Below are 57,671 nucleotides of genomic sequence, written 5' to 3'. Positions count from 1 at the left end.
GAAAGGAAGATTACATTCTTAGCTGCTGGAGCTGAAGAAATTGGTCTTACTATATTCTCAATATGATTGATTGGGTAAGATACACGAGTATTCTCTGTTACGCTCTTATCTGCGAAATCAATCTTTCCATTCTCATCAAGTGTAACGTTCTCAAGAAGAGCGTTTCTCTTAATTGCATTGTAGATATCTGGCTCTGATTCCTTATCAAGGTTGATAACCTTAGCGTAGCATCCACCTTCGAAGTTGAATACGCCATTGTCATCCCAACCATGCTCATCATCACCGATAAGGAGTCTCTTAGGATCTGTTGAAAGTGTTGTCTTACCTGTTCCTGAAAGACCAAAGAAGATTGCTGTATTCTCTCCGTTCTTATCTGTGTTAGCTGAGCAGTGCATTGAAGCAATACCCTTTAATGGAAGGTAGTAGTTCATCATAGAGAACATACCCTTCTTCATCTCTCCACCATACCATGTATTAATGATTACCTGCTCATGGCTTGTAATGTTGAATGCAACACATGTCTCTGAGTTAAGGCCTAATTCAGCATAGTTCTCAACCTTAGCCTTAGAAGCATTATATACAACGAAATCTGGCTCGAAGTTCTCAAGTTCTTCTGCTGTTGGCTTAATGAACATATTAGTTACAAAATGTGCCTGCCAAGCAACTTCAACGATGAAACGAACTGCCATTCTTGTGTCCTTGTTAGCTCCACAAAATGCATCAACTACGAAAAGTTTCTTATTAGAAAGCTCTGCCTTAGCGATGTCCTTAACCTTAGCCCATACATCTTCTGACATTGGGTGGTTATCGTTCTTATACTCATCTGATGTCCACCATACAGTGTCCTTAGAGTTCTCATCAACAACAATGTACTTGTCTTTAGGAGAACGACCTGTATAGATACCTGTCATAACATCAACAGCTCCAAGTTCGCTTTCCTTACCAACTTCATAACCTTCGTTAGTAGACTTAGTCTCTTCCTCGAATAATAATTCATAAGAAGGATTGTAGACGATCTCTGTAGCACCTGTGATGCCATACTTGCTTAAATCGATTTTTGCCATCTTACATAAACCTCTTTTCTTATAATTTCTTGTAAATTATTACAAAATTCTTTTTAATTCTATACCATGCCCTAATTAAAATCAATAAAAAATTGTTAAATTTTTCTCGAAATCGTGTATATATTAATTTTATTAATCAGTTATTCTTTAGGAACCGTCTTTTCGTACTTGATATCTTCAATTGTTTCACTTGAAAGCCTGATAGCCTCAAGTACCACATTTTCTGCAACTCCCATGTTCTTTGCTACTTCTTCCACCGTAGGTTTTCTTCCTAATTCTTCTTTAAGTCTTATTCCCCAGTCATTTACAAGATTGACTTTATTGAGAATTTTTCCCGAAACCATATTAACATCCGTCTGTTCATCTATAAGCATATTAAGACTGCCTTCAATAAGCTCCTTAACTGCTTCGTCAATTCCTTTAAGCACATTAAGAAGGTCTTCCTGTCCACCTTCTTTAATCTTATCCTTCCACTCATAATTATTAAGCCATTCCTGCTGTCCTATATATGCTGTCATAGCCAGATTGGCCTCCTGTACAAGGTCACATGCAAGAACTCCCTTTCCTCTGAATGGTTCTATCCATGACGCAATCTTTTCAAGATAACTTTCTGTAAGCAGTTTTAGTGATTCTTTATCATTATCCTCAACTATGTTCATAAGAAGATATGATCTTGTAACATCTGTCATAGGCTGTATTCCTGATATATCCTGAAGATATATTTTCAGATACTTCTCATCCTCTTCATAATCAAGATGACTTACAATATCATCCGCAACCTTCTTATCTTCCTGTTCTTCCTTAGAAATATGTTGTCCTGACTCATCAATATTATCATCTGAGGCACTTTCCATCAGCTTCAGGAATTCATTATCTACGCTGTCTTCACCCTGTATCTTAATTCCATTAGCCATCAGATATCCTGAAATCATCTGGAATTTGGCATCATCTAATGCCATATCTTTAAAAAAGCTGTGTACATCCTCTCTTGTAACAATATTGCCATTAACCTTGGCATATTCTTTAATGCTTCCGACAGCCTCCATAAATGCTGCCTGGGAATCTTTATTTTCAGCCATATTATCTAACCTCTTTCAACTTAATTCGTTCTGTATAATATAACACATAAGTACGCATTTGGTAAATGTATTATTTCAGTATACACATTTGACAAAAGCAGACCCACAGCTTATAGTTTATATAGAATATAAGAAAAGAGGAGATTTCATAATGAGAATCGCATTAATTAATGAAAACAGCCAGGCTGCAAAGAACGAGATGATTTATGCATCACTTAAGAAAGTTGCAGAAAGCAAGGGACATACAGTTGATAATTATGGTATGTACTCAGCTGATGATAAAGCACAGCTTACATACGTACAGAACGGTATCCTTGCTGCTATTCTTTTAAACAGCGGTGCTGCTGACTTTGTGGTAACAGGTTGCGGTACTGGTGAAGGTGCTATGTTAGCACTTAACTCTTTCCCTGGAGTTCTCTGTGGACATGTTGTTGATCCTTCAGACGCTTATATGTTCATGCAGATTAACGACGGTAACGCTATTGCTCTTCCATTTGCAAAGGGCTTCGGATGGGGTGCAGAGCTTAACCTCACATACATCTTTGAAAAGCTTTTCGAGGGTGAACCAGGTGGCGGATATCCTAAAGAAAGAGTTGTTCCTGAACAGAGAAACAAGAAGATTCTTGATGGCGTAAGAGCTGTTACTCTTAAGCAGGATCTCGTAGAAGTTCTTAAGGAGCTTGATCAGGATCTCGTTAAGGGTGCTGTTGCAGGTGAGAAGTTTGAAGAGCTTTTCTTTGCTAACTGCAAGGATGAGAAGATTGCTGAGTATGTTAAGACTCTCAGATAATTAATTCTGCATTGTACTTAAAAAGGTGTCTCCGTTAATCCGGAGACACCTTTTTCTTTTACTTATTATGCTGCTTTCTGTATAAGACCAGCTTTGGTTATTGCATATCTTACTGTCTTTCCAAGAAGTGTTGCAATAACTATCTTGACAATATCAAATCCGATAAATGGATATACACATACTGTAAGTGCATATGTGACTGAACATTTCATAAGGTATACAAACCATACCGTACCAAATGCATATGCAACAGCAGTTCCAACTACCCAGCCTAACATTGTAAGAAAAATATTTCTGTGTGAAAGCTCAATCACAGCTCCTCCAATAAGTGCCATGAATATGAAACCTATAAGATATCCTCCTGTTGGTCCAAGAAGCTTTCCTAATCCACCAGCAAATCCTGAAAATACAGGAAGTCCTACAGCACCAAGCAGCAGATATATTCCATAGCTTCCTGTTCCTGCCCATATGCCCAGTACAAATACTGTGAAATAAATCACAAGATTAGTAAGAGATATTGGAATCTGACCAATTGGAACTGAAAGTGGTCCAAGAATACATGTAACTGCTGCCATCATAGCCATAAATGTCAGCTGATAAATAGTAACCTTTTTGCTTTTCATAATTAAAGTCCTCTTTTCAAATGTAGTAATACAACATTTGTTATTGTACACACTTGAAAAGTAATTGTCAACCCGTTATTAATTTAGGTTGACATTAGGTTAACATTACATTTTACAATGCTATTGTAATATATACTGTATCATTCCCGGTCCCAGTTCTGGTGTCGGTCTTGCGATAAATCCATGCTTTTCATAGAATATCTCTCTGCCCTTGGCACACATCAGACAAAGCATCATTCTTGTGCCTTCCTGAGTAATTCCTTTGACATAAGCTATTATATGTTCTATAAGCATGCTTCCTATGTGCTTACTCTGATATTCCGGTATTATTATTAAATCCTGGATATAGCTTATTACAGCCATATCTCCAACTACTCTGCCCATTCCTATAGGCTTGTCATCATCATATACTGTGAATACTTTCACACTGTTATCCAATGCTCTCTGAGCCTGATTTTCATCTAACTTAATCCAGCCAACCTGTTTTCTTAATGAAAGATATATATCAACATCTCTCATATCTTCTACTATTCTTATCATAATCTCTATTTCCTACAATTTTTTTAACGAATGGAATTATACTCGCTTTATTTATTAATGTCCAGTGTGCTATAATAGCAAAAAATAGGAGGTATGCATTTTTATGATTACGGTAGCTAAAGACAATTCTGGTGATTTTGATTCAATACAGAAAGCAGTTGATTCTGTTTCTGATAATAACAACGAAACTATATTTATCAAAAAAGGAATATATAAAGAACGTATTGAAATCCGGAAAAATAATATTACCTTAATTGGTGAAGATACAGATGAAACTATTATTACTGAGGGCTTCTATGCAAGAATGATTATGCCTGACGGCTCTAAGCGTGGAACTTTCCGTTCCTATACATTTCTTGTATATGCCGATAATTTCTCTGCAAGCAATATAACATTCGAAAACAGCGCCGGATTTGGTGATAATGTCGGTCAGGCAATAGCTGTATACGCTGAAGGTGACAACATCACATTTAAGCACTGTAAAATTCTCGGTCATCAGGACACTTTATTTACCGGTCCGCTGCCTCTTAAAGAAAAACAACCAGGTGGTTTTACAGGTCCAACAATAGACGGTGAAAGAAAGCTCGTTCACCAGTTATATGAAGACTGCTTTATATGTGGTGAAATTGATTTTATTTTCGGAAGTGCCACAGCTTATTTTAAAAACTGCACACTTTTTGCATTAAACCGGAATGAACCCATCAACTCTTATTATACTGCACCTTCAACATATGAAGGTCAGGCTTTCGGTTATGTATTTGATAATTGCACATTTACAGGAAACTGTCCGCCTAAAAGCGTTGCTTTAAGCAGACCTTGGAGAATTCATGCCAAGGTTGTTCTTCTTAACTGTGAATATTCCGACCAGATTATTGATGAGGGCTTCACTGACTGGAATAAGCCTGAATCACATGAAACTGTATATTATGCTGAATATAATGGACATGGCGATGGATATAAGCCTGAAAAAAGAGCAGCCTATGTTCATCAGTTAGATGAAGCACAAGCTGCCTTTTACAACATTGAAAATGTTATGCATTCTTAATTGATTGTTAATGAACCAAGCGATGTTCCTGATGATGTTGCCGACATAACCAAACCGGCTAATGAATTGGCATCGCTTTCTTTTACCTGAAATAATACAACTACTTCTTTACTCTCTCCTGCCGCCAGTGAAACATTCTTAAGTGTTGTAATATCATTCTTAAGCATTGAAGCATAATTGCTTACAGCTGTTGAGCCGGCTGTGAGCTTTAATACAACACCACCTGATGATGTAAGATTAACTGTTGAACCACTTGTATTAGTAAGTGTCATCTCAACAGCAACAACCTTACAGCCCGTCTGTGACGGCACTGAAACCACATAATTCTCTGCCGGATACTGATTTCCCACAGTATAATCCTTATATGTAAGTGTCACACCATTAAATCCAAGTGCAGTTGGCAGCCCTGTTAATAAATCTGCTGATGCGTTCGCTGAATTACCTGACGCCTTAGTAGTCTGTATTGTATTATTATGTCCTGTAGTTGCAGACTGTGTCTGTGACGGTTTCTGTATACCAGACGAACTTGTTGTACCTCCACCATTCTGTGCTGAATTAAGCTTCTGATACTTCCATTCATTTTCATATGAATACTTAAGAAGCGTTCCTGCTATATACTCAGCAACCAGATCATTATCTTCATTGGTTAATGTTACATCATCTTTGCCACAACCTGTGAGTGCAGATATACACAAAAGCACAAGCAGACCTGTTATAACTTTTTTCATATATATTTCCTCAATTTCCCTTTATAATTATTATCACCGTTCATGATGAATATACCAATTATTCTCATACACTGATAACAATTATATCATATTATGATTTACAATCAAGATTAAACCAGAATTCTACACCATCAGATACATTTCTGACACCATATTCCTGCCCCATTGAATCCATAATAGCCTTTACAATAGACAGTCCTATTCCATTACCTCCATATTCTCTTGTTCTCGCTTTATCAGTCTTGTAGAACTTCTCCCATATTCTTTCAAGATCTTCATCAGCAATATTTTTTCCACTATTATATACAGTAACGGTAATAGTTCCTCCATTCTCTGATTTTTCAGTTCTCACCTCAATTGCACGCTTTCCATCACAGTGATTAAGTGCATTAGATATATAATTAGTAAGCACTTCCTCTGTCTTGTATTCATCAGCCCACACATAATTATGCTCATTACGGTTATCAAATACTATACTCATATTCTTTTGTCCCGCTCTTATTGCATTGGCATCTGCTACAGAAGCAATAAGCTCATTAATATCAAATCTCTCCATCTCAGGCTCATCATTTCCGAATTCAATCTGATTAAGTGTAAGAAGTCGCTTAACCATTGTATTCATCTTGTTTGCCTCGTCCATAATAACATCACAATAAAATTCCATGCTTTCAGGATCATCTGTTATGCCTTCCTTAAGCCCCTCAGCATATCCTTGTATAAGTGCAATAGGAGTCTTTAACTCATGAGATACATTTGAAAGAAAATCTGTTCTCATTATCTCAAGCTTTTCTTTTTTATCAATATCTTTCTTAAGTTCAAGGTTAGCCTTCTTAAGCTCAGCAATATTCTGTTCAAGCTTCTCAGACATATTGTTCATGCTCTTTCCAAGCAGACCAATCTCTCCCTTATCACTTCCCTCATATCTTGCATCAAAATCCATCTCTGACATCTTCTCAGCAATATTAGAAAGCTGCTTAATCGGTCTGGTAATATATGTTGATACTACAAATGCTGCAATTATACCAACAGCAAGAATTGCTCCTCCAACATACTTAATAAGAGTTGTCGATATATTTACATTATCTTTTATTCCCTGGATAGGAGTTCTTAATATAATTGAATATCCATTGTCAAGTGTACCCCATATCTCAAGATAGTAATCTCCAAGCCTTTCATCATACACCTTCTGTAATGTGTAATTATCATTGGAGCTTATAATTGTCCTGTTCTCAACAAGTGATGTACCTGACATATCAATAATATCTTCCAGACGCTTTCTATGATCTTTCTTATCATCCTTGTCTGCCGGGTTATCTGAATCATCTTCCTGTTCCTTAGGTTCCGGTGCTTTATCAGGTGAACCATTATTCTTAAAAATATCCCCATTAAATATACTCATGCGAAGACGTTCCATCATTGAATCATCTCCCTGAGTACTTACATATATGGTACACCAGCTGCTGTCAACTACAAGCACTGATATTCCCTTTGCTGTAGATATGTTCTCCATATCAGCACACATAGTATCTTTATCTATCTGTGAATCAGTATATTTCTGCATGATTTCATTGACATTCTCATAAGAATTAATCATGCTCTTCTGCTTACGGTTCATATACACTTTCTCAGAAAAAATGCTGTTAAATCCAATAAGCATAGCCACAAGACATGTAACAGTAACTACCAGAAGAAGTGTAATCTTAAACTTAATTGAATGTATCTTCATCTTTAATTGCCTTCCTTATACGCAGAATCAGTCAACAATGAACTTGTAACCCATACCCCAGATTGTCTTGATGTAATCACCCTTCTCACCCATTTTCTTTCTTAATTTCTTAACATGAGTATCTATAGTTCTTGCATCTCCATAGTAATCATAATTCCATACATTATTAAGAATCTTCTCTCTAGACAACGCAAGCCCTTTATTCTCAACAAAATAAGTAAGCAGTTCAAACTCCTTATAGCTTAACTCTATCTCTTCACCATCAATCTTAACGATATGTGCTGCTTTATCTATAGTAATTCCACCAATCTCAATTATCTCGTTGCTGTCAACACCATATGCACGTCTTATAATTGCATCAACTCTGGCTGTAAGTATCTTGGGTGAAAATGGCTTGGCAATATATTCGTCAGCTCCACATTCAAAGCCTTGTAGTTCATCCATCTCCTCGCCCTTTGCTGTAAGCATTATAATAGGAACTTTAGAATCCTTTCTTATCTGCCTGCACACTTCCCAGCCATCCATTCTTGGCATCATAACATCAAGAATTATAAGTGCAATATCTTTATTCTCCATAAATGTATCTACAGCTTCTACACCATCAGCCGCTTCAATAACAGCATATCCTTTTCTTGTAAGGAAATCACTTACAAGCTTTCTCATTCTGCTTTCATCATCTACTACTAAAACCTTCATCTTATCCATATGTAATCCTCACTTTCACGGTGAATTAATTATCTATATACTATCTGATAAATATGTTTAAAATGTGTACTCTGCTCATATATTTATATTATGACTACTTTGTTGACTGCTGTGATGATGATTTTAAAGACTGCTTTGATTCAAGTTCCGCTTCCCTTGAATTAAGCTCTTTCTCTTTTTCCTTTAACTTGGCTTCCTTAGATTCAAGCTCTGTCTGCCATGAAGAATACTTATTCTGTACATTCACTTCATAATTAATGACATTAGAATTAGAGCCTGTCTTAAGAATAAAAAACATTGCAATTAACGCAATAACAAGAAACACATTTACAATCATAATTCTCATAAAATTGTTCTTGTACTTTGCCACCTGAATTGAGAGCGTATGCAGCTCACTTCTATGCTCATTTCTTTCACGCCTTCTGTCAATTGCAGCCTGTGTTTCACTCTTTACCGGAATCGGCTTAATCTTATCATCTGGAATATCTGGTGAATTATACAGAAACTGCTGTAAATTCTTGAGATAATTTAGTCCAATGGATGTATAAAATAACTGTCTGTCAATTATCTTATTATACAACACATACACCTGTTTCGGATCTTTACTGTCCGTCTTTCCAGACAGATACTTAATAGCATTCATCTCATCTTTTGCTTCCTGCGCTTCCTGCTTCGTCTTAAAAGTATATCCGCCGACAACAAAGCCTTTTTCCTTATTATTAACATTTTTATTATCGCTCATAAACTCCACTTCCCACGCACATTTTTGTTAATTGTAACATTAAATCTCATTATCTACAAACCAAACATCTCCTGGCATATCTTTTTGCCGCTTTCCGTCTTAAAAATGTTATTATATGCTTTCAATGCTGCATCCTTTGTAAGATTATCATCGCATATGTTAACTAAGAAATCCGCCTCAACAAGTATCTGATAATCAATGCCGTCAATATTATTGTAAGTATGGTGATGTCCTATCAGATACTGCACTCTTTCTGATACTTCACTGTCAAAGCCAAGCCTGTCAAGAAGTCCTGCGGCAATAGCAGGACCTTCTTTTTCCTGCAGTTTTCCTCCGCACTCACCATATTTTTCTTCACATGTATGAATCCCGATATCATGTGTGAGTGCCGCTGTTTCAATTATAAAAAGACATTTGTCATCAACATTTTCCATCTGTGCAATCAGCTTTGCATAGCTGTGAACCTTGCAAAAATGCTGTATTCTCTTAGCGTCTCCCTTATATAATTCAATCATTGCCATATGAAGTCTGTTAATCATAGTTTCTCCTTTTAATAACCAAGTGTATCATTTACAAGTATTACATGTATTCTTCCGACATGGCGTGAATATCTTGTAATCAGGAACTGACAACATAATGTGTCTGGTGATTTGCAGTCAAAGCATTTTCCGGTTGTCTTGCAGGGTGTCTTGACATCAAAATTCTGTGCATTAGTTGGTGCAGCTATATTTCTTGCACGCTTCATTGCCGAATCGAGGTCTGAACAGACTTTATTCATTCCAACTATAAAGATTACCTTCTTTGGTCCCTGCGCTATGCATGAAACACGGTTGGAATTGCCATCAATATTTACAAGTATTCCATCACTTGTCATCGCATTTGCACTTGATAAGAACACATCAGCGTCATATGAAGCCAGAAGTCCTTCTCTTGGAGTCATCTTTGAACGGTCTATATAATTGTAATTGCCCTCCTTCAAAGCCTCCACAAGTCCAATCTCCTGTGCACTGTGACAGCCGCCCATAGCAATTGTGCTTTCCTCATCAATTAACTCCAGAGCCTGCTTTAAAGCTGCTTCTTTATCCTCTGCATAATATCCTGACATGTTTCGTGACTGTAAGCCATTAATTACAGTCTGTGCCAGTACTTCATTTCTTTTCTTTACATTTTCGTCCATGTTCGTATCCTCCAGTCTATGTAAATATTTAGTATGCTTATTATAGCACAAATTCTTTTACTTCCTTTATGCTTCATAACAAAATAAATGTAGTTCTTATGAGTTATCCATAACATTTTCTATATAAAATTTAAGGAAATCATGTATCTCCATATTATATTCTTTCTCAAATCTTTTTCTAACATTTTCTTCCAGCTCCGATCTTTCGTGAAATGAATCTTCATAATATCTGACCATGCTTTCAACTACATTCTGACAAAATGGTGTTCTGTTATGTATTCCATTTAATTTTTTATCATCCCAGTTAAAACCATATGTAACGCCATACTCTTTTTCTTTGTACAAAATACAATAATTATAGTCGCCGCCATCTTGGGTCAATATTGTAGATGTAAAGCTTGTAAGGGTCAATACAATATCTCTGTTAGCTTCATAGACTCCATAAATAATATTTATATTATGGCTTTCAAGATTGAAATCCTCAAATTTTCTGTTACCTATCAGTTGTCTTCTCTGAGTATCTGTCAATTCAACCAGACTTAAATCTATGCTTATTTCATCACTATCAATATTATTGTTGCTGTTTACCTGATCTTTATCTTGTATAAAGCACTTGGGATTTTCAGAAATTCTTTTCAGATTCGCAGCAAATAACTGAAGATGTTCCCGTTGAAACTTTAAATCTGTGCCAAACTGTCTGTTGACCGCTGCCATTTTTACAGATATTTTTCCATATTGTGATTCACCATCAAATTTTATCTCCTTACCGCCAAGAACATTTTCAACTTCAACATTTTTTATACTATCATTCTTTATGATATAACATTTATAAAACTTTCCCCACAAGTCAAACACAGCAATTAGAACATTTTCATCAGTTGTCGTGACAAATGCCTTGCAATCAGATATGGAATGTCCATGGTGCATTATAATATAAGATATCCTGTCTCCATCTGGTTCTTCCATATCAACCAGAATCTCATCTCCGTGTGTAAACTCATCTTCTTTTAAAACTTTAGAAAATGTATCTTTATATAATTGTGTACAAAACACATTTTTAAACCTCATATTCTACCCCTGACTAATATCATAAACCTGCCATATTATTGTATAATTTCTACTTGATACTCATAACAAACTTTTCAAGCTTCTCCTGATTATCCTTTGCAGCATTATTACTGCGGTCTGCTAACGCAACCTGATTTTTTAGATTCTTAAGACTCTTTGACAGCTGCAGAAGGCATCTGTCATTGTCACCACCACCGCTGAATGTAAACACAGCATCAATTTTATCTGCCACGCCGTAATTTTTTATAAATGTGTTGACCGGAGACGCCGGCATACCTGCCCATACCGGCATACCTAATATAATTTCATCATAATAATCTATGTTATCCGGAACACCTTTTATCTTAGGTCTTCTTCCAAATGTTGACTGCATTCCTCCAACAATCATCTGCCTCACTGTATTCTTAGGTAATGGCTTAACTAAATCTATCTCAAAGATTTTTGCTCCCAACTTTCTTGCAATAACCTTTGCAGCTTCCTTTGTATTTCCTGATAATGAATAATAAACAACAGCTCTGTTCATAGCTGGCTCCTCCTTACTTATGTGATTGTACTTATTTTACGCTATTGAGTATTGTGTGGCAAGTGTACCTGGTGTTTTGGACTTTCTCGTACCTTACATTCTCTTCAATGTCCAATCTGCCACGCTTTCTCATCCCTTTTGGACTTCAGCATACCTTTCCTCCGCTTCAACGTCCAATCTGCCACGCTTTCTCATCCCTTTTGGACTTCAGCATACATTAACTCCGCTCCAACGTCCAATCCACCGCTCTTGCTCATCCCTTTTGGACTTCAGCATACCTTAACTCCGCTTCAACATCCAATCCACCGCTCTTGCTCATCCCTTTTGGACTTCCTCGTGCCATATCTCCGCTTCAACGTCCAATCTGCCGTGTATCCACCTCCCCCACAAAAGGGAGTCGAATTCTTCGCTCCGCTCCGGTCGGCGCAAAACCGAGGTCCACCGGACCTCGTGCGCCCCTGTCCAAAAACCCGGCTACGCCATGTTTTATCCATTAATAAGACTCCCCTCTGGTCCATAGGAAAAAGGGAGCGAAGAAGCTCACGCTTCCTCACTCCCTTTTTCCTATGGACCAGAGGGGAGTCGAACCCCTGTCCGAAAACCCATTCCCTGTTCTTCTACTATCATAGTTGATTGTTTAACATTCCCTCCGGTACACGAGAATCAACACCCTTGCACCTTTAGTAGCTTCATGATACGACCAGCATCTCAAAGCTTTGATACTGTCGTTTCCTACATGTTCGAAGCCTGGGTCTTAAAGTGTAGGTGCTTTAAGTCAGACTGCTGCAATTAGGCAGCGTATGCTAAATTATCGTTAGCGTTTATATTTAAGTTTGGATTTTGACGCTTTCCTGCGGATAGCTTCACCAGCTTCAAGATCCCCGTCGAAACCTTTACTAGCCCGTGTGTAAGCAGTTTTATCTGCTTATTTATATTAACATTGGCATAATGCCAAGTCAATGAACTTGTTATTCAAAACTGATAAAATATTTCTAAAATCTGAGATTCTTATTCTTGAATTCCTTCTGTGCATCTCTTATCTGGTCTTTCTTTGCAATAGAATCTCTCTTGTCAAAGTTCTTCTTACCTTTTCCAAGACCAATTTCCATCTTCACCTTTCCCTCTTTCAGATATACCTGAAGAGGAACAAGTGTGTAACCTTTAATTGTAAGTTCACCAGTAAGCTTATTAATCTGATTCTTGTGAAGAAGCAGCTTCTTAGGTCTTAAAGGATCTTTATTGAATATGTTTCCCTTCTCATATGGTGTAATATTCATACCTAATACATACACTTCGCCATTCTCAATCTTGATATAAGATTCCTTAATTGAGCACTTACCTGCTCTGATTGATTTAACCTCAGTGCCGTGAAGTACCATGCCCGCCTCGTATTTCTCTTCTATAAAATAATCAAAATAAGCTTTCTTATTGTTCGCTATAAGTCTGTTTCCAGATGCGCTTGTTTTTGATGCCATGTCAGTCTCCATTCTATTCTATGCAAATGCAAAATCAATTGTTCTTAGTATCTTATCGGTGCCTATAACCACAACCTTAACCTTCTGTCCGAGCTTATAACTTCTGTTCCCAAGTTCTCCTACCATCTCATAGTGTTCCTCGTCAAATGTATAGAATCCCTTCATATTATTGATAGAAACCATGCCCTCGATAGTGTTTGGAAGTTCAACATATACGCCCCACGCGGTAACACCCGAAACAACTCCATCAAATGTTTCTCCAACAAACTGTTCCATATACTCAGCCATTTTAAGCTTGTCTGTATCTCTTTCAGCATCTGCCGCACGCCGCTCCATCGCACTTGTCTGGACAGCAACATCCGGTAATATTGCATCATAATGGGCAGCTCTCTTAGGACTTAAACCTCCGTGAAGATTCTCCTTGATAATTCTGTGAATCTGGAGATCAGGATATCTTCTGATAGGCGATGTGAAATGACAGTAATACTTGGCAGCGAGTCCAAAATGTCCTACACATTCAGTAGTATACTTAGCTTTCTTCATAGAGCGGAGTGTCAGTCTGCTTATAAGATTCTCAGCATCAGAACCCTCTATCTCAGAAAGAAGCTTCTGAATCTCCTTAGGTCTTAAATCATCAGTAAGTCTTAATGTATAACCAAAGTTATTAATAAATGTGGCTAACTTACGCATTTTTTCAGGATCAGGATTCTCATGAGTTCTATATAGAAATGGCATATCCTGCCAGAAATAATCCTCTGCAACAGTTTCATTAGCAGCAAGCATAAAATCTTCAATAATCTTAGTTGCTACATTTCTGTCATACGGCTTAATATCAGTCGGGTGGCCATTCTCATCAAGTATAATCTTACTTTCAGGGAAATCAAAATCAACCGAACCTCTTGCAAATCTCTTCTTTCTAAGAAGCTCCGCAGCCTCTTCCATCATATGAAACATTGGAACAAGCTCTTTATACTTCATAATTTCATTAGTATCATTATCTACAAGAATCTTTTTTACGCTTGTATAGCTCATTCTTCTGTCTACATTAATAACAGTTTCACATATTCTATGTCCAACAATATTTCCCTTTTCATCAATATCCATAAGGCAGCTGAGTGCCAGTCTGTCTTCTCCCTGATTAAGTGAACATATCCCATTAGATAACTTATGCGGTATCATTGGAATAACACGGTCTACAAGGTAAACACTCGTACCTCGTTTAAGTGCCTCTTTATCCAGCGCACTTCCCTCTGTAACATAATGACTTACATCCGCAATGTGGACACCTAGATGATATACAGGTCCTTCTTTCGAGATAGATACTGCATCATCTAAATCCTTCGCATCCTCACCATCTATAGTAACCATCTGAACATTTCTTAAATCAACTCGTCCAGCCTTATCCTTTTCACTGACAACATCAGGAATATCATTAATTGCCTTCTTAACTGATTCAGGAAACTCCACTAGTAAATCATATGCCTTGATAATAGACATTATGTCCACACCCGGGTCATCTATATGTCCAAGTACTTCTGTGACCTTCCCCTGTGGATTCTTACTCTGGCTGCCGTAATCACTTATAGAAGCAACTACCTTAGAACCTTCAACCGCTCCATTCATGAATTCCTGCGGTATAAATATATCACAGTTAATCTTTGCATTATCAGGAATAACAAAACCATACGTTCTGTTCTTCTGGAATGTTCCGACAACTTCCTTAACCTCATGCTCAACAATAGCAACAATCTTACCTTCAGCCCTCTTACCGCCATTCTTCTCAGTAGTTATCACAACCTTGACTTTATCATGATAGAAAGCATTCATCGTGTCATTAGCCTTAACAAATATATCATCTTCCCTGTCAGGTATTACTACAAAACCAAAGCCCCTGCTTGTGCTTTCAAATGTTCCGACAAGTGCTACATTTTCAGGCTTCATATACTTACCCTTCTTTGATACACCTATTGTTCCATCTGCAACAAGACTGTCAAGCACTTCCATAAGTTCTGAACGCTTAGCTTTCGGAATATCGAGAAGCATAGCGATTTCTTTAGCTTTCATTGGAACATACAGTTCATTATTAAGAATCATATCAGTAAGCATCTGTCTTCGCTGTTTAAATATATCCTTCTCCATATCCCTTATATCCCTTTCTTACCATTAAAATATCCGAATTTCACCAGATTGCTCGTAAAAGTAAAAAACACTCTTAAGAAATTATCCGTTTCTTAAGAGTGTCCGTAATTTAGAAATTAAAATTAAGTATAACTGCTATAACAATAAAAAGAATTACAAGAATCTTGGTTATCTTAACAAGCTTGCCCTCCATTGAACGGCCCTTGTTCTTACCCCAGTATGAATCAGCAGCACCACTAATTGTTCCTGACAATCCGTTCTGCTTACTTTCCTGCATAAGAATTATTATTGCTAAAGCTATACAAATTACCACAAATACTCCCATTAAACCAATTCTTAATACATCTCCGACAGACATATGAAACAATGGAATTATCTTATTCATACTATCCTCATTCCTGCGCATCATGCGCTTTTTATTACATAATTATGCCAATACGGCAACATAGGTCATTCTATCACAAATAAACATTTTGTGCAAGAAAAATCAATAAATTAATTTCAACCATTCAATTAGTTCTTCTTCACAAGAAGAGACTCACCTGTCATCTCAACTGGTTTCTCAAGTCCCATAATTTCTATAAGTGTAGGAGCGATATCACATAATCTTCCACCCTCACGAAGTGTATAATTCTCATCATAATTAACAAGAATAAATGGAACAGGGTTAGTTGTATGTGCTGTATGTGGAGCTCCTGTTTCGTAATCAATCATCTTCTCAGCATTACCGTGGTCTGCACAGATGAAGAGAACTCCGTCAACATCCTTTACTGCATCTACAGCCTTGCCAACAAGCTCATCAACCTTCTCTACAGCCTTGATTGCTGCTGGGATAACACCTGTATGCCCAACCATATCAGGATTAGCGAAGTTGATAATAATAACATCATATTTGTCAGACTTTATAGCCTCAACTAAGTCCATACCTACTTCCGGAGCACTCATCTCTGGCTTTAAGTCATATGTTGCAACATCCTTAGGTGAGTTAACGAGTAATCTGAACTCATCAACATTAGGGTCTTCAACACCGCCATTAAAGAAGAATGTAACATGTGCATATTTCTCTGTCTCAGCAAGTCTTAACTGCTTCTTTCCATGATTAGCAAGGAATTCACCAAATGTGTTCTTAATAATCTCTTTCTTGAATGCAACCTTCTTGTTAGGGATTGATTCATCATAATCCTTGAAACATACAAATGTTAATGGAATAAATCCTGTCTTTCTTTCAAATCCTGTAAACTTATCATCGCAGAACGCTCTTGTCATCTCTCTTGCACGGTCTGGACGGAAGTTAAAGAATATAACAGAATCATTAGCCTTAACTAATGAAAGTGGCTGACCATCTTTACAGATAACTGTTGGCTCAACGAATTCATCTGTCTTACCATTATCATATGACTCCTGAAGTGCCTGTGTAGCTGACTCGGCCTTAATGCCATCACCTGTTACAAGTGAATCATAAGCCTTTTCTACTCTGTCCCAGTTATTATCTCTGTCCATTGCATAGTAACGACCTGATAAAGATGCGACCTTACCAACTCCGATTTCTGCCATCTTATTCTCAAGTGTCTCAACAAATCCCTTAGCTGAAGCTGGAGGTGTATCTCTTCCGTCAAGGAACGCATGAACATATACTTTAGACACTCCCTGCTGCTTTGCCATCTCTAAAAGTCCATATACATGGCTTAAATGACTGTGAACACCACCATCTGATAAAAGTCCGAAAAGGTGAAGATCCGAATCATTCTTCTTGCAGTTCTCCATTGCCTCAAGTAATTCTTCGTTCTTAAAGAATGTACCATCTTCAATATCCTTAGTAATTCTTGTAAGATCCTGATAAATAATTCTACCAGCACCAATATTCATATGACCAACTTCTGAATTACCCATCTGTCCGTCTGGAAGACCTACAGCAAGTCCTGAAGCATATCCCTTCTGGAACGGGCATTCCTTCATAAGCTTATCCATAACAGGAGTGTTAGCCATAGCAATAGCATTACCCTCTGTTCTATCATTTAAACCATAACCATCAAGTACCATTAAAACTACTGGTTTTTTACTCATAATGTGATTCTCCTTTAAATGTATTCTAATTAATTGCCTATAGCATGATAGCACATTTGTAAAAAAAATCAAAGACCTTGTCTTGAATATTATCATCAAAACAAGGTCTTTTCATGCTTATTTACTTATTATAATTAACTATATCCGCAAAATCCGGCTTGAGACTTGCACCTCCTACCAGTCCACCATCAATATCAGGCTGGGCAAAAAGCTCTGCTGCATTAGAAGCATTAACACTTCCTCCATAAAGAATCCTTATCTGATCCGCTGTTTCTTTATCATATAACTCTTCGAATACAGTTCTTATAAATCCACATACTTCCTGTGCCTGCGCTGTAGTTGCAACCTTTCCTGTTCCAATAGCCCAGATTGGCTCATAAGCAACTATTGTATGAAGCACCTGCTCTTTAGTAACACCAACATATGCTTCTACTATCTGTTCTTTAATGAAATCAAGTGTAATCCCTTTTTCTCTCTGTTCAAGTGTCTCTCCACAACAAAGAATTGGGATAATTCCATGTTCAAGTACCTTATGCATCTTGAGATTAAGCACTGTATTACTTTCATTAAAGTACATTCTTCTTTCTGAATGTCCTATGATAACATGGCTTACCCCGGCATCAACAAGCATCTCAGGCGATAACTCACCGGTAAATGCTCCTTTCTCCTGATAATATACATTCTCTGCACCAATATGTATATTAGATCCCTTCACTGCCTCCACCACAGGTACAATGTCAATGGATGGTACACAGAACACAACATCAACATCCGGATTATTAACATTCGGTCTCAATTCAGTAACGAGCTTAACTGCCTGGCTTGGTGTCATATTCATCTTCCAATTGCCTGCTATTACTTTTCTTCTCATTCTACGCCTCCCCACAGGAAATTATCCATAATAACATATATATGGACAATCCTATTAAATTATTCCGATATAACTATCCTAGTAAAACAAATAATAGCATACTTTGGTACATATTTCAAGTATAGTTTGTGAAATAAATAACAAAAATCCAGACCCCACTTAACAAAAATAAGGTCTGGATTAAAATATTATTATATAACTATGTCAGTAAAATCAATTACTTATCGTTAGCTGCAACTACACCTGGAAGTTCTTTACCCTCAAGGAATTCAAGAGATGCTCCACCACCTGTTGAGATGTGTGTCATCTTATCTCCGAATCCTAAGTTGTTAACAGCAGCTGCTGAATCACCACCACCAATGATTGTTGTAGCATCTTTAAGCTGTGCAAGTTCTTCTGCAACAGCAATTGTTCCTGCTGCGAAATTAGGGAATTCAAATACTCCCATTGGTCCATTCCATACTACAGTCTTGGCATCCTTTAAAGCTTCCTTGTAAAGCTCACATGTCTTAGGTCCAATATCCATACCCATGTCATCATCTGCCTGATGTCCTGCTTCTACGACATGTGAAGGAGAATCATTGCTGAATTCCTTAGCTACAACTGTATCGATAGGAATAAGCATTTTAACGCCCTTTTCTTCAGCCTTCTTCATCATATCCTTAGCATAATCAAGATAATCATCCTCTACTAATGACTGACCTACATTACCACCATGTGCTTTCTGGAATGTATAAGACATACCACCACCGATAATAAGTGTGTCAACCTTATCAAGAAGATTATTGATAACTGAAATCTTAGAAGAAACCTTTGAACCACCAAGAATTGCAACGAAAGGTCTTACAGGATTATTAACTGCATTTCCAAGGAAATCAATTTCCTTCTGCATAAGGTATCCAACAACAGCTGTATCAACATACTGTGTAACACCTACGTTAGAACAATGTGCTCTGTGAGCTGTACCAAATGCATCATTAACAAATACATCTGCAATAGAAGCTAAATCCTTAGAAAATGCTTCACCGTTCTTAGTCTCTTCTGGTCTGAATCTTGTATTCTCAAGAAGAATAACATCTCCATCATTCATTGCAGCAACAGCTGCTCTTGCATTATCGCCTACAACAGTATCATCTGCTGCAAACTTAACTTCCTGACCAAGAAGTTCTGAAAGTCTCTTTGCAACTGGTGCAAGAGAAAATGCAGCATCTGGTCCCTTTGGCTTTCCAAGATGTGAACAAAGAATAACCTTTCCTCCATCAGCAATAAGCTTCTTGATTGTTGGAAGAGCAGCTACAAGTCTTGTTTCATCTGTAATTCTGCTTCCATCTAAAGGTACATTAAAATCACATCTGCATAATACTCTTTTGCCCTTTACATTGATATCATCAATAGACTTTTTATTAAGCATATTAATATCCTCCATATAATACATAAAATAGCTACATATACAGCTTTATAAAAAACCGGAGAATAGTCATACCATTCTCCGGCAAAAACAATCTAAATGATTAGTTTAATTCAGCGAAGTACTTAATTGTTCTAACCATCTGGCTTGTGTATGAGTTCTCATTATCATACCAAGAAACAACCTGAACCTGGCAACCACCGTTTGGAAGTTCATTAACCATTGTCTGAGTAGCATCAAATAATGAACCAAATCTCATACCAACGATATCGCTAGATACAATCTGCTCTGTATTGTAACCGAATGACTCTGTTGCAGCAGCCTTCATAGCAGCATTAACTTCATCAACTGTAACCTTCTTAGCAACTACAGCATTAAGGATTGTTGTAGAACCTGTAGGTGTTGGAACTCTCTGAGCAGCTCCAATAAGCTTTCCGTTAAGTTCTGGGATAACAAGACCGATAGCCTTAGCAGCACCTGTTGAGTTAGGAACGATGTTGCAAGCACCTGCTCTAGATCTTCTTAAATCACCCTTTCTCTGTGGTCCGTCAAGAATCATCTGGTCACCTGTGTAAGCATGAATTGTACACATAATACCTGACTCGATTGTTGCACAATCGTTAAGTGCCTTAGCCATAGGAGCTAAGCAGTTTGTTGTACAAGAAGCAGCTGAGATAATCTGATCATCTGCTGTAAGTGTCTCATGGTTTACATTGTAAACGATAGTCTTAAGGTCGTTTCCAGCTGGAGCTGAGATAACTACCTTCTTAGCACCTGCATTAATATGAGCCTGTGCCTTAGCCTTAGATGTATAGAATCCTGAACACTCAAGAACTACATCAACGCCAATCTCTCCCCATGGGCAGTTATTAGCATCTGGCTCTTTGTAAATCTTGATAGTCTTGCCTTTAACTGTGATTGTACCAGCCTCATCATCAGCTGTTACCTGATCTTCCTCACCGAAGTTAACATATCTTCCCTGTGATGAGTCATACTTTAAAAGATGAGCAAGCATCTTAGGGCTTGTTAAATCGTTAATAGCAACTACCTCATATCCTTCTGCACCAAACATCTGTCTGAATGCAAGTCTACCGATACGACCAAAACCATTGATTGCAACTTTTACTGACATAAAAACAATTCCTCCTAAAATGAATTTTTATAACATAGTTTGTTAAAATTTCAACTACCGTGTATTTTACATAAGAAGAAGCAAAATATCAAGGCTTTCTTCCCATTTTTTACATTTTTGCACTTTTTTCAATAATAACTCATTATCAATTAGTCATTTTGACGAAATCTTAACAAATTCTGTATCCAATATTGTCTACTTAACACTAATCTCTGCTTAATACTGGCTTAAAGGAAACATTTCTTTGTATTCCTCAAAATATTTATCAAAATTAGTTCCATTATCTTTCTTGAGATTAATAAGATACTCATGTGTATCAAACACATTTAACTCAAGCTCAATAATCGCAACTGCCACGTTAGAACAATGGTCAGCAATTCTCTCGAAATCTGTAAGCAGATCATTAAATATAAAGCCCTGATGAAGTGTACATTCACCTTTCTGGACACGCTTGACATGATTCATCTTCATTTCATCACAATATATGTCAACGAGTTCTTCTAACGGCTCTGTCTTATAGGCATATTCAACCTTGTTCTGTTCAAATGCATCTATTACATTTCCAACTATTTCTTTCATAATTAATGACATCAGTTCAACATCTTCAACAGCACAATCAGAAAACCTAAGCTTTTCATTAAACAGTTCTGCTGCTGCCTGTGATATGTTAACAGCATGGTCACTTATTCTCTCAAAATCAGAAATTGTATGGAGAAGCTTTGAGACCTCCTTGTTCTGTCCAGAAGTAAGCTCCTGCTGTGTAATCTTTACAAGATAAGTTCCAAGCTTATCTTCATATCTGTCAACCTTATCTTCTCTTCTCTGAATCTTGTCATATTTTTCCTGCGAAAATGTATCCAGTAGTTCCATGGAACGAATAAGATTTTTCTGTGCCATATGTGCCATTGAACAAAGAACTGTCTTAGCCTGTTCAATAGCAACTGTAGGATGAGCAATAAATCTGTCATCAAGTACACTGATTTCAACAATATCTTTATCTTCCTCATCAACAACCTCCTTGAAAATTGCACATACCATCTTTTCAAGGAATCTGATGAATGGAAACAGTACAGCAACTGTTGCAACTCTGAATAAAGAGTTCACAAATGCTATCGAAACAGTTGTCATCGTTCTGTCCATAAATGAAAAATGCACAAAATGATTAACACTATAAAATACTACTGCCCATATTAAAGCACCCAATGCATCAACAAGAAGATATACAAATGCTGTTCTCTTACCATCTGTAGTCGCACCAAATGAAGAAATGATAACAGGCATGGCAGCTCCGACAGCAATACCCATTATAATAGGCAGTGCTACTGAAAATGAAATAGCTCCTGTAACTGATAAAGCCTGAAGAATACCAACTGTAGCAGACGCACTCTGCAAAACAGCAGTAACCAAAAGTCCTATAAGTATTCCTATAAATGGATTAGAAAACTTAGTAAGCATATCAATAAATGCCGGCTCAGATCTTAATGGTGCAACCGCTGCACTCATGTTCTGCATTCCTACCATAAGGATACAGAAACCTATCATAATATCACCTATATGCTTCTTAGTGGGATTCTTACAAATCATCCTGAACATGATGCCAATAACACCAATAATAGCAGCAAGAACCTCTGTTGAAAGTAAGTCTACCCATCCGGCACCACCACTGATATCAGAAAGACATAATACCCATCCAGTAACAGATGTACCTATAATTGCGCCCATAATAATACCGATAGCCTGTTTCATTTTAATCATACCGGCATTAACAAAACCAACAACCATAACAGAAGTTGCCGACGATGACTGGATAATTGCCGTAACACCTGTACCAAGCAGTACTCCCTTAAGAGGTGTATTACTTAATCTGTACAGAATAACTTCCAGTTTGCCACCAGCCACTTTCTTTAATCCATCTCCCATAAGCTGCATTCCAAAAAGGAAAAGCGCTATTCCTCCGAGAAGAATAATCACAATGTGTATCAATTCAAAACTCACGAAAGCTCCTATCTGCGCATAAAAGTCAAGGACGGACAGCGTAGTTGGTACTTCTACATCTATGCGCATTCACATAATCAGAATTTATACGCTGTCTTCTTAATAATATCAATACTAATAATCATTTTCAAGGAAAAATTACCTATATTTTACATTAGTTTACATGTTCTACATAAACATCAAAAATATCAATTGCGGATTAATTATGTTTATGTATAATGTATATTGACATTTAAGCATATGACTAATATTTGATGGAGGACATTACTATGCTGTTATCAGATTCACATATACATACTATGTTCTCTTCTGATTCAGAGGAGAACCCTGTAAATGTTGTTAACAATGCTATTTCACTGGGATTTAAACACATCTGTTTTACCGACCATAATGACTTTGATGCTCCTTTAGAAGATGGAAAAGTCATGTTTGACCTTGATTTTCCGGAATACATTAAGTATTTCCAGAATCTGAAAGAATCATACAAAAATAAAATCAATATTCACATAGGTGTTGAACAGGGACTTATGAGAAGCGTCGCTGACAGAGTTAATGCTTATGATTCTGCAAAACAGCTTGATTTCATAATAGGCTCGTCACATCTTGTATATGGAGAAGATCCCTACTACCCTGAGTTTTGGGAGAAACGTTCTGCAAAGGATACTGTTTTAACTTATTACGAAAGTATTCTTGATAATCTTGGCTGTTGTCACAACTTTGATGTGTATGGTCATCTTGATTATATTGCAAGATATATACCTGCCAATTCTTACACATATAACTGGCACGATTTTAACGATTTAATCTGCATAATTCTTAAAACAATCATTGAGCAAGGAAAAGGAATTGAAGTCAACACTGCCGGTCTTAAATACGGAATGCCTGAACCTAATCCTTGCCTTGATATTGTTAAAATGTATCACGACCTCGGAGGAGAGATAATCACTGTAGGTTCTGATGCACACGAAGTTAAGTTTTTTGCTTACAGATTTGATGTCGTGGCTGATATGCTTAAGAACGCAGGATTTAATTACTACACAATATTTAATGAAAGAAAGCCTGAGTTCATCAGATTATGATGAGCTCAGGCTTATTTTATATACATGTATCTTATCTGCACCTTCTACATACATCTGTAAAATCTGAAGCTGTAAGGTGGAAGAACTATTTTTCCAGATAAGTCTTCCTTCTTACCTGTTATAAGATTAAGTGCATCTGCACATTCTGTATCAAAGTACGCTGTGTACTCATTCTCATCTGCATTAATTGCAACAAGCACTTTTTCTCCATCTGCTTCCCTTTTGAATACATATTGTCTATTTGTAAGCACTTTCTTTGTGTAATCACCATAGCTTAAAGCCCTGCTGTTATGATACATTTGTCCTAATGAACTTATTGTATCAGTCAGCTCATTGTATTCCGGCTTATCAAATGCCGGACGCAGGATATTGTCATTGCCGCTCCCCTTAACTGCCTCGCATCCCCATTCACTTCTATAATATATACATGGAATTCCCGGCATACCGAACATAAGGGCATATATAAGCGGCAGATGTGCTTTGTTAGTAAGTGTGCTGGCAATCCTTGAAACATCATGGTTATCAACAAATGTAAGCAGATGTTTTCCTGTATACAGACACCATGGTTCTTTTCCAAACTGCCTTTCTATGCTGTGTGCAATCTCGAACATATTCATTGAATTAAAGCTCGAATACAGCCCCTTATAACACTCATAATTAGTTGCACTGTGCAGGCATTCATTACCCACAATTGTGTTGTAATCACCATGAAGCATTTCTCCTACAAGGAAAAACTCCTGCTTCATCTGGTCTGTTTCGTATCTTAAACGCTTCATGAAATCCCTGTTAAGGCAGTACGCAACATCAAGTCTGATTCCATCAATATCAAATTCATCAACCCAGCCACGCACCGACTCAATAAGATAATTAACCACATCCGGATTATTCAGATTGAGTTTCACAAGATTGTAATATCCTTCCCAGCCCTCATACCAGAAGCCGTCATTATATGGTGAATTGCCATCAAAGCTGATGTTAAACCAGTCCTTATAGGCAGAATCCCATTTTTTCTCACATACATCCTTAAATGCAAAAAAGCCCCTTCCGACATGATTAAACACACCGTCAATGACTACCTTTATTCCTGCCTCATGCAGCTTTGACACAAGCTCTGCAAAATTCTTATTACTTCCTATTCTTTTATCTATCACACGGTAATCCCTTGTATCATAGCCATGATAATCGCTCTCAAAAATTGGAGAAAAATACACCGCATCAGCTCCTAACTTCTGCAAATGCGGTATCCAGTCTGCAAATTCTGATATGCATCTGTTCATCACCCCGTCGTTGTCTCTTAATCCATCACAAAATCCAAGTGGAAATACCTGATAAAACACCGCTTCTTCGTACCACATATTATTTTAACCTCCGTAACTGTCTGATATATTAATATTAAGCCAATTCCCGCAGTCTGGCAACATCTTTCTTAATACACTCAACCACATAATCAGCTTCCCTGTGTGTAATTGTATGGTTAATTGTCAGCCTTAGTGAACCTTCTGCTATTTTTTCATCAAGTCCAAGTGCAAGAAGGACATGTGAAGGCTTTCCTGAATTAGATGTACACGCTGAACCTGCAGATGCGCATATTCCCTGTTTGTTAAGCATTACAACCAGCATTCCGCCATTAACATACTGAAAACTGAAATTCATATTGCCCGTAACACGGCTTTCCCTGCTTCCATTAAGTCTTGAATAAGGAATTTCTCTTAGTATTCTCTTAATCATATAGTCGCTGATTTTCTTTTCCTGCCTTGCCCTGTCAGAAAGTGTTTCATAAGCAATTCTTGCCGCCGTCGCAAGTCCTGCAATCCCGGCTACATTTTCAGTGCCTGCCCTAAGTCCGTTCTCCTGTCCGCCTCCATGCATGAACCGTTCTGGCTTTCCGCCCCTGACATACAGAAATCCTACGCCCTTTGGTCCGCATATCTTATGTCCGCTTACATTTAAGAAATCCACGCCCAGCTTTTTCACATCAACATCAATATGTCCAAATGCCGCCACTGCATCAGAATGAACCTTTGCACCATACTCATGCGCAATTTCACATACATTTTCTATCGGCTGGATAGTTCCAATTTCATTATTAGCAAGCATAACTGACACTAAAAATGTATCATTTCTAATCATTTTTTCTAACTGTTCCAGCTTAACAATTCCCTGCTCATCAACTGGTGCAAATGTGACATCTATTCCATAATTCTTAAGCCACAGTGCCGATTCCGTCACCGCATGGTGTTCTATTGAACTTACTATTATATGTCCCTGTTTTCTTTTCAGGCTCTCTGCTTTAACTGCCCAGTTATCCCCTTCTGTACCACCAGAGGTGAAAAATATTTCATTTCTGTCAGCATTTATTATATCTGCAATAATATCTCTTGATTCCTCAACAACATTTTTAGCTTTTTCAGACAACCTGTACACACCTGACGGGTTTCCATAATCTCCCAAAAGATATGGAAGCATTGCTTCAGCCACTTCTTTTCTGACAGCAGTTGTCGCCGCATTGTCCATATATATCATTATATTTCCGCCCTGCAATTCCTTATAATATTGTATTCAGGCAGGGCATATATTGTTAATAAGTCTATCTGCGGTATCTGCTATGAATAATAAATTATCCTTAAAAGGTGGCATATTCAAATCCGCCATAATACTTACAATTGCCGGCGTTCTATCAAAACTGCTCGGATTTTATTTTCGGATACTTCTCACTAATTATACAGGTGCTGCAGGAGTCGGACTATTCCAGATGTGCATACCTCTTATTGCGCTTGCATTTGCAGTATGCTGCAGTGGATTTTCTGTAGCTGTTTCAAAATATTCAGCATCATCTCCATCTCTGAAATGGCTTTTCTGCGTATTAAAGATTACTATTTCTCTTTCAATTGCCGTTATGCTTTTATTTCTTATATTCAGCGATTTCATTGCAAACCATATATTTATGGAAAGCCGCTGTGAGGGAATAATCCGTATAACTGCAATCTCTCTGCCATTCATGTGCATACATAACTGCTTATCTAATTACTATTACAGTCAGAAGGAATCTTTTCTGCCAGCCTCCTCACAGCTTGTCGAACAGCTTGTGCGTATTGGCACTATTATACTTTATGTGCGCATAAAAAATGTATCAACAATATCAATTGCTGACGCAGTTACCGGTAATATATTCGGTGAATTTGCAGCTGCCACATACTGTGCTATTCCGCTGTTTTTCCGTTCCATTCATAATAAAAGCATGACGCAGAAGCTCTCCTGTTCACTCCGTGAATACAGATATATTGTTAAATATGCATTTCCAATTAACGCCAATCAGACTGTTCTGCATCTGCTTGAAGGGGCAGAAGCAATTCTTATTCCCGCAATCCTGTGCATGCATGGACTGTCCAAAGATGATGCAATAAGCCAGTTTGGTATACTTACAGGAATGGCTCTTCCACTTGTACTTTTTCCATGTACGGCAGCTAATTCATTTGCACTTATGCTTCTTCCAAAGGTATCTGATGAAAGTTCGAATGTCCTGTCTGACCATCTTGCTGTGACAGTAAAAAGAACAGTTTCCATGTGTTTGAGTCTCGGCATTATAAGCATATTTTTATTCATTAACTATGGTGCGCGCCTAGGTGCAATGATGTTCCACGAAGACTCTGTATACATATACACCTGCATTCTTTCATGGCTGTGTCCTTTCCTCTACTTAAAAATCAGCCTTACAAGCGTGACTAATGGCATGGGACATACCGCCCTTACATTCATAATTAATATAACCGGAATTATCATCCGGCTTGCCTGTGTATTTCTGCTTATTCCAAAGCTTGGCATAACCGGTTATCTGTATGGTGTTCTTATTAGCAACATATGCATGAGTCTGCTTTACATTTTTAATATATACAAGAAGCTGAACATCCAGCCAGACCCGTTTGGCAGTATAATTGTGCCATTATGTATTGCGGTCATATCTATATTTTCATCAAGAATTATATGCCGAATTGTATTTGGTCTTATAATAAAAGAAGCAGAAGAATACACTCTCCTGCTTACCGGTGCCGCCATATGCTGCATTGTATATATTATTCTCTTTATTCATGAACAATCGGAACAGCGTCCTTTATAGACGGTGCCGCTTCCCAATAGTCAAGTCTGGATTCGTACTGCTGCCTTATCCATTCCACGGCAGCAAGACGACCATCTTCTGTCAGTTCAAATATCTCTGTCGTCTTATCTTCTTCCTTAACAGCACATGAAGCATATGGTCCGCGCCACACGCACGCAGAAAGCTTTAAATCAGGCTTTTCTCCTGTCTGCTTAAGCATATATCTCATTCCATTGTGCTGTCCTGTATACACACCCTTGTATTTGAAGAAATTAAGTGGCATTATTCCATTCGGATCAATCATTGCCATCACCTTCCACACCATTATTATTCTTTATAAGCTTTTCATTATAAAATGCACCTGCAAGATACATAATCCCTATTACAACTGGAAGGCATATAAGAATCAGCGTGTTACCAGTTATTGAATACTTAGATACCACAAATACTATTATTAAATCAACAACTCCTGCTATAGTCATAACAATTCCATAAACTTTGATTTTCTTTACAGCATCAACAGCACCTATATTGGTCATTCCATAAAATCCAGCAATTGCAAAGTAAACTCCTTCCACAATAACTGCTATAAATGCTATATTCAGCAGCTTGACAGCCATATATAATGCCTTTCCCTGCTCTGTTGCTGAAAATGAATATAGCTCCGACATAATATAAAACGCATAAAATGCCATTATAATTCCCATAGTTACCGCAAGCATTGATGCTAATTTAAGAATTCTGCACTTTGACTTTTCTGTTACTACGCTCATGTTCTTATCTCCGTTTTCTGATGATTAATGATTATAACATGGGATTGGGGATTTTTAAAGGGTGGGATGTATACATCCCATATGAAGCTAATTCTGCATCGTAATCTGTAATATTTCCCTCTTTTATCATTTTTAATAATTCTTCTAGTGCTTGTTCTTTTGACATTGTGTTCTCCTGTATAAACCCATTACAGCTATCTTATAAATAAAAAAGCATAATTATTATTGGATGGGCGGTGTATCCATCATCTCAGGTACTCCGAGGAGTGTGTCAGGAACCATTTCCGACCTCAATAATAACTATGCTAATCAACAATATATTCTTTTGAGCAAAAATATACACACCATTTATTTCAATAATTCTACAGCTCCCTTAAATACAGTAATTATCATAACTTTCATTAAGGTCATAAGGAGTTATCTGGTATACATAATAATTCAACCAGTTAGTATAGAGATTGTTGGCGTGGCTTCTCCATGAGAGCAATGGTTTTCTGTTGCAGTCGTCATCAGGATAATAATTTACCGGAAGGTCAGGCTCAATTCCTTTGTCAATATCACGCTTATATTCCTGATCAAGAGTTAATCTGTCATATTCAGGGTGTCCCATAACAAAAATCTCTTTCCCGCCATCACCAAGAACAATATATATTCCTGCCTCATCTGAATCTGCAAGTACTTTAAATCTTGGATTGTCAAGAATCTGCTGTCTGCTTGCCTGTGTATATCTTGAATGTGGTGCCATGAATACATCATCAAAGCCTCTTACTAAAGGCTCTTTTCTATTCATAACCCTGTGCTTGTACACACCTGACAGCTTCTTCGGAAGTAATTCCTTCTTAATACCATAATGGTAATACAATCCTGCCTGCGCACCCCAGCATATATGAATTGTTGATGTAACATGCTTCTTAGACCATTCCATTACTGTTATAAGTTCATCCCAGTAATTAACCTCTTCAAATTCAAGCTTCTCAACAGGTGCACCTGTAATAATCATTCCATCATAATTATTGTTCTTAATCTCTTCAAAAGTCTGATAAAACTTCTTAATATGTGAAGCTGATGTATTCTTTGAAACATGTGATGACATCTGTAAAAATGTAACATCTATCTGTAAAGGTGTATTAGATAACCCTCTTAAAAGCTGTAATTCTGTGTCCTGCTTTATAGGCATAAGATTAAGAACTATTATCTCCAAAGGTCTTATATTCTGTGAAATAGCTCTGTTTTCGTCCATGACGAATATATTCTCTTCTTCCAATTCTGCTTTAGCTGGTAAATCACTCTGAATCTTAATTGGCATTATTGTTCCTTCTTTCTGTTATCATTGTTGTCTGATTATATCATATCACCTTTAATAACTGAACCAAAGTATGTGAGTTTTCTTTATATTTTTTTGTAACTTTGGTGTCAAACCTTTTAAAACCATTCTGCTTTTCATAAAAATCTAATAATCTATCCTTATTTTCAGATTCTAGAAAAACAACCATCCCACCAGCCATATATTGTAGTTCTTTTACTTTTCCAAGCGCAATTGAAAGCAAATTGTCTCCCGAAATTGTATTTCCAATACTATCATCATAATTTTTCCCTAACTGTGCTATAAAATATGCTGACAACGAATATTTTCCATTATCAGAGTTCTGTTCACTTACCCTTGCAATTTTTCTTCTTACTGTATTACTAAATTCATCTGTATTAACGGTAATTGGTTTAATTGTTATTGTAAAATACCCAACTATATTATTCTTGTCTGGCGAAAATCACAATATATGTAACCGACTGGTTTTTCTTTGTAAAATCTATAGATTGTTCTGTAAGAAAACTTTCAACATCAAGATTTTTCTCACATTTAAAACTGGAGAAAACCTGCCTGAGCATGTCTTCTCCAGCTTTTCCCATTTTTATATATTCTCTGATATTTAATACTAAAAAATCATCCTCCATATAATTTTTTCCACTTCTCCATTACTCTGTATACTTCATCTGTTTCATGTATTTCTCTGTATCTGCAAGAAGATGGACTTGATTCTGAAAGAGATTCTTTATATGACATTTCAATCGCATCAGCGAATTGTTCAACCTGTTTCTTATCTGAAACCACAAAATTCTTGGTAATGCTTGAAGTTGCCATACATAATCACCTCCATATCTTTCTTTAACAAATTGTTTTCTATTAATATTATATTAGACATATATAACATTATCAATCTGTTATTTCTCTACTTTATCATTTCCATAAATTCATCAATCGTAAGCACCTTAACCCCCAGTGAATTAGCCTTATCAAGCTTAGAGCCTGCTGCCTCTCCTGCAACAAGATAATCAGTCTTTTTGCTGACACTTCCTGTTGCTTTGCCTCCATTAGAAACAATCAGTTCTTCCATATCCTTACGGCTGTAATTATCAAAACTTCCTGTTACAACAATCGTCTTTCCTGCAAGCTTATCTGATATTTCTTTTTTCTCTGGCATCTGCATATTAAGCCCTGACTGTCTTAACCTTTCTATTAATTCAATATTAGCTTCATCATGGAAAAAGTCATATATACATTTGGCTGTAGTTGTGCCTATATCCGGAATATTCTGCAATTCTTCTTCACCTGCATCAGCAAGTGCCATAAGATTATCATAATAATTCATAATCTGCTTGGCTGTATTCTTGCCGACATTTCTTATTCCAAGTGCAGTAAGCAGTCTGTCTGGTGTATTCTGTTTAGACTTCTCAATAGCTGCAAGCAGCTTATCAGTATTCTTCTCTTTTCCTATGATTCCCTTCTCAATAAGTTCATCTCGGTGTTCTTTCAATGTATATATATCAGCATAATTGTGTATATATCCTTCTTTTATAAGGGCATCAACAAGAGTTTCACCAAGTCCCATGATATTCATGCAGTCAAGAGATGTAAAATATGCCACTGTTCTTGACAACTGTGCTGCACATGACGGATTAACACATCTTATATCTGCTGTGTCCTCTTCTCGTACAAGAGGTTCCCCACATACAGGACATACCTTTGGTGCTTCAAACACATGCTCAGGTGCCTTTACACATCCATTAAGCTTAGGAATAATCTCTCCACTCTTAAACAGCTTATATTCCCCACCAATACCTACATTCATCTGTGTAATATAATCCTGGTTATGAAGAGTCGCTCTTGATACACTTGTACCACACAGCCTTGCAGGCTTTCCGGTTTCCGGATCATGGAATATCCCTGTAAATGTAAGTTTTCCTGTTCTTCCCACATCTACAAGAATATCATCCATAACAATAACCTTTTCTTCCGGTGGATATTTGTATGCAATATGACCGCTTGAATACTTGCTTCCTGCAGGGAACTCCTGTCTGAATGCAATATGGTCAATCTTTACAACAGCACCGTCAATGTCATATGGAAGTTCTTCTCTCATTCTTCCTATCTCATCAATTGCTCTGACAACCTCTTCCTTAGTCTTACATATCTTATGATATACAACCGGTACACCTGCTGCCTTTAATATATCCATTCCCCTGCCGTGGCTTTCCATAATCTCATCAGGTCCGTCCTGTACATTAAAGATAAACATCTTAAGACCTCGCTTCTTCGTAATTGAAGTATCAAGCTGTCTTAATGTTCCGGCCGCAAGATTTCTGGGATTAGCAGCTGTTTTTTTCTCAAGTTTTTCCTGTTCTTCATTATATTTTTCAAAATCTTCATGGCTCATATACACTTCGCCACGAAGTTCTAGTGAATCATAAGGAAGGTCAATAACCTGTAACACATCCCCCACTACCCTTGCATTAGCTGTCACATCCTCACCAATAAGACCATCTCCTCTTGTCTCTGCCAACTGCAAATGCAGCTTCCCATCTGCTTCTTTTACATATCTTAAGCTCATGCTTAAACCATCAATTTTAGTCTCTACTGAAAATGTGCAGTCAGGATGCATGGCATGAACCTTATCAATCCATGCACACACTGCATCTTCTGAAAACACATCTTCAATAGACAGCATAGGTACATTATGTGTGACCTTAACCCCGGCTTCTCTTTTTACAGTGCCACCAATCTTCTGTGAAGGTGAATCAGATGTCACCCATTCCGGATGTTCTTTCTCAATCTCTTTAAGCCTTATCATAAGCTTATCATACTCATAATCGCTTATCTCCGGCTCGTCCTGATTGTAATATCTATCCATATGATAATCTATCGTCTTCTTAAGTTCTGAATATTCCTGTAATAAATCCATAATCCGCTCCTTAATTATCAGCCTGTATGTTGACTGTTTCTATCTGCTTATATATCTGCTCATAAAGTGTATTAAGCTCTTTACCGTCAAGTTCCCTGTACTCACCAGTCTTTAAATTCCCTAATTCCACATTCATAATCCTTATTCTTGTCAGTTTAGTTACACTATATCCACATTCCGCACACATTCTTCTTATCTGTCTGTTAAGCCCCTGTGTAAGAATTATTCTGAATGTCTTGTCTGATATCTTTTCCACAACACATTTTCTTGTAGTTCTGTCGAGTTCCTTAAGATATATTCCTCCTGACATTCTCTTTATAAATTCTTTATTAATTGGTTTATTAACTGAAACGATGTATTCCTTCTCATGACCATTAACGGAACGAAGCAGCCTGTCCATCATGTCGCCATCATTAGTAAGCAGTATAAGGCCATCAGACTCTTTATCTAATCTGCCCACAGGATATATGCGTTCCTTATATCCAATAAAATCTACTATGTTATTCTTTCCCTGTTTATCAGTTGTTGTACATACAATTCCTACAGGTTTATTAAAAGCTATGACTACCTGTGGCGGTGTGGTGTTGTCAACTTTCCTGCCATCAACACATATAATTGTATTGTCTTCTACCATCTCACCCATAACTGCAATTCTACCATCAATTGTGATACGTCCTTCCTGTATCATTCTGTCAGCTTCACGTCTTGAACAGACTCCATGGGCACTGAGATATTTATTAATACGCTCTGACATGTTTCCTCCAATTCTTATCTTCATTGCTGATAAGTTCAAATCAATATACAGATGTATTAATTCTAACAAAAGAAAAAAATTAATTCAATTGTTGCGGGTTTTAATTTAATAATGTATAGTATATAAGCATATAAATTATTATATGTTGTGTACATGTAGCTTAGCTGGATAAAGCGTTCGCCTCCGGAGCGGAAGATCGTGGGTTCGAATCCCATCATGTACATTATTGTATTATTCTGTCCCTACATAGTTATCAATCTTTCTGTTCTATTATATTCATATACATGATCAGAAAGGACTTCATCTGCAGCAACCCCTTCTGTATTAACTTCCTTTACCATATTAACAAGTTCATCTTTCTCAAACATCGAAAGCTTAGGAAGAAGTATAACCTCATGCACTGATGAAGGTAGTATATACAGATCTGCTCCCAGCTTCTGCGCAAAATCATACAATACATTCTCATATAATATGCAGGCTGCACCATTCAGTTTGCTTTCATTCGTAAGCACATACATATCAGACGGAACATAATCTTTTAAATCAACTTCCTCTCCATCCACATTAACACCACATTTTTCAAAAAGTGCGGCCATTGAACTAATCTTACTGTGAAGCAGATCCGGTGTATTCTTCAAAGCAGCTTTATACACATCATCAATAGTTACATTCCAGTTTTTCAGATTGTTATTATATATTAATGCTGTTGCACTTCTTCCATATTCATTATCAAGCAGACAGTAAAACACCACAGCAAGGTCAAGTATTCTCTTATGCGGCACCTGTTCGAGCAGTTTTTCATTACTTCTGTAATTGACGACCTTATAAACAATCTTGTCCTTTATAGTGTCAAAATGCTTAAGAATATTTACATCAAATGTAACATTATTCTTATTCTGTTCATATATAACCTCTATCTGTCGTATTATGTTCTTAATATTCTCACCATTCGTATACAATTCATAAAAGCTGTCCAGATATATAGTTGGCGCGATGTCTTTCCCCTTCTCCATAATAACAAGCCCATCCATCTCACAGCCATTATTCTTAATCACATGATTAATAGTAATATTACCACCTTCTCCAGCTATATACCCTGCATTCATCTTAATATATTCCACAAATTCCTTATACTCCATATACCTTTTCCTTTCAAATGTTTCCTATCCCCCTGCGCACGGAATTTAATAAATGTTTTGTACAAGTAATATAGTATATTAATAGCAAATCTCTGTCAACAATATATATAGTATTCTATATGTTTTGTCATGTTCTGTTGAGTTTATGTCGCATTTGGTATAAAAAATGTCGTATCTGGTATAAAAAAAGCTTTTTTCAGCTCATTTTACCAGATACGACTAACACAATATATAGTATTATTCAATTATTCATGCCAACTGTTTTAAAACGTCAGTTATAAGCTCCCATGTCCTTTGTGTCGAAGCAATATCCAATTTTTCTTTTACAGTATGGATATCAATTATATCAGGGCCAAACGATACACAGTCAAGGTCATCAATCTTTGCAGCCATAATACCGCATTCAACACCTGCATGCATTGTTTCCACCAAAGCCTCTTTATTAAAAAGTCTATTATAAGATTCACACAGCATATCCCTGATTGCAGAATTCTTCTTAAATTCCCATGCTGGATAAACACCTTTAAGTTCATAAGTTCCACCAAGATATTCAGTCATTTTTCCAACCTTATCAGTAAGATATTCTTTTTCACTCTGCGAACTGCTCCTTATTAAGTAGGTTGCTGCAAATGTTTTCTCAGCCAGCTCTGCAACCCCCAGATTAAGTGAAGTCTGCACCAGCCCCTTGATATCATTACTCATCTTAACAACACCATCAGGTATAAAATTAAGCACATTTATAAGCATCTGCGTTGTCGCATCATCACATGCCAAAGTGCTGCCTTCACCTTCACAATTCACCTTGATGGTAAGATGTGGGTCAGTAACCGAATACTCCTCTTTCAAGACATCTGCAGTATTATTAAGAAGCTCTGCAACCTTATCTGCTTCCTGTGTCATTATAACCGCATCAGCAAATGGAGCTATAGAATTATCTTTTTCACCACCAGATATGCTTACAATATTCACACATTCTTTAACAGCAAAAAGAAGACGTCCCATCAGAATATTAGCATTAGCTCTCTGGCATATTATATCTGTTCCAGAATGTCCGCTTGTAAGGCCATTAATTTTAATAGACATCTGCGTTCCTGTGATGTCCGATTTTTTCAATGGATAAGAAGCCTTTAAAGTTGCTCCTCCTGCACATCCTGAAAGGAATATTCCTTCCTCCTCCGAATCTATATTAAGCATAATTTTACCTTCAAGACAGTCAGTATTAATTGCCTCCGCACCAAGCATTCCAATTTCCTCATCTACTGTAAACACAGCCTCAATCGGCGGATGACACACATCCTTGCTGTCTAATATAGCAAGCGCATAAGCAACTGCTATTCCATCATCAGCACCTAAGGTTGTCCTGTCAGCCTTGACATATCCATCATCTATATAAAGGTCAAGACCATCTTTTTCCATATCTTTAACCTTATCATTCGTTTTTACAGCTACCATATCAATATGTCCCTGCAAAATAACAGGTGCAGCCTTGCTCTCGCTGTTACTTGCCGGCTTTTTAATTATCACATTATAACTTTCATCCTGCTTAAACCACAGATTTCTCTCACGTGCAAATTCACACAGATAATCACTTATCTGCTTCACATTGCCTGAGCCATGTGGAATTGCACATATCTGTTCAAAATATTTAAAGACAGCGTGTGGCTGTAAATCTGCTAAAATGTTGTTACTCATATTTTACCTCCTTTACCTACTATTTCATCATATTTAGCAATCTAGTAGGTCTTTTCCTCATTGTTAGTTTGTTTGTAATTCTTCTTTTCAACTAAAACGCCTACTAGATAAACACTATTCACACTTTTAGTAGGTCTTTTTCTTATATGTCTATAATATCAGACAGTTCTAATCAGCAAAAAGACCTACTATTTTGGCTTAAATCATCAATTTAGTAGGCAATTTTCTTTATCCGCATTAATTATCCTCAGAATTTTCTCTCAATAAACCTACTATTTCATCACCTTTAGAAGCTTTAATAGGTTTTTTCCCCATTCATACATTAATTTCATATGCCATTTTACACTATCGTGTGTGGTGGAATGGGCGACAGAATATCACCACCGCCCATTATAGGGAAAATGTGAGGTAAAAACAAGATGCACTTCGCTTCACTGTGTATACGCCTTCTCACCCCTCAACAATCTGTCAAGCATATCTGCCACCGGTATCATCGCATTTTTAACCTCTGTACTTGTATTAGTCTGTGCTCCTGCTTCTATAAGCATCGACCTGCCTTTCATATGCAGGCAGTAACGATATGCATTAATATAAATATTCCGTAACAGCCCCGGATAATACGCTTCTCCTAAAAGATACATCTGAAGACTCATTGCCAGATTATCATCTCTGTTTGCATTGTAAAGATAGCCTATATCTCCTTTTGCCTTGCTGTAGCTTATTCCATTAAAAAACATTACCTTTGACATTGTTACTCCATTTTCTTCGGTTACAAGTCTTGTAGTATCCGGAACACCATCCCTGTGAAGGTCTATTACAACCTCAATTGACGGATTTTCTTTCAGTATTTTTGTCACATTTTCTTCTGCATATGTATAAGCCTTGCTTCTGTCAAGCTTCCCATCAATATAATCATACACACTCGTATCATGATAAACATTGTAACCATATGTATTAGTGAGTATATCTGTTAGATAATCTCCAACACCAACTATTGTTGTAGACGTATCTCCTTCAACCGTATCCATAAATCCCTCCTGTGAATGTGTATGAAATATAAGAATCTGCGGAGAATCCGCATTTTTCTCTAATGACAGGTCTTTTGCCAGAAATTCCTCCGGACGCATTATCTGTGTTGTCAGGCTTGTGATGGATGTGACTGTATAGAACTTCATAAGAAAATCATAATTATTTAAATCTGCAATATTATAAACATTTCCAGCTGCATTTTCCTGTATAGGCCAAGGACAAACTTCAGCGCCTGCCTCCACGACCCCCTCATCCGTCTGTGTAGCAGGTTTTTTATCCTCCTTTGCCATGCTAAACATATATTCCGAATCGACCCACACCGAACCTGCATTTTCATCATAATTATCTTCAAAATATGTCTCTACAGGAAACAATGTCTTAACTGCATTTTCATAAATTCTGTTCTGAATATAATATGTTAGATTAAAACTATAATTCATCATTATTACCATAAGCATTAAGCCCATGAATATAAACATATACACAGGCCTGTACTTTCTATCACTCATATATCCTCCTTACTTTGCATTACCATTATATTGTATTCACATCAGCCATGAATATGAACACCAACACGGTTAATTGCTTTGGATATTATGATACTTATGTTTCTAATGTCTGAATCAATGTCCTTCGGGGTTACATACATTTTTCCTGCCCCCTGAATAATCCCTTCGGCATCTATAACAGTAGGCACGCCAATTGCAAGCACCGGAACACCTATATTGTCTTTTGTTATTCCTATTCTGTGATTTCCAACACCTGAGCCAGGATTAATTCCCTGGTCAGAAAGTTGTATAGTACTATTTAATCTGTTCACACTTCTTGCAGCAAGAGCATCTATTGCTATGCATACATCCGGCTTTATCTGACTTACAACGCCTTTAATAATTCCTGCAGTTTCAATACCTGTCTGTGCCATAACTCCCGGACTAAGTGTGCATACTCCCGTCTCATCGCCCTCACTTATCTTAATACAAATATTATCTACAACCTCAGGTCCTAATGAATCCGATGTTATATTTCTGTTGCCAAGTCCAATAACAAGAACCTTTTCTGGTTTGACATTTTTATTCATACGCTTTAAAAGCTTAAATATATATCCTGCCAATGTCGATATAACTTCTTTTGCATATTCTTCGTCCCCACCTGCAATATCATCTGCCTCTATAGTAAGATAAGTTCCTTTGGGTCTTCCTATCGCGGCTTCGCCCAAATGATTTGTCACCTGCAATTCTGTGACCTTCACTCCCATCCTTGATTTATTGCTTTCTCTTAATCTTATCCCCCTCAGTTTTCCTGTTCCATTCATTGCTTCTTCATTTGCCTCTACTGCAAGGTCAGTTCTTACAACTATATTATCCATTTTTCACATCTCCTCCCCAACATATTGTGCAGAAAAATGAAATTTTTATACCAAAATCTTTATTTGGTTCTTGACATATAGATGTTTGTACTATAAAATGTGTGAGTATGTTTACATTAGATCGTCCGTGTCCGGCTTTAATGCGAAACAGATATTATTATTGAATTATGATTTGGAGGTGTACGGATTGGCTAACATTAAATCTGCTAAGAAGAGAGTAATTACAAGTCAGGTAAGAGCTGAGAGAAATAAGGCGGTTAAGTCTAGAGTTAAGACTTATATCAAGAAGGTAGAGGCTGCTGTTGCTGCTGGTGACAAGGCTGCTGCTAACGAAGCTCTCCCTGTTGCTATAGCTGAGATCGAGAAGGCTGCTTCTAAGGGAATCTTCCACAAGAACGCTGCTGCAAGAAAAGTATCTCACATTACTAAAGCTGTTAACGCAATGGCTTAATAAGAATTTTAATAATTTAAAGAACCCGGTGCTGACACCCACTCGCACCGGGTTCTTTTTTATTTACTGTATTTAATTATAATAAGCTCTACTCCCAGCCTGTCATTAAGCCTTCCCTGCTTAACTGCTTCTTCAGTTTTAGCACATTCATTCAATGCATCCAGTAGTGTATTCATCTCAAAATATTTTGCCTGTGCCTGATATTTACCGACAACAAATGGCGCTGCTCCTATCTTTGATGCAATCTCTTTACCTGAAATCCCCCTTGACATAAGATCTTTCACCTGTAATATTCCGTTAAACTGCCTTACTATAAGATAAAGTATTCTCATAGGAGGTTCTTTTAATTCCAACAAATCATAATATAAATCAAGTGCCTGCTGTTGTTTCTTATTTGCAATTGCACTTATCATATCAAATATATGACTTGTTGTCTGTGTTGCGCATACTTTCTCTACATCTTCTACTGTCACAACATCCCTTCCCTGACAATAACTCACAAGCTTCTCTGTCTCCTGCCTTATATAATCCATGCCTGCACCTGTCTTATCAAGTATCAAATCACATGCTTCCCTGCTTATTTTAAGATTATCCTTAGCAAGAAGCCCTGCTATCCATTTTTCAAGAGTAGCAGTTGTCTGTGGCTTCATCTCGCATATATATCCCACAGAATCAACTGCCTTATATACCTTATTACGCTTGTCCACATCTTTTTCTACCATAACAACAACAAGATAATCAGGAATATGTTTAATATAATCTGCAAGCTCATCATTAGAACTTTTCAAAAAACCGGTATTTTCCATAATAACAAGTCTCTTCTGGGCAAAGAAAGGCAGTGTTTCACACACATCAATTATATCCTTAACGCTGGCATTATCCGAATCATAATATGAATAATTCATTGTATCATCACCAGCTATAGCATTCTTTAATCTGTCTCTATACTGCTTCTTAAGATACTCTTCCTCTCCATACAGAAGATATACACTCTTAAATTCACCCTTCTTAATATCATCACTTATGACCTTCAAACCTGCTGCCTCCGTTTCTAATCTTAAACAATAGTATCAGATATGTACAAGTGGTTCAAGTTAAAAAATATTTTCTCACAACCTGTTATATATCTTCACAGTTCTATCCTTTCAAAGCTTTAAACACCTCAATTTTATACGAACCATCCCTGACACGCACCGCAATCTCTCCACTTTCGTCTGTCCTATACACCTTTGCTCCAATCCCCGACAATCTCTGTAAAGTTTCCATATGAGGATGTCCATATGAATTACCTGCCCCACAAGATATCAATGCATTTTCAGGCTTTACATAACTTAAAAATTCTTCTGAACTCGCCCCCTTACTTCCATGATGTCCGACTTTCAATATATTAACTGACATAAACCGTGCTGATTCACCAGCATCTCCTGCCATCCTATTGGCATCCTCAACAATGCACTTTTCTGCCTTCTTTTCCGCATCACCTGTCATAAGCATAGAAAAATATCCATATTCCACAAGATATACAGCAGAATAGTCGTTAGCTGACTCGTAATCATAACCCTCGCATGGGTGCATACACTTAACCGAGAATTCTCCCGATTTAATACTGTCACCCGCATCAGCATAAACAACATTAATACCAGCAGCTTTCAATGTTCTCTCTAACTTCGACATATCATCACAATCCTGCTTCTTTACTGCCGTAGTCTGCCTGATTCCCGGCAGTACAACAGTACCTATCTCAAATGTGTTATCACACAATTCAATCAATTCATATATTCCATTAACATGGTCTTTATCCGGATGACTTATAAACACATAATCGAGACTTCTTACACCACAATATTTTAGATAAGTATATATGGTATACCTCCCGACATTCTTCTTGCTTGTGCTTCCTCCGTCAAACAATACATTCATGCCCTCCTTAGTATGCATAACAATTGAATCCCCCTGTCCAACGTCAAGCATGGCAATCTTCATATCTGAATTAATATTGTAATGCAGCCCTGTCAGCACACATACTAATAAAGCAATACATACAGCATCAAATTTTTTATTCATCAATATAATATGTACACATATCCATATAATTAAAACCGCAAAATATAAAAACACCCTTGCAGTATCAGGGGTTCCCGTAACAATGACTGCATATTTAAAATGTGATGACAAACTGCACAGCTTATAATAAAAATCAAGAATATATCCACCTGCTCCCGCAAAAAAATATGCTGCTTCAAGAGATAGCATGCCAGCAATTCCCGTAAATATACCGCTTATCATTATCAACGACATAAGTGGAATTACTATAACATTAAGAAACAGGCTTATTGCAGGAATCTGCCCAGATATAATAAGAATTACCGGAAGTGTCGCAATTGTAACACACATGCCTGTAATAACCGAATCTGCGATTCTGAATAAAATTAATTGAAAAAATCCTGCATTCTTTTTATCAGGACGTCTTATATATATAAGAATAGTTCTATCATCAGACAGTATGGGTTTAATATATATAATTCCTGCCACAGCAAGAAATGACAACCAAAAAGCTGAATTTATAAGATTATATGGATTAATCCACAGAAGAATAACACTTGCTATCCCTAATGTATTAGCCATATCACTGGTTCTTCCAAGCACGTCTGCCAGCATATATACAAGAATCATTATTACAGCACGGCTGGCAGATGCACTATAACCTGTCATGCACAAATATGAAATAATAAGAAATGTACTAAAACATGCAGATGCGATTCTTGCAATTCTCTTCTTTAACCAGTCATATATAAACATTCCAACAAGCGAAACATGAAGTGCACTTATTGCCAAAATGTGGGAAATTCCATTCTTCTGATACATTCTCTTTACATCATCATCAAGCCCTGACCTGTCACCTAACACAATCGACTGCATAATTCCTGCATTCTGCTCAGAATATACATTTTTGTAAATATTTTTTATGGAATCTGCAAATCTGTAAATGCTGGAAATATAACTACTTCCAGACTGTATATTCACAATATCTGACAAATCTGCACAATAATTAAATCCAAGTGATGTATAATATTTTCTGGCATTAAACTGCCCTTCATTAGATGGTATGTTAAAATCCTTTAATGTTACTTTAATCTTAACTTCATCCCCTGGATTGGCAAATCTTTTTTCTGAGTATACTACCAAACCGCTTTTAAACTGCCTGCCCCATGAATCCGGCATAACAAAGGCATTTCTTATATACACCGCATAACCGTTTTCTGACTGTTTAATATCTGCTATGTATCCATTTACATAAGCAATATGTGTTTTATCTGACAATTGCCCCTGATAGCATAGCTTTTCCATACTTACTTCAGTTCTTAGGCACATAATTGGAAACATCATGATAAAAATCACATAAAAACCAGGAATTCCTGTTTTCTTAAGATATATAAGGAATCCAGTAAACACCATTATTCCCACTATAATAACGATATATAACTTAGCATATAATGACAAATATACTGCAGCAATGCTCATAACTGCTGCCACAAAAAATGGTCTCTTCAATAATATCCTTTCCAGAAACGACCATTAATTATCAGATAAATCTTTTTTTACAAGTTCATTATTCATATAAAATACTGTATCAAGGCTAATTGCATCTCTATACATCAGATTAGAATTTCCCTTGACAAGTATCTTAACGCCATCAATTCCTTCCAGTCCTGAAAGGGAATTAACAATTGAATATATAGTCACATTGCTCTTTGCATTAACCATATCAGTTGCAAATTCCTGACTGAGATTAACATAACATATCCTGTCGACAACAGATATACTAAGCAGCTTGGTATTCGACGGAATACTCTGATAACACCCCGACTCTGTTGTTCCTTTAATAAGCTGTTCCATTACAACCTTCTCAACAGATACATTCTTATTATAACAGATTCTCTTGCTGTTCTTTACAAGGGCATCTCCTGACTTGTTAGCAAAATACAGATTAATCGTCTTCCACTTCACATCAGCCATAGCACCTTCCTGTGTATCTACAAAATCCTCATCACTCATATTTCCTATGATTGTTCCATCTTCATACACAGCATCCTTACCATCAACATAAAATCTAACATATAGAACATCACTTATCTGTGATAATTCTTTAACAACTGCTGCCCTGTAAAGTACTTCGGTACTTGGTTTCATTCCATAATAAGAGCTGTCATAATAGACACCTGCGTATATTCCATTAATTTCAACCGTTGGCTGCGATACAGACACCGGCTTAATTATGCTTGTATGCCTGCCTTTTGCAACATTCATTTTTTCAAGGAGTTCATTTGCAACTGAAACAGCGTCCTGACTTTCAATGTATACTCTGCCTTCAGTTAGTGATGTTCCGTCTTCATTAAGGAAATATACAGAATATGCAGTTCCCTTCTTCTGCGAAGAACATGAAACAGTTATAAATGTTACTGCAATAACAATTATAACGGATGTCAATTTCATAATAGCTTTCCTTATATGTCCCATCATAACTGCTCCTTTCCTATCCTGATATTCTTAACAGCTTATAAATATGTCCAATGGCATACTTCCGCCTGCATTACTGCTGGTTTTCAACATAATTAAGAGGTATTCTCATTGTAAATGTTGTTCCTATATTTTCCTCACTATGAACCTTAATAGTTCCATGATGCATAAGAATTATGTTTCTTACAATAGCCAGTCCAAGTCCTGTTCCGCCCGTTTCACGCGACCTTGCCTTATCTACCCGGTAAAATCTTTCAAATATTTTATTAATACTTTCCTCTGGTATTCCTATGCCTGAATCTTCAACTCTTATATAAAAATATTGATAATCTGCATTCAGTGAAACATGTACCCATCCATCTTCGACATTGTATTTGATAGAATTCTCAACAAGGTTGGATATAACCTGTGTCATCTTAACTTCGTCAATCTGTGCAACAACCGGTCTGAAACTTTCAAAAAGCAGTTCAATATTCTTTTTCTGTGCTAATGGCTTAACTCTCTTGAGGGTCATCTCTAACAAATCATTCATATTAACAGATGTAATATTAAGTGTTGCAACAGATTTATCCATTCTGACAAGAGTAAGTAAATCTTCTATAATCTTACTTTCTCTGTCTATTTCACTTACAATATCCTGCATGAACTCCTGATACACTTCTATTGGCACATTTTCCTGCGTATTAAGAGACTCCGCCAATACTTTAATCGAGGTTATAGGTGTCTTTAATTCATGTGACACATTCGAAACAAATTCTGCTCTGGACTGGTCTGTTTCATTAGCTCTGTCCATTATATTATTAAAATCATCTGCAATCTCACGTATTTCGGTATAACTCCTGACAGGGATTCTTTCATCAGTATGCCCTGCACTTACATTTGAAACAATATCAAGCACCCTTTTTACAGGCCGGTTAAGAAAATATATGCCTACGATAAGTAATGCCAGACATATTGTTATAATAACCAGTTTAATATTATTATTCTGACTGTTCACATCGTGAAACATTGCATCTATCTCTGTGTAATCAAGATCAGCTACAAGAACGGCTATAAATGTACCTGAATCATTGTATACCGGAACAGCAGCCTGTATATTACCCGTTTTCTTATCATAGCCGGAACTGTTCTTATGATTACTGAATATATCGAATACCCTTGGATTAAGAATTGTCTTATTAGTATCAATAGAATATGTGTCAACACTGACAACATAATTAAGATTAACAATTCTTATTCTTATCTGATTAAGTGCCGAATAACTGCTGAGTCTGCTGTTCATATCATTATTCTCAGCTGCTTCCAGACTTTCATAATTAGAATATTCTGCTGCAATAAGAACCGCTTCATTCTGTATAACCGCAGTCTGTCTTGTAATTACAGACTGCCTGTAAATATACTCAAAACCTTCAAATGTACAGATTACCGCTGTTGCAACTATTACCGCCATAACTGCGAACTGTCTTGTTGAATATTTATTTATGAACCTGAAAAATGACTCAAATTCTCTGTCAAAAAAGATTTTCCTATGGTCATTTCTTTTTTTAATCTTATTAAACATTAAAATAGTAACCTACTCCCCACTTAGTGTGAACATACTTTGGTTCACTCGGATTATCTTCAATCTTCTCACGAAGTCTTCTCATATGGACATCAACCGTTCTGCCGTCACCTGAATAATCCTGTCCCCACACAGCTTTAAGAAGATTATCCCTGCTGTATACCTTTCCTGGATTAACTGCTAACAATTCAAGAAGATCAAATTCCTTAGCAGTAAGATTAATAGGTCTTCCTGCAATATACAGATTACGGCTGTCACAATCTATCTTCATATCACCCGCATTAATAATATTGTTCTTTGCTGCTTTCTTCTCTGTCACAGCATTTCTTCTTAAAATAGCTTTCATCCTCGCCTTAACTTCAAGAATATTAAATGGTTTTGTAATATAATCATCTGCACCATACTCAAGGCCAAGAATCTTGTCCATGTCATCGCCTTTAGCTGTCAGCATAATTATAGGCACATCTGAAAACTCTCTTATCTGCTGGCATACTGATAATCCATCAAGCTTGGGAAGCATAATATCAAGAAGGATTATGTCATATTCATTGTTTTTAGCATACTCGAGAGCTTCTTCACCATCATATGCACAGTCTACAACACTATAATCCTGCATAAGACTGAACTTAAGTCCCTTAACAATCATTTTCTCATCATCAACAACTAAAACTCTGCCTGCCATAATCTACTCCTTTTTACTTTCTATGCATATGCATCTTATCATACGCAAATATAATTCTTTATCTTATTAAATGCTGCTTCCTTAATTCCAGACACTTTCATTATATCTTCTATTGTCTGGAATCTGCCATTATCTGTCCTGTATCTTACTATATCTGCCGCCCTTGAACTTCCAATTCCCGGCAGTGTCATAAGCTCACTTTCTGTAGCTTTATTAATATTAACAATCCCCTCTGTCTGTTCTTCTATAACAGAAATATCCTCTCCATATGCCGGAATATATATCCTTTCCCCATCAGCAACAAGTGCTGCAAGATTAACTGCAGACATATCAGCCAAATCATCAGCTCCACCAGCCATTGCCACTGCTTCATACAGCCTTGTTCCCTTCAGGCACTTTACAACACCTGGAGAATTAACATGACCACATATATACACATATATGTCCTCAACTGATGATTCACTTTCCATATGCCAGCTGTCTTCTATACTACTTGATACGACATTATCTGCAAATGTATTCTCTGACACTGAAGCGTTCTTTCTTCCTGCCAGATATATCAATCCGGTTATAATCAGAAAAACTGCACATATTCCGTATTGCACAGCCCTTTTGTGTTTTTTATATAATTGTCTGTATTCCATGTACACTCTCCTTAAGCATTACCCTTTGGAGATTCCTTTTGCGTACTTTTCTATTTTACAAAATTGTACTATCGAATACAAGCCTAATTTGCCTATAATTGTTTACACTTTTTTCGTTCTTTGGTAAAATGTTACTATTACCGGCTAAGGGAGGGAAGCCATGAATTCATCAAAGAAATCAATTCTTAATTCTAACTTTACATATCTTGCTGCCTTTGTACTTCCAGTTATAATGATGATGGCACTGTACTATACAAGAGGCATATTTCCATGGGGAAACGAATGTTATCTGAGGTCTGACATGTATCATCAGTATGCGCCATTCTTTTCAGAACTGTGGCACAAGATAAGAAATGGTGAAAGTCTTACTTACTCATGGAATATAGGAATGGGAACTAACTTCACATCTCTGTTTGCATATTACCTTGCAAGTCCATCTAACTGGTTCGTTGCACTTTTTCCACAGAAATACACTATAGAGATAATGAATGCATTTATAATACTTAAGATAGCTGGCAGCAGTCTTTCTTTAACGTATTATCTTACTAAACACAATAATAACAAGCATGTAATTGCTGCCATATTCGGTATGTTCTATGGTATGTCCGGCTTCATTGCGGCATACAGCTGGAATATTATGTGGCTTGACTGTGTTATTCTGATTCCACTTATCATGCTTGGACTTGAACGACTTGTTAATGAGAACCGCTGCATATTCTATTGCATAACTCTAGGATTATGTATATTTACTAATTATTATATTGCAATCATGGTATGCCTTTCAGTAGTGATTTACTATGTTGTTCTTATGATTGCTTATAACGGTATTAAAAGCCCTATGCAGTATGTGAAGAAATTTATTAATTTCTGTGTATATTCACTGCTTGCCGGTGGACTGGGAGCGTGTCTTCTTCTGCCTGAATTCTATACATTTTCACTTTCAGCCTCAAGCGACACGACATTCCCTGATAAGCTTATTTCTTATTTCAGCATATTATCAATGCTCACAAGACAGCTTATCAACATTCCGGTTCATTTAGGACTGGATCATCTGCCTAACATATACTGCGGCGTTGCTGTTTTTGTACTGCTACCGCTTTATATTATGTGCAGCAAAGTCAATGCACGTGAAAAGATTGGCAAATGTGTCATCCTGCTTATCTTCCTGACAGCATTTAACTTAAATATACCTAACTATATATGGCATGGTATGCATTTTCCTAACAGCCTGCCTTGCAGACAGTCATTCATATATATATTCTTCCTGCTTGCAATGTGCTATGAAGCTGTTATTAACCTTAAGAATTCTACTAACAGGCAGCTTGGTGCATCATTATGGATTGCAATTGGTCTTCTGCTTATTATGGAAGAACTTTTTATTAACTCAGAGACTGAATATTCATTTAAGAGTGTATATATAAGTGGAATATTTATTCTTATATATGGTCTGTTAATGTTTATTCATAACAACGCCAAGTTCAAGATTCCTGTCGTTCTTATGCTTACATTCTCAGTATCAATCATTGAATGTACAATGAATATGGATGCAACCGGTATTGGAACAACAAGCCGTACATCATATCTTCTTGATTATGATGCCGTAAAGACTGTTACAAAAACCGTATCTGATAATGACACATCCTTCTATAGAATGGATAAGCTTTTTGGAGCGCGTTCTAAAAATGATGGTGCATGGCATAATTACCGAACTGTTTCAACATTTTCATCAACATGCAATGCAGGGATGTCAAAGCTTTACAACCTTATAGGAATGGAAAATTCAACTAATGCATATGGCTGCAATGGTCTTACCGCTGTTACTGATTCTCTTTTCTCTGTAAAATACACTATTTCTAACCGACTTTTAGTTGAAAGTGATATAAGAAATTATTATACAGGCAGCGATGGTGAATTTGTGTATAAGAATAATTACACACTTCCTATTGGTTATGCGATTAACAGTTCAACAGCATATGACCTTGTTATGGCTAAGAATAACAATGGTATTGAGAACCAGAATATTCTTATTCAATCTCTTACCGGAATAAGTGATGTATTTGAATATACTACTTCATTCCCTACTGAAGCCGATTGTATTATCACACCTTCAAAGAGTGGTCATATGTACCTGTCAGTTGCGAATAAATCTGTTGATTCCGTAACTGTTACTATTAATAACACAACCACTTACACCTACAATAATATAAAGAGCAATAACCGGATTCTTGATATTGGTTATGTCCACGACACAGATACTGTCGAAGTAACTTCTGATACCGGCGGAATGAATCTTTCTGTATACACACTCGATGAAGACAAATTCATCAGGGCTTACAATAAACTCAATTCAGAAAGCTATCAGGTTGAGAAATTCTCTGATACTAAATTTACAGGAACTCTTACTGCTTCCTCAGACAAAGCAATATTATTCTCTATTCCATACGATGGTGGCTGGTCTGTGTATATTGATGGCAAGAAAGCTGACACTTATGCCTGGGAAAATGCATTGTTATGTGTTGACGTAAGTGCCGGAACTCATACCGTTGTATTAAAATATCGTCCTGTTAATTTAATATTGGGTTGCGTTATTACTACACTTTGCATTATTATATTGATTGGCATTTATCTTGCCAGCTGCTTTATTAAAGCAGAAAAAGTAAATATGGCACATTTTCCGTTAGTTATCAGAAAATATCTTGATGATCCGTCTCTTACTAACAAAGATATTAAGAAACTGTCTGATGATAATATAGAAAGTTCTATTCTTGATGATATGGATGATTTCGAGAATCTTGAATCACCTGATATTGATGATGAACTTACTGACAGTCTTCTCTCTTCTATTGAAGATGAAGAAGATAATTTTAATGAAGAAAATACAGATATTTAATTCAAGGAGGATTTATAAATGAAATTATGGGGTGGACGATTCACCAAAGAAACTAATGAGCTTGTTAACAACTTCAACGCATCAATTTCATTTGACCAGAAGTTCTATAAGCAGGATATTGAAGGAAGTATTGCACATGCTACTATGCTCGGCAAGCAGGGAATTATTCCTGAAAGCGAAAGTGAGCAGATTGTAGAAGGTCTTAAGGGAATTCTTGCTGATATTGAATCAGGAAAGCTTGAAATCACTGATGAATACGAGGATATCCATACATTTATGGAGGCTACTCTTATTGAGAGAATCGGTGATGCCGGAAAGAGACTTCACACAGGACGAAGCAGAAATGACCAGGTTGCTCTTGATATGAGACTTTTCACAAGACAGGAAGTTCTTAATACTGATGCTGAGCTTAAAGAGCTTATGGCTGTTATCTTAAGAATCATGAAAGAAAACACTCATACATTCATGCCTGGATTTACTCATCTTCAGAAGGCACAGCCTGTTACTGTTGCTCATCATTTCGGTGCATATTTCGAAATGTTCAAGCGCGACAGAAGCAGACTTCACGATATATATGAAAGAATGAATTACTGCCCTCTTGGTGCAGGTGCACTTGCAGGAACAACCTATCCATTAGACAGAGAACTTACTGCTTCTCTTCTTGGTTTCTATGGTCCAACACTCAACAGCATGGATTCTGTTTCTGACAGAGATTACCTTATTGAATTCTTATCTGCATTATCAACTATCATGATGCATTTAAGCCGTTTCTCTGAGGAAATATGCATCTGGAATTCCAATGAATACAGATTCATAGAACTTGATGACGCTTTCAGTACAGGAAGCTCTATTATGCCTCAGAAGAAGAACCCTGATATCGCAGAGCTTGTAAGAGGTAAGACAGGCAGAGTATATGGTGCTCTTATGAGCCTCCTTACAACAATGAAGGGTATTCCTCTTGCTTACAATAAAGATATGCAGGAAGATAAGGAATTATCATTTGACGCATTTGACACAGTCAAAGGCTGCATCAGCCTTTTCAAGGGCATGATTGATACTATGAAGTTCAACAACAAGAGAATGGAAGCTTCAGCAAAGAACGGCTTCACTAATGCTACTGATGCTGCTGACTACCTTGTTAAAAAGGGAGTTCCTTTCAGAGAAGCCCACGGTATTGTCGGTCAGCTTGTTCTTATGTGCATTGAGAAAAATATTGCACTTGATGACCTTTCACTTGAAGAATACAAGGCTGTAAGCCCTGTATTTGATGAAGATATCTACGAGGCTATCAGCCTTCAGACTTGTGTAGATAAGAGACTTACTCTTGGAGCTCCTGGTCCAGAGGTTATGAATAAGGTTATTGCTATATATGATAAATATATGGATGAGAATTAGTTTCGGGGTTGTACAGTCTGTGAGTTAAGCATTAGTGCCAACTTTAGGTAAGCTGACCTAGTGGCTGTAAATGCCGCCATATACAGAGTTTATTACGGTGTAGGAAATCAAACGCGCTTCGCTTGAACGAGATTTCCTGCACCGAACTTTTGTATATAGCGGCATTAACACCCACACGGTAAGCTTACATGCAGTTGTCGCTAACGCTTAACTCACAGACACTACCACCACGAATTACCGATTTTGATTCATGCCATATGTCTCCAGTATAAAAAAATGGTATGGATAATCCCATACCATATTCTGACTAACAAAGTGAACTCGCTGGTCAAATTATTCTTTCAAATGTAGTCTCGACAATCCAAAAACAATTTAACTAACTATCCATTTATATTTTAGAAAAATATACTTTTTTATCGGTGGTCATGTCGAAGAAGTGCTTCACACCATCACAACTAAATTGTAAGCTGTCCGTGTGGGTGTTATGCCGCCATATACAAAAGTTCGGTGCTGGAAATCTCGTTCAAGCGAAGCGCGTTTGATTTCCAGCACCGTTATAAACTCTGTATATGGCGGCATTTACAGCCACTAGGACCGCTTACCTTAGTTGTGATGGTGTGAAGCACTTCTTCGACTCCCCAACCGTTAAAATCATACTCTTATCTTAGTTCCCTTAGTATCCCTGTGTGCCGTCTTCATCTTGGCAAAGCTGATACTCTTGCCCTTATATTCCATTGTGAACTCATCACCTTCTGTAAGCAGGAATACATCTTCTATATAATCATCTTTTGAAAGCTTGATTCCTCTTACGCCTACAGCACTCTTCTTCTTCATTGGAATGTCTGTTAATGGGAACTTTAAGAACACTCCGTTTTCTGTCTGTACAATTACATTCTGGTTGCTCTCGACAACCTCTTCTTCCTTGATTTCTCCATCAAGTGAGAACTTTGAATAAATCTCTACTCTTGCGTCTGTTGAATACATTCCGATTAGCTTGTCGTCATCTGCTAATTTTGTACATGCAACTGTACGCTTTGCAACCTGGAATTCTTCACTGTCTACAAGCTTCATCATTCCCTGTCTTGTGACAAAAAGCATTTTCTGATTCTTAAGTCGTTCAAATGGAGTAATGTACACAATTATCTCCTTAGAGCTGTCATAGTTACACAGATTATCAATCGGTGTGCCTTTATCTCTGAACTTAGTGAATGGCAGATCCTTTATCTTTAACTGGTGCAGATCTCCCGTATCAGTAAATATGCAGATTTTATCTGTGTTCATTACCGGAATGACATATTTGTTCTCATTAAATACAGCATCTTTATTTCTCTCAAATGCAGCCATATCAATGGTTCTTGCATATCCGAATCTGTCCATAATAAACATAACTTCCATCTCTGGAATCTTCTTTTCCTCAAATACAGCAGCTTCTCCGTCTTCAATTACAGTTCTTCTTGCAACACCATATTCCTTCTTAATATTAAGAAGGTCAGACTTGATAACCTTAGCCATCTCTTTTCTGCTGCCAAGTATCTTTTCATACTTCTCAATCTTCTTGACACATTCATCATATTCTTTCTGAAGATTAAGAATTTCAAGACCAATCAGCTTGTACAGACGCATTTCTAATATTGCGCCAGCCTGTTTCTCTGTGAAATCAAGACCTGCAGCCTGCTTTTTTGACTGCTCTGACTTAAACTTGATTCCCTCAACATTACCATTAACAAGGCAGTCCTTAGCCATCTTAAGATTAGCACTGCCTCGTAATATCTCGATAATAAGGTCAATAATATCACATGCTCTTATAAGACCTTCCTTAATCTCCCTGTTAGCCTTCTCCTTTTCAAGAAGTGTTGTGTACTTTCTTGTAGCAAGCTCATACTGGAAATTAATGTGGTGTTTTATTATATCCTTAATACCTAAGGTCTCAGGTCTTCCATCAACGATAGCCAGCATATTTACGCCAAATGTATCTTCCAACTTGGTCTTCTTGTAAAGAAGATTTTCAAGATTCTTGACATCAGCGTTCTTCTTAAGTTCAAGGACAATTCTTATTCCTTCCTTAGAAGATTCATTGGAAATATCGACAATATCAGTAGTTTTCTTAGTTTCTATAAGGCTTACTACATCAGATATAAATTTACCTATGTTAGCACCAATCATTGTATATGGAATCTCTGTAATAACAAGCTTGTCCTTCTCAGAACGGTTCTTGGCAGGCTCGAATACGACCTTGCCTCTTAACTTAATCTTACCTGTTCCAGTCTCATATATTGCACCAAGCTCGCTTTTATTAATTACAATTCCGCCTGTAGGAAAATCCGGTCCAGGGCAGAGCTGCATAAGCTCGTCTGTTGTGATATCCTCATTATCCATATATGCACATACTGCATCAACAACCTCTGATAGATTGTGTGGAGGGATATTAGTTGTCATACCAACCGCAATACCATCTGCACCATTTACAAGCAGATTAGGTACTCTTACAGGAAGAACCTCAGGCTCTTTTTCTGTCTCATCAAAGTTAGGCACGAAATCCACAACATTTTTATCAAGGTCAGCAAGATATACGTCCTGTGTGAACTTTTTTAACTTAGCTTCTGTATATCGCATAGCGGCAGCTCCGTCACCTTCGATAGAACCGAAGTTTCCGTGTCCGTCAACAAGAGCCATACCCTTCTTAAAATCCTGTGAAAGTACAACGAGTGTCTCATATATTGAACTGTCACCATGTGGATGGTATTTACCCATTGTATCACCAACGATACGTGCAGACTTTCTGTGAGGCTTGTCGTAATTAAGCCCCAACTGGTCCATGGCATACAGCACTCTTCTCTGTACCGGCTTTAAACCGTCCCTTACATCAGGAAGTGCTCTTGCTGTAATAACGCTCATGGAATAATCTATATAGGACTTCTGCATAACCTCAGAATACTCAGTCCTTATAATCTTCTCAGCCATTTTCTACTCCTTTAGCTTTTACGCATCAATCTCAGCTTCATTAGCATGCGTATATATAAATTCTCTTCTAGGTGGTACATCTGTACCCATAAGCATTGCTGTAACCTCAGTTGCAAGCCTTGCGTCCTCAATCTCAACCTGCTTTAAAATTCTTGTTTCAGGATTAAGAGTTGTCTCCCATAGCTGGTCAGGATCCATCTCTCCAAGACCTTTGTATCTCTGAAGTGTAAATGTTCCTGACGTATGCTTCTTTCTGTAATCCTCAAGTGCCTTGTCATCATATAGATATTCACCCTCGCCCTTCTTAGGAACAACCTTGTAAAGAGGTGGTGTAGCAATATATACATGTCCCTGATTAATAAGCTCAGGCATGAATCTGTAGAAAAATGTAAGAAGCAGTGTATCAATATGTGCTCCATCCACATCGGCATCAGTCATGATAATAATCTTATTATATCTTAATCTGCTAATATCAAAGTCATTACCGTAGCCCTCTAAGAATCCACAGTTGAATGAATTAATCATTGTCTTAATCTCGGCATTGGCAAGTACCTTATCAATACTTGCCTTTTCAACATTAAGAATCTTACCTCTGATTGGAAGAATTGCCTGAGTTCTTCTGTTTCTTGCAGTCTTTGCTGAACCTCCAGCTGAATCTCCCTCAACAATGAACACCTCACATTCCTCCGGATTCTTGCTCTCACAGTTGGCAAGCTTTCCGTTGCTGTCTATAGAGAACTTCTGCTTTGTAAGCATATTTGTCTTAGCCTTTTCTTCTGCTTTTCGTATCTTCGCAGATTTTTCAGCACATGCAATTACAGCGTTAAGGTCGTCCAAATGTCTGTCGAAATAAAGCTGTACCTCGTCTCCTGTTACATTTGCAACAACTGTACCAGCATCCGGATTATCAAGCTTGGTCTTGGTCTGTCCCTCAAATCTTGGTGCAGGGTGCTTAACTGCAACAACTGCAGTCATACCATTTCTTACATCAAGACCTGTAAAATTCGCATCCTTATCCTTTAAGATGCCAAGTTCTCTCGCATACTGGTTGATAATCATTGTAAACTTGGTCTTAAAGCCTGTAATATGCGTTCCACCCTCCTGAGTGTATATGTTATTACAGAAGCCAAGAATATTTTCCTCAAATTCATTAACAAACTGAAATGCTACTTCAACCTCAATATCTTCCTGCTTCTTCTTAAAGTAGACGATATCGCATACTGTCTCTTTGCCATTGTTAAGGTCTTTGATATATGCCTTAAGTCCGTCAGGCTCATGAAAAGTTTCCTTATCCTCGCTGCCCTTTCTCTTATCTTCAAACTCAATTGTAAGCCCCGGATTAAGATATGCAGTCTCATGAAGCCTGCTCTTTATCGCGTCTGCTTTGAATCTTGTCTTTTCAAATATTTCTCCATCAGGAAGAAATGTAACAGTTGTACCAGTATCATTTTTTCTGCATGTACCAATCTTTTCAAGTGGCGCTGTTGCTTTTCCACGCTCGTATCTTTGCTTGTACACACCACCATCAACTCTTATCTCAACCTCAAGCCATACAGAAAGTGCATTAACTACAGATGCACCAACGCCGTGAAGTCCTCCTGATATCTTATATCCGCCATCTCCGAACTTGCCGCCTGCATGAAGTACTGTAAATACAACCTCAACCGCAGGTATTCCGGCTTTAGGATGGATTCCGATAGGAATACCTCGTCCATTATCCTTGATAGTTGCTGTTCCATCATCATTAAGAGTTACATTTATCTGTGTACAAAAACCCGCAAGATGTTCATCCACTGAATTATCCGCAATCTCATATATAAGATGATTAAGACCTTTTGTTCCGACACTTCCAATATACATACCAGGTCTCATTCTTACCGCTTCAAGGCCCTCCAGTATAGATATACTGTTAGCATCATATTTATTAGCTGCCATTATTAATTACTCTCCTCTTTACTTTCCAAAATACGCATTGAAAGTATCCTCAAAGCTGCTTCCCAACGTATACGCATCCTGAATACTTAATTTCTTCCATTCGCTATTATTAAATTCCATATATATACCAGCTTCATATTTCTCAAAATCAGTATTAAACTGCTCTAACTTTCTCTTTTCAAGAATTGCAGACTTATTAACCTCAGTCTTAGCCTTATCATTATCCGATGTACATCTTATAATGTAATATCTGCCTGCTGACTCAACTATACTGCTCATCTCACCAGTAGACAGATTGAATGCTGCTTTTTCAAATGCTGCATCCATCTCGCCACGTTTCAGTTCGTACTCATATTCGCCATCCGCATTGTACTCCTTGGCAACAGCAAAGAATGAACTTCCTGAATTCACAAGATTATATGCTTTATTAATATCTTCCTCTGAATCTGATACAATATACTGGATATCAATAACTCTTGCCTCATCTGCGCTTACTTCAATATCCATGCTGGAAGTAAGGTCATCGTAGAGTTTCTGTGCTATTGCAAATTCAGTAAACATTGTATTCAGTTTATCCTTAGTTATTCCTGTACTGCTTATCTGCGATTCAGTTAATTCATTGTAAAATGCATCAACAGCCTTACCCACAGAATCTTTTTCTTCTCTTCCAAGCACAACACCGCGTTCCTTAGCCTTAACATTCATAGCCTTGACGCGCATTAACTTACTCTTAATCTGGTCCTTAATATAGCTTTCAAAATCAGCATCACCAATTTTCTCTCTCCATATATTACTGCCAAACATTTCCTCATATTCCTTCTTCACATCAGACATGAGAATATCTGCCTCGCATGTATTAGTTGTCTTCTGTCCTGCTGTCTTAATAAGCTCACCGCTCTTCATTCCTGTTGTGAAATATATCAGACGTCCATTAAAGAACTTAATATATCCTGCAACTAACAGAACTACAACAAGAATAACTGCTAATATAATAAATGTTTTTTTTCTTCTTTTCATATTCTATCCTCTTTAATTATTTGTGATATGGCTCATTCTTCATAATCCTGTAAGCCCTATATATCTGTTCCAAAAGAATAACTCTCATAAGCTGGTGCGGAAATGTCATCCTTGAAAAACTCAGCTTATAATCAGCTCTCTTAAGTACTGCATCTGCAAGTCCCAAAGAGCCTCCTATTACAAATGTTATGTTACTTGTTCCTTCTATTCCAAGTCTTTCAATCTTTTCTGATAGTTCAACAGAATCAAGCATTTTCCCTTCTATTGCAAGTGCACATACATAAGCATCATCTTTAATGGCAGAAAGGATTCTCTCCCCTTCCTTATTCTTAATCTGTTCATTGACTATATCACTTGCATTATCCGGTGTTTTCTCATCAGGTAGTTCAACAATATCAAGCTTACAGTATCTTGAAAGTCTCTTAGAATACTCTTCAACTGCCTGGGTATAAAACTTTTCCTTAATCTTGCCTACACATACAACATTTATACGCATCTGTACTATCCTTCCACGAAGAAATATCCGCCATTATCAAGCCTGAATACTTCTAACTGCTCAAGAA

The 57,671-nt window shown here is 37.1% G+C and carries 53 protein-coding genes, 1 tRNA gene and 1 other RNA gene (2 of these 55 only partly in view); 8 read left to right on the top strand and 47 right to left on the bottom strand.

The genetic code is table 11. From position 1 onward, the window contains the following. Positions 1-1,064, bottom strand: the 5' portion of a protein-coding gene (gene pckA, locus GKE48_RS10440) for a phosphoenolpyruvate carboxykinase (ATP) (RefSeq protein ID WP_022097434.1). It extends 541 nt beyond the left edge of the window; only the first 1,064 of its 1,605 coding nucleotides appear in the window; the start codon lies at positions 1,062-1,064; its stop codon lies off the left edge, out of view. Between the two features lie 140 nt (positions 1,065-1,204). Next, positions 1,205-2,143, bottom strand: coding sequence for a sigma-70 domain-containing protein (locus GKE48_RS10435; RefSeq protein WP_022097435.1), 939 nt, complete (start codon positions 2,141-2,143; stop codon positions 1,205-1,207). Between the two features lie 151 nt (positions 2,144-2,294). Here GKE48_RS10435 and GKE48_RS10430 point away from each other — a divergent pair, with 151 nt between their 5' ends. Then, the gene (locus GKE48_RS10430) at positions 2,295-2,933 is read left to right on the top strand and encodes an RpiB/LacA/LacB family sugar-phosphate isomerase (protein WP_022097436.1); all 639 of its coding nucleotides are present in this window, start codon (positions 2,295-2,297) and stop codon (positions 2,931-2,933) included. A gap of 65 nt (positions 2,934-2,998) precedes the next feature. Here the strand turns inward: GKE48_RS10430 and GKE48_RS10425 are convergent, their stop codons facing one another. Both GKE48_RS10425 and GKE48_RS10420 read right to left on the bottom strand, forming a co-directional pair. Continuing rightward, positions 2,999-3,556, bottom strand: a complete 558-nt coding sequence (locus tag GKE48_RS10425; RefSeq protein ID WP_022097437.1) for a biotin transporter BioY — start codon at positions 3,554-3,556, stop codon at positions 2,999-3,001. A gap of 120 nt (positions 3,557-3,676) precedes the next feature. Further along, positions 3,677-4,096 carry a GNAT family N-acetyltransferase gene (locus GKE48_RS10420; RefSeq protein ID WP_022097438.1) on the bottom strand — a complete coding sequence of 140 codons (420 nt, stop codon included), beginning with the start codon at positions 4,094-4,096 and terminating at the stop codon, positions 3,677-3,679. A gap of 103 nt (positions 4,097-4,199) precedes the next feature. On the opposite strand from GKE48_RS10420, the gene GKE48_RS10415 reads away from it, so the two are divergent. Then, complete coding sequence (locus tag GKE48_RS10415) at positions 4,200-5,141, top strand: pectinesterase family protein (protein WP_154301038.1); 942 nt, start codon at positions 4,200-4,202, stop codon at positions 5,139-5,141. On the opposite strand, the gene GKE48_RS10410 is transcribed toward GKE48_RS10415, so the two are convergent. The 17 genes from GKE48_RS10410 to GKE48_RS10330 all read right to left on the bottom strand — a co-directional run bounded on the left by GKE48_RS10410 (position 5,138) and on the right by GKE48_RS10330 (position 22,963). Continuing rightward, positions 5,138-5,869 carry a hypothetical protein gene (locus GKE48_RS10410; RefSeq protein ID WP_022097440.1) on the bottom strand — a complete coding sequence of 244 codons (732 nt, stop codon included), beginning with the start codon at positions 5,867-5,869 and terminating at the stop codon, positions 5,138-5,140. The two genes, GKE48_RS10415 and GKE48_RS10410, sit on opposite strands and share 4 nt — an antisense overlap. Positions 5,870-5,960: 91 nt before the next feature. Beyond that, positions 5,961-7,595: a sensor histidine kinase gene (locus tag GKE48_RS10405; RefSeq protein ID WP_012739411.1), complete on the bottom strand. Its 1,635-nt coding sequence runs from the start codon at positions 7,593-7,595 to the stop codon at positions 5,961-5,963. 27 nt (positions 7,596-7,622) lie between these two features. Further along, positions 7,623-8,300, bottom strand: a complete 678-nt coding sequence (locus GKE48_RS10400) for a response regulator transcription factor (protein ID WP_012739412.1) — start codon at positions 8,298-8,300, stop codon at positions 7,623-7,625. A gap of 94 nt (positions 8,301-8,394) precedes the next feature. Beyond that, on the bottom strand, positions 8,395-9,042 hold the full coding sequence (locus GKE48_RS10395) for a hypothetical protein (RefSeq protein WP_154301037.1): 648 nt from the start codon (positions 9,040-9,042) through the stop codon (positions 8,395-8,397). 53 nt (positions 9,043-9,095) lie between these two features. Then, positions 9,096-9,581, bottom strand: a complete 486-nt coding sequence (locus tag GKE48_RS10390) for an HD domain-containing protein (protein ID WP_012739414.1) — start codon at positions 9,579-9,581, stop codon at positions 9,096-9,098. 11 nt (positions 9,582-9,592) lie between these two features. Beyond that, positions 9,593-10,219 carry a lactate utilization protein gene (locus GKE48_RS10385; RefSeq protein WP_055215142.1) on the bottom strand — a complete coding sequence of 209 codons (627 nt, stop codon included), beginning with the start codon at positions 10,217-10,219 and terminating at the stop codon, positions 9,593-9,595. A gap of 96 nt (positions 10,220-10,315) precedes the next feature. Then, on the bottom strand, positions 10,316-11,287 hold the full coding sequence (locus tag GKE48_RS10380; protein ID WP_154301036.1) for a hypothetical protein: 972 nt from the start codon (positions 11,285-11,287) through the stop codon (positions 10,316-10,318). A 49-nt stretch (positions 11,288-11,336) separates the two neighbouring features. Next, the gene (locus GKE48_RS10375; protein WP_154301035.1) at positions 11,337-11,810 is read right to left on the bottom strand and encodes a flavodoxin; all 474 of its coding nucleotides are present in this window, start codon (positions 11,808-11,810) and stop codon (positions 11,337-11,339) included. 564 nt (positions 11,811-12,374) lie between these two features. Then, positions 12,375-12,713: a transfer-messenger RNA gene (gene ssrA / locus GKE48_RS10370) on the bottom strand. An 89-nt stretch (positions 12,714-12,802) separates the two neighbouring features. Further along, positions 12,803-13,285 (bottom strand): SsrA-binding protein SmpB, encoded by a 483-nt coding sequence (smpB, locus tag GKE48_RS10365; protein WP_022097410.1) that lies wholly within the window; start codon positions 13,283-13,285, stop codon positions 12,803-12,805. Positions 13,286-13,303: 18 nt separating this feature from the next. Continuing rightward, complete coding sequence (rnr, locus tag GKE48_RS10360; RefSeq protein WP_012739419.1) at positions 13,304-15,424, bottom strand: ribonuclease R; 2,121 nt, start codon at positions 15,422-15,424, stop codon at positions 13,304-13,306. Positions 15,425-15,533: 109 nt separating this feature from the next. Then, positions 15,534-15,809, bottom strand: a complete 276-nt coding sequence (gene secG, locus GKE48_RS10355) for a preprotein translocase subunit SecG (protein WP_228003404.1) — start codon at positions 15,807-15,809, stop codon at positions 15,534-15,536. Between the two features lie 128 nt (positions 15,810-15,937). Then, on the bottom strand, positions 15,938-17,488 hold the full coding sequence (gene gpmI / locus GKE48_RS10350) for a 2,3-bisphosphoglycerate-independent phosphoglycerate mutase (RefSeq protein ID WP_012739421.1): 1,551 nt from the start codon (positions 17,486-17,488) through the stop codon (positions 15,938-15,940). Between the two features lie 121 nt (positions 17,489-17,609). Next, entirely contained in the window at positions 17,610-18,359 is a 750-nt protein-coding gene (gene tpiA, locus GKE48_RS10345) for a triose-phosphate isomerase (RefSeq protein WP_012739422.1), read from the bottom strand. Positions 18,360-18,576: 217 nt separating this feature from the next. Then, positions 18,577-19,770, bottom strand: a complete 1,194-nt coding sequence (locus GKE48_RS10340; RefSeq protein ID WP_055215160.1) for a phosphoglycerate kinase — start codon at positions 19,768-19,770, stop codon at positions 18,577-18,579. 100 nt (positions 19,771-19,870) lie between these two features. Beyond that, on the bottom strand, positions 19,871-20,899 hold the full coding sequence (gene gap / locus GKE48_RS10335) for a type I glyceraldehyde-3-phosphate dehydrogenase (protein WP_012739424.1): 1,029 nt from the start codon (positions 20,897-20,899) through the stop codon (positions 19,871-19,873). Between the two features lie 216 nt (positions 20,900-21,115). Further along, positions 21,116-22,963, bottom strand: coding sequence for a Na/Pi cotransporter family protein (locus tag GKE48_RS10330; RefSeq protein WP_055285765.1), 1,848 nt, complete (start codon positions 22,961-22,963; stop codon positions 21,116-21,118). A 200-nt stretch (positions 22,964-23,163) separates the two neighbouring features. On the opposite strand from GKE48_RS10330, the gene GKE48_RS10325 reads away from it, so the two are divergent. After that, positions 23,164-23,973, top strand: coding sequence for a histidinol-phosphatase HisJ family protein (locus GKE48_RS10325; protein WP_070098655.1), 810 nt, complete (start codon positions 23,164-23,166; stop codon positions 23,971-23,973). A 44-nt stretch (positions 23,974-24,017) separates the two neighbouring features. Here GKE48_RS10325 and GKE48_RS10320 read toward each other — a convergent pair whose 3' ends face one another. Together GKE48_RS10320 and GKE48_RS10315 are read right to left on the bottom strand one after the other, a co-directional pair. Continuing rightward, complete coding sequence (locus tag GKE48_RS10320) at positions 24,018-25,328, bottom strand: alpha-amylase family glycosyl hydrolase (protein WP_154301034.1); 1,311 nt, start codon at positions 25,326-25,328, stop codon at positions 24,018-24,020. A gap of 37 nt (positions 25,329-25,365) precedes the next feature. After that, positions 25,366-26,496: a cysteine desulfurase family protein gene (locus tag GKE48_RS10315; RefSeq protein WP_118362696.1), complete on the bottom strand. Its 1,131-nt coding sequence runs from the start codon at positions 26,494-26,496 to the stop codon at positions 25,366-25,368. Positions 26,497-26,578: 82 nt separating this feature from the next. Between GKE48_RS10315 and GKE48_RS10310 the strand changes: the two genes are divergently transcribed. Continuing rightward, a complete protein-coding gene (locus GKE48_RS10310; RefSeq protein ID WP_147345935.1) occupies positions 26,579-28,087 on the top strand; it encodes an oligosaccharide flippase family protein in 1,509 nt (502 codons plus the stop codon). Here the strand turns inward: GKE48_RS10310 and GKE48_RS10305 are convergent. The 9 genes from GKE48_RS10305 to GKE48_RS10275 all read right to left on the bottom strand — a co-directional run bounded on the left by GKE48_RS10305 (position 28,053) and on the right by GKE48_RS10275 (position 33,852). Further along, positions 28,053-28,370 (bottom strand): hypothetical protein, encoded by a 318-nt coding sequence (locus GKE48_RS10305; RefSeq protein ID WP_242865576.1) that lies wholly within the window; start codon positions 28,368-28,370, stop codon positions 28,053-28,055. The genes GKE48_RS10310 and GKE48_RS10305 overlap by 35 nt on opposite strands. Continuing rightward, entirely contained in the window at positions 28,363-28,839 is a 477-nt protein-coding gene (locus tag GKE48_RS10300; protein WP_022098689.1) for a hypothetical protein, read from the bottom strand. Before GKE48_RS10300 ends, GKE48_RS10305 begins: the two co-directional genes overlap by 8 nt. Before the next feature lie 31 nt (positions 28,840-28,870). Continuing rightward, positions 28,871-29,005, bottom strand: coding sequence for a hypothetical protein (locus GKE48_RS14955; RefSeq protein ID WP_279238056.1), 135 nt, complete (start codon positions 29,003-29,005; stop codon positions 28,871-28,873). A gap of 207 nt (positions 29,006-29,212) precedes the next feature. Continuing rightward, positions 29,213-30,145, bottom strand: a complete 933-nt coding sequence (gene metA, locus GKE48_RS10295; RefSeq protein ID WP_154301033.1) for a homoserine O-acetyltransferase MetA — start codon at positions 30,143-30,145, stop codon at positions 29,213-29,215. 40 nt (positions 30,146-30,185) lie between these two features. Further along, positions 30,186-30,461, bottom strand: a complete 276-nt coding sequence (locus GKE48_RS15040; protein WP_330583124.1) for a hypothetical protein — start codon at positions 30,459-30,461, stop codon at positions 30,186-30,188. 124 nt (positions 30,462-30,585) lie between these two features. Next, positions 30,586-30,789 carry a hypothetical protein gene (locus GKE48_RS15035; protein ID WP_330583123.1) on the bottom strand — a complete coding sequence of 68 codons (204 nt, stop codon included), beginning with the start codon at positions 30,787-30,789 and terminating at the stop codon, positions 30,586-30,588. Next, entirely contained in the window at positions 30,779-30,976 is a 198-nt protein-coding gene (locus tag GKE48_RS10285) for a hypothetical protein (RefSeq protein WP_154301032.1), read from the bottom strand. Before GKE48_RS10285 ends, GKE48_RS15035 begins: the two co-directional genes overlap by 11 nt. An 88-nt stretch (positions 30,977-31,064) precedes the next feature. Beyond that, entirely contained in the window at positions 31,065-33,074 is a 2,010-nt protein-coding gene (ligA, locus tag GKE48_RS10280) for an NAD-dependent DNA ligase LigA (protein ID WP_022098694.1), read from the bottom strand. Between the two features lie 10 nt (positions 33,075-33,084). Next, positions 33,085-33,852: a pseudouridine synthase gene (locus GKE48_RS10275; protein ID WP_154301031.1), complete on the bottom strand. Its 768-nt coding sequence runs from the start codon at positions 33,850-33,852 to the stop codon at positions 33,085-33,087. A 125-nt stretch (positions 33,853-33,977) separates the two neighbouring features. Here GKE48_RS10275 and GKE48_RS10270 point away from each other — a divergent pair. Then, positions 33,978-34,051: transfer RNA gene (locus GKE48_RS10270), tRNA-Arg, on the top strand. Positions 34,052-34,070: 19 nt separating this feature from the next. Here GKE48_RS10270 and GKE48_RS10265 read toward each other — a convergent pair. The 4 genes from GKE48_RS10265 to gpr form a co-directional block, all read right to left on the bottom strand. Beyond that, entirely contained in the window at positions 34,071-34,967 is an 897-nt protein-coding gene (locus GKE48_RS10265) for a DUF5688 family protein (protein ID WP_022098696.1), read from the bottom strand. Between the two features lie 249 nt (positions 34,968-35,216). After that, the gene (locus tag GKE48_RS10260) at positions 35,217-36,659 is read right to left on the bottom strand and encodes an aminoacyl-histidine dipeptidase (protein ID WP_154301030.1); all 1,443 of its coding nucleotides are present in this window, start codon (positions 36,657-36,659) and stop codon (positions 35,217-35,219) included. A 431-nt stretch (positions 36,660-37,090) separates the two neighbouring features. Further along, positions 37,091-38,197 (bottom strand): stage II sporulation protein P, encoded by a 1,107-nt coding sequence (locus tag GKE48_RS10255; RefSeq protein WP_154301029.1) that lies wholly within the window; start codon positions 38,195-38,197, stop codon positions 37,091-37,093. Positions 38,198-38,238: 41 nt separating this feature from the next. After that, complete coding sequence (gene gpr / locus GKE48_RS10250; RefSeq protein WP_154301028.1) at positions 38,239-39,054, bottom strand: GPR endopeptidase; 816 nt, start codon at positions 39,052-39,054, stop codon at positions 38,239-38,241. Between the two features lie 187 nt (positions 39,055-39,241). On the opposite strand from gpr, the gene rpsT reads away from it, so the two are divergent. Next, the gene (gene rpsT / locus GKE48_RS10245; protein WP_041688124.1) at positions 39,242-39,505 is read left to right on the top strand and encodes a 30S ribosomal protein S20; all 264 of its coding nucleotides are present in this window, start codon (positions 39,242-39,244) and stop codon (positions 39,503-39,505) included. Between the two features lie 59 nt (positions 39,506-39,564). Here rpsT and holA read toward each other — a convergent pair whose 3' ends face one another. The 6 genes from holA to GKE48_RS10215 all read right to left on the bottom strand — a co-directional run bounded on the left by holA (position 39,565) and on the right by GKE48_RS10215 (position 46,910). Beyond that, a complete protein-coding gene (gene holA / locus GKE48_RS10240; RefSeq protein ID WP_022098189.1) occupies positions 39,565-40,539 on the bottom strand; it encodes a DNA polymerase III subunit delta in 975 nt (324 codons plus the stop codon). 103 nt (positions 40,540-40,642) lie between these two features. Further along, positions 40,643-43,057 (bottom strand): DNA internalization-related competence protein ComEC/Rec2, encoded by a 2,415-nt coding sequence (locus GKE48_RS10235; protein ID WP_154301027.1) that lies wholly within the window; start codon positions 43,055-43,057, stop codon positions 40,643-40,645. Between the two features lie 24 nt (positions 43,058-43,081). After that, complete coding sequence (locus GKE48_RS10230) at positions 43,082-43,999, bottom strand: GerMN domain-containing protein (protein WP_172678245.1); 918 nt, start codon at positions 43,997-43,999, stop codon at positions 43,082-43,084. 97 nt (positions 44,000-44,096) lie between these two features. Beyond that, the gene (locus tag GKE48_RS10225) at positions 44,097-45,584 is read right to left on the bottom strand and encodes a sensor histidine kinase (protein WP_022098186.1); all 1,488 of its coding nucleotides are present in this window, start codon (positions 45,582-45,584) and stop codon (positions 44,097-44,099) included. After that, positions 45,577-46,266 carry a response regulator transcription factor gene (locus tag GKE48_RS10220; protein ID WP_022098185.1) on the bottom strand — a complete coding sequence of 230 codons (690 nt, stop codon included), beginning with the start codon at positions 46,264-46,266 and terminating at the stop codon, positions 45,577-45,579. The genes GKE48_RS10225 and GKE48_RS10220 overlap by 8 nt, the downstream gene beginning before the upstream one ends. 38 nt (positions 46,267-46,304) lie before the next feature. Continuing rightward, the gene (locus GKE48_RS10215; protein ID WP_022098184.1) at positions 46,305-46,910 is read right to left on the bottom strand and encodes a helix-hairpin-helix domain-containing protein; all 606 of its coding nucleotides are present in this window, start codon (positions 46,908-46,910) and stop codon (positions 46,305-46,307) included. Positions 46,911-47,070: 160 nt separating this feature from the next. Between GKE48_RS10215 and GKE48_RS10210 the strand changes: the two genes are divergently transcribed. Both GKE48_RS10210 and argH read left to right on the top strand, forming a co-directional pair. Further along, positions 47,071-49,800, top strand: a complete 2,730-nt coding sequence (locus GKE48_RS10210; RefSeq protein WP_154301026.1) for a YfhO family protein — start codon at positions 47,071-47,073, stop codon at positions 49,798-49,800. A gap of 18 nt (positions 49,801-49,818) precedes the next feature. Next, positions 49,819-51,195 (top strand): argininosuccinate lyase, encoded by a 1,377-nt coding sequence (argH, locus tag GKE48_RS10205; RefSeq protein WP_055285785.1) that lies wholly within the window; start codon positions 49,819-49,821, stop codon positions 51,193-51,195. A gap of 651 nt (positions 51,196-51,846) precedes the next feature. On the opposite strand, the gene GKE48_RS10200 is transcribed toward argH, so the two are convergent. The 5 genes in view from GKE48_RS10200 to GKE48_RS10180 are tightly spaced (at most 18 nt apart) and all read right to left on the bottom strand, a layout consistent with a single transcriptional unit that may run on beyond the window. Then, a complete protein-coding gene (locus GKE48_RS10200) occupies positions 51,847-54,156 on the bottom strand; it encodes a DNA gyrase/topoisomerase IV subunit A (RefSeq protein WP_022097191.1) in 2,310 nt (769 codons plus the stop codon). 18 nt (positions 54,157-54,174) lie between these two features. Then, entirely contained in the window at positions 54,175-56,091 is a 1,917-nt protein-coding gene (locus tag GKE48_RS10195; protein ID WP_055215263.1) for a DNA gyrase/topoisomerase IV subunit B, read from the bottom strand. An 18-nt stretch (positions 56,092-56,109) separates the two neighbouring features. Then, on the bottom strand, positions 56,110-57,108 hold the full coding sequence (locus tag GKE48_RS10190; RefSeq protein ID WP_022097193.1) for a peptidylprolyl isomerase: 999 nt from the start codon (positions 57,106-57,108) through the stop codon (positions 56,110-56,112). 16 nt (positions 57,109-57,124) lie between these two features. After that, positions 57,125-57,604: a 23S rRNA (pseudouridine(1915)-N(3))-methyltransferase RlmH gene (rlmH, locus tag GKE48_RS10185; protein WP_022097194.1), complete on the bottom strand. Its 480-nt coding sequence runs from the start codon at positions 57,602-57,604 to the stop codon at positions 57,125-57,127. Between the two features lie 5 nt (positions 57,605-57,609). Then, positions 57,610-57,671, bottom strand: the end of a protein-coding gene (locus GKE48_RS10180; RefSeq protein ID WP_022097195.1) for a hypothetical protein. 202 nt of this gene lie beyond the right edge of the window; 62 of the gene's 264 nt are visible here — the last part of the coding sequence; its start codon lies off the right edge, out of view; its stop codon occupies positions 57,610-57,612.

Origin of the sequence: Lachnospira eligens, assembly GCF_009680455.1 — a bacterium.
In the GTDB taxonomy this organism is placed as follows: Bacteria; Bacillota; Clostridia; order Lachnospirales; family Lachnospiraceae; genus Lachnospira; species Lachnospira eligens_A.
Note: the sequence above shows the minus strand (reverse complement) of the source record. Positions and strands in the feature narration are given on the sequence as shown.

Bases quoted from the DNA above. Each gene is read 5' to 3' on its own strand.
- GKE48_RS10230 (WP_172678245.1), bottom strand. From the start codon at position 43,999: ATGAAATTGACATCCGTTATAATTGTTATTGCAGTAACATTTATAACT.
- GKE48_RS10380 (WP_154301036.1), bottom strand. From the start codon at position 11,287: ATGAGGTTTAAAAATGTGTTTTGTACACAATTATATAAAGATACATTT.
- GKE48_RS10195 (WP_055215263.1), bottom strand. From the start codon at position 56,091: ATGGCAGCTAATAAATATGATGCTAACAGTATATCTATACTGGAGGGC.
- GKE48_RS10315 (WP_118362696.1), bottom strand. From the start codon at position 26,496: ATGATATATATGGACAATGCGGCGACAACTGCTGTCAGAAAAGAAGTG.
- GKE48_RS10190 (WP_022097193.1), bottom strand. From the start codon at position 57,108: ATGAAAAGAAGAAAAAAAACATTTATTATATTAGCAGTTATTCTTGTT.
- GKE48_RS10305 (WP_242865576.1), bottom strand. From the start codon at position 28,370: ATGATTGATCCGAATGGAATAATGCCACTTAATTTCTTCAAATACAAG.
- GKE48_RS10375 (WP_154301035.1), bottom strand. From the start codon at position 11,810: ATGAACAGAGCTGTTGTTTATTATTCATTATCAGGAAATACAAAGGAA.
- GKE48_RS10435 (WP_022097435.1), bottom strand. From the start codon at position 2,143: ATGGCTGAAAATAAAGATTCCCAGGCAGCATTTATGGAGGCTGTCGGA.
- metA (WP_154301033.1), bottom strand. From the start codon at position 30,145: ATGCCAATTAAGATTCAGAGTGATTTACCAGCTAAAGCAGAATTGGAA.
- gpmI (WP_012739421.1), bottom strand. From the start codon at position 17,488: ATGAGTAAAAAACCAGTAGTTTTAATGGTACTTGATGGTTATGGTTTA.
- GKE48_RS10285 (WP_154301032.1), bottom strand. From the start codon at position 30,976: ATGGCAACTTCAAGCATTACCAAGAATTTTGTGGTTTCAGATAAGAAA.
- argH (WP_055285785.1), top strand. From the start codon at position 49,819: ATGAAATTATGGGGTGGACGATTCACCAAAGAAACTAATGAGCTTGTT.
- GKE48_RS10320 (WP_154301034.1), bottom strand. From the start codon at position 25,328: ATGTGGTACGAAGAAGCGGTGTTTTATCAGGTATTTCCACTTGGATTT.
- GKE48_RS10200 (WP_022097191.1), bottom strand. From the start codon at position 54,156: ATGGCTGAGAAGATTATAAGGACTGAGTATTCTGAGGTTATGCAGAAG.
- gap (WP_012739424.1), bottom strand. From the start codon at position 20,899: ATGTCAGTAAAAGTTGCAATCAATGGTTTTGGTCGTATCGGTAGACTT.
- gpr (WP_154301028.1), bottom strand. From the start codon at position 39,054: ATGGATAATATAGTTGTAAGAACTGACCTTGCAGTAGAGGCAAATGAA.
- GKE48_RS10410 (WP_022097440.1), bottom strand. From the start codon at position 5,869: ATGAAAAAAGTTATAACAGGTCTGCTTGTGCTTTTGTGTATATCTGCA.
- GKE48_RS10385 (WP_055215142.1), bottom strand. From the start codon at position 10,219: ATGGACGAAAATGTAAAGAAAAGAAATGAAGTACTGGCACAGACTGTA.
- rnr (WP_012739419.1), bottom strand. From the start codon at position 15,424: ATGGAGAAGGATATATTTAAACAGCGAAGACAGATGCTTACTGATATG.
- GKE48_RS10225 (WP_022098186.1), bottom strand. From the start codon at position 45,584: ATGTTTAATAAGATTAAAAAAAGAAATGACCATAGGAAAATCTTTTTT.
- GKE48_RS10260 (WP_154301030.1), bottom strand. From the start codon at position 36,659: ATGAGTAACAACATTTTAGCAGATTTACAGCCACACGCTGTCTTTAAA.
- GKE48_RS10330 (WP_055285765.1), bottom strand. From the start codon at position 22,963: ATGCGCATAGATGTAGAAGTACCAACTACGCTGTCCGTCCTTGACTTT.
- secG (WP_228003404.1), bottom strand. From the start codon at position 15,809: ATGAATAAGATAATTCCATTGTTTCATATGTCTGTCGGAGATGTATTA.
- GKE48_RS10210 (WP_154301026.1), top strand. From the start codon at position 47,071: ATGAATTCATCAAAGAAATCAATTCTTAATTCTAACTTTACATATCTT.
- GKE48_RS10395 (WP_154301037.1), bottom strand. From the start codon at position 9,042: ATGAGCGATAATAAAAATGTTAATAATAAGGAAAAAGGCTTTGTTGTC.
- GKE48_RS10340 (WP_055215160.1), bottom strand. From the start codon at position 19,770: ATGCTTAATAAAAAGTCTATTGATGATATCAATGTAAAGGGCAAAAGA.
- GKE48_RS10310 (WP_147345935.1), top strand. From the start codon at position 26,579: ATGAATAATAAATTATCCTTAAAAGGTGGCATATTCAAATCCGCCATA.
- GKE48_RS10215 (WP_022098184.1), bottom strand. From the start codon at position 46,910: ATGGAATACAGACAATTATATAAAAAACACAAAAGGGCTGTGCAATAC.
- tpiA (WP_012739422.1), bottom strand. From the start codon at position 18,359: ATGAGAAGAAAAGTAATAGCAGGCAATTGGAAGATGAATATGACACCA.
- GKE48_RS10420 (WP_022097438.1), bottom strand. From the start codon at position 4,096: ATGATAAGAATAGTAGAAGATATGAGAGATGTTGATATATATCTTTCA.
- GKE48_RS10255 (WP_154301029.1), bottom strand. From the start codon at position 38,197: ATGAGTGATAGAAAGTACAGGCCTGTGTATATGTTTATATTCATGGGC.
- GKE48_RS10220 (WP_022098185.1), bottom strand. From the start codon at position 46,266: ATGGCAGGCAGAGTTTTAGTTGTTGATGATGAGAAAATGATTGTTAAG.
- smpB (WP_022097410.1), bottom strand. From the start codon at position 13,285: ATGGCATCAAAAACAAGCGCATCTGGAAACAGACTTATAGCGAACAAT.
- ligA (WP_022098694.1), bottom strand. From the start codon at position 33,074: ATGGATTTATTACAGGAATATTCAGAACTTAAGAAGACGATAGATTAT.
- GKE48_RS10390 (WP_012739414.1), bottom strand. From the start codon at position 9,581: ATGATTAACAGACTTCATATGGCAATGATTGAATTATATAAGGGAGAC.
- GKE48_RS14955 (WP_279238056.1), bottom strand. From the start codon at position 29,005: ATGTCAAAAGAACAAGCACTAGAAGAATTATTAAAAATGATAAAAGAG.
- GKE48_RS10325 (WP_070098655.1), top strand. From the start codon at position 23,164: ATGCTGTTATCAGATTCACATATACATACTATGTTCTCTTCTGATTCA.
- GKE48_RS10300 (WP_022098689.1), bottom strand. From the start codon at position 28,839: ATGAGCGTAGTAACAGAAAAGTCAAAGTGCAGAATTCTTAAATTAGCA.
- GKE48_RS10275 (WP_154301031.1), bottom strand. From the start codon at position 33,852: ATGAAGATAAGAATTGGAGGAAACATGTCAGAGCGTATTAATAAATAT.
- GKE48_RS10405 (WP_012739411.1), bottom strand. From the start codon at position 7,595: ATGAAGATACATTCAATTAAGTTTAAGATTACACTTCTTCTGGTAGTT.
- GKE48_RS10430 (WP_022097436.1), top strand. From the start codon at position 2,295: ATGAGAATCGCATTAATTAATGAAAACAGCCAGGCTGCAAAGAACGAG.
- GKE48_RS15035 (WP_330583123.1), bottom strand. From the start codon at position 30,789: ATGGAGGATGATTTTTTAGTATTAAATATCAGAGAATATATAAAAATG.
- GKE48_RS10415 (WP_154301038.1), top strand. From the start codon at position 4,200: ATGATTACGGTAGCTAAAGACAATTCTGGTGATTTTGATTCAATACAG.
- GKE48_RS10265 (WP_022098696.1), bottom strand. From the start codon at position 34,967: ATGGAGTATAAGGAATTTGTGGAATATATTAAGATGAATGCAGGGTAT.
- rlmH (WP_022097194.1), bottom strand. From the start codon at position 57,604: ATGCGTATAAATGTTGTATGTGTAGGCAAGATTAAGGAAAAGTTTTAT.
- GKE48_RS10400 (WP_012739412.1), bottom strand. From the start codon at position 8,300: ATGGATAAGATGAAGGTTTTAGTAGTAGATGATGAAAGCAGAATGAGA.
- GKE48_RS10425 (WP_022097437.1), bottom strand. From the start codon at position 3,556: ATGAAAAGCAAAAAGGTTACTATTTATCAGCTGACATTTATGGCTATG.